We start from the raw sequence: 56,749 nt of genomic DNA on the forward strand, positions 1-56,749 counted from the left end.
TGGCAAAGTTGGTTAATTCTCCAATTGATACCTTGGGTCAGCGATGGAACCTCAATTTACCGAAAGATATTTTTAGTTGGGTAACTGGAGAGTATGCGCTGGCTTTGATTCCAGATTCTGATTGGGTGTTTGTGGCAGAGAAGACAGAAGGAGCCGAAAGCGCGATCGCGCATTTAGACGAATTAGCTAAAGCTCAAAGAATCAGTACAGGTACGATTGATGTCGGCAATCAGTCGGTTGCAGTTTGGACGAGATTCTCGTCGGGCGCGGCAACGAAGAAAATTGAAGCAGATGTGGTTGGGGTACATACTGCGATCGGGAAATACGAAATTTTCGCAACTTCCATCAATGCGATGAATGCGATTTTAACGGCGCAGAACAATACACTCGCTAACAGTCAAGAATTCACAAATGCGATCGCTGGATTACAAAAAACGAACACGGGTTATCTCTATATCGATTGGGATGCAGCACAGCCGATTTTAGAGAAGCAATTGCCAATTTTGAAAATTGCTGAATTAGCAGGTGGATCGATTTTTGAGCACTTGAAATCACTGACGATTAGTAACTATGGCAATCGATCGGGTATTCAACGCGGCGGTGTTTTCGTGCAATTAAGTTGAAGCAGCCTTGGAGATAAAAATAAGGGTGTCGGCTCAAAGAAAAGCTCGACACCCTTATTTTTTCAATCATTCTTGCGTTCTAGTTCATCATTCCGCTGAAAAACTCGATCGTGCTTTTCAACGCTTCAATAAACTGATCAATCTCTTCGTGAGTATTGTAAAAATACAAGCTAGCTCGCGCTGATCCAGGAGCATTCAACAATCGATGCAAAGGCTGTGTGCAATGATGCCCGGATCGAATCGCAATGCCTTCGTGATCGAGCAGAGTCGAAAGGTCGTGAGGATGCAATTCTCCAGCCGTAAAGGATGCTAAAGCCGCTCTGCCTCGACCCCGTGCATCTGGCTTAGTTCCATAAATCCGCAGATTCGGAATCTCAGCCAACCGTTGGAATAGATGCGCTGTTAACTCTTCTTCGTAAGCATGAATCTTATCCATGCCAATGTTCGTTAAGTAATCAACGGCTGCACCTAAAGCGATCGCTTCTGCAATCGCCGGAGTTCCCGCCTCAAACTTATGCGGCAAATCTGCATAAGTCGAATGATCCAAGTACACATCCGCAATCATTTCACCGCCGCCGAAGAACGGAGGCATCGATCGCAGAACGTCTAACTTGCCATACAGAAATCCAATTCCAGTCGGCGCACACATCTTATGACCGGATGCTACGAGCCAATCACAATCGATCGCTTGCACGTCAACTTGCATATGCGGCACAGCCTGACATGCATCAATTAAAACTCTCGCCCCAACTTTGTGAGCTTCTGCACAAATCTCATGAACCGGATTAATGCATCCCAAAGTATTCGAGACATACACCACTGAAACCAGTTTAGTCTTCTCAGACAGCAAGGATTTGAAATGCTCAAAATCAAAGCCTTCTTCTTCATTCAGTTGGACATGCTTAATCACAGCACCTGTTCTCGCAGCAATGAGTTGCCAAGGCACAAGGTTACTATGATGCTCCATCACCGTCAGAATGATTTCATCGCCTGCCTGCAAGTTATTCAAGCCCCAAGCATATGCCACGATGTTGATTGCTTCACTTGCATTGCGCGTGTAAACAATCTCTTGTCGGGATGCTGCATTCACAAACGCTGCTACCTTATCGCGTGCACCTTCATATGCATCAGTCGCTCTAGCACTCAAAGTATGTGCGCCACGATGAACATTCGCATTGTCATGCTCGTAGTAATGACGCAACGCATCGAGAACCGCGATCGGCTTTTGTGAAGTCGCGGCATTGTCGAGATAGACTAACGGCTTATCGTGGACACGCTCATTCAGAATCGGAAAGTCCGATCGCACTTGAGCAGCGAGGGTTTTTTCTTGCAGGAAAGTCATGGCTAGGTGTGTTGGGAACGAATAAATGTAGCGAGTCGATCGCGCAAAGACTCAACGGGAATTTGATCAATTACCTCAATGGCAAAAGCATAAGTTAGTAACTTGCGAGCCGATTCGTGATCAATGCCTCGACTCTGAAGGTAAAAGACTTCATCTTCTTCGAGTTGGCTGACAGTCGCACCATGAGCGCATTTCACGTTATCTGCAATAATTTCTAGCTGTGGCTTCGTATCAACTCGTGCTTTCGGAGAGAGCAATAAATTTCGGCTAAGTTGTCTCGCATCGGTTTGCTGAGCCGCTTGAGGAACGAAGACTTTGCCATTGAAAACAGCATGAGCGCGATCGCTAACAATCGTCTTATTCACCTGATTTCCGACCCCATAAGGTCTGCTCAGAGAAAGCAAGCTGTGCGTATCCCCGACGCGATCGCCATCTAGCACAGTCAAGCCATTCAACGTTGTCTCAGTCTGCTCCCCGGTCTGGTAAATCTCTAGATTATGTCGAGACACCTTGCCGCCGAAGTGAACTGCGGTACAGGAATAGCGAGAATCTCTTGCCTGAGAAACAGCCGTTTTGCCAATGTGAAACGCAGCATTGCTGTCTCGCTGAACTCTAGTATGGCGAATTTCTGCGTTTTCCGCGATCGCGATTTCCGTAACGGTATTGGTGAAGTATGCGCCCTCGGTTAAGGTGACAAAATCTTCAACCACTGTTGCGCGGCTGCCTGTTTCCGCGACGACTAAGCATCTTGGGTATTGAGCCGTTTCGCTTTGAGTTGAAACATAGAGAATATGAATCGGCGCTTCAACGTCCTGATTTTTCGGAATAAACGCGATCGCGCTATCACTCAAATTTGCTGTATTTAATGCAGTGAAAACTTCCTCTCCACCGGGCAATTTTGCCAGATGAGTTTTGATATCTGGAATAAATTCTGCAACGTTTGCGAAGTTACTCACGACAACGCCATCCGGCAAGTCGTCTATCGCAGAAAGATCAGGAGCAAAAGCACCATCGACAAAGACTAAGCGCGAATTCACGGCTTCTTTCAGCAGAAAAGCTTCAATTTGCGGATAGCCTAAGCTTGCAGGTTCAGCAGATTTTAAGCTGAGAGAAAGTAACCCAGATAAATCTGTGAATCGCCATTCTTCATCACGAGTCGAGGGAATTGCTCGATCGTGAACAATCACAGCAGCGCGATCGCGGATGTCCTGCAATTCGGGTGCAAGATTCGATCGCAGTTTGAGCAAATTGGCGAGATATTCAGCCCGATCAACTTTCGGGACTGTCCCTAAATTTCCAACTTCGGGAACGGTTGAGACTTCAATCATCATGCACCTACCGCTTCACTTTCTACAACCCAGTCGTATCCTCTTTCTTCAAGCTCTAGCGCTAATTCTTTTCCGCCGCTTGTGAGAATCCGCCCATCTGCCATCACATGGACAAAATCAGGTGTGATGTAGTTCAGTAACCGCTGATAGTGCGTAATCATTAGCACTGCATTCTCTGAAGTCTTAAGAGCATTGACACCCTGCGAAACGACTTTCAACGCATCGATATCCAATCCAGAGTCAATCTCATCCAAAATGCCTAACTTCGGCTCTAACAAAGCCATCTGTAGGATTTCATTGCGCTTTTTCTCCCCGCCTGAAAATCCTTCGTTAACACTGCGAGTGAGAAAGCCTGCATCCATTTTCAATAGCTCAAGCTTAGAATGCACGATATCGTCAAAGTCAAATGCATCTAGCTCTTCTAAGCCTTCCTGTTTGCGCTTTGCATTGTAAGACACTCGCAAGAAATCCACATTCGTTACGCCTGGAATTTCAAGCGGATACTGAAACGCGAGAAATACGCCAGAATTTGCGCGTTCGTGAGGTTCAAGCTCGAATAAATCTTTTCCTCGAAACAGAACTTCTCCACCCGTTACGGTATAAGCGGGATGTCCTGCCAAAATTTTAGAAAACGTACTTTTCCCCGATCCATTCGGGCCCATAATCGCGTGAGTCTCACCAGCTTTAATTTCGAGATTCATTCCTTTTAAAATCGGAGTCCCATCAATCTCAGCCGTGAGATTTTTAACCGACAGAATCACTTCACCATTTTCAACAATCATTCGCTCCCTCCTAACTGTGCCCTATGCCAATTAATATTCGGCGCGATCAGGAGCTTCAAAACTTGACTAACCTCGATCGCTAAAGTTCAGCAGAGCAAGGGTGTCCCACTCTGCTGAATCGATTTTCTTAACCCACGCTACCTTCTAGTTTGAGGCTGAGCAGCTTATCTGCTTCGACTGCAAACTCCATCGGCAATTGGTTAAAGACATCCTGACAGAAGCCGCTAATCATCATTGAAATTGCGTCTTCTGGAGAAATGCCGCGCTGAGCAAAGTAAAACAACTGGTCTTCGCCAATCTTAGAAGTCGAGGCTTCGTGTTCGACTTTGCCCTGATTATTCTGCACCTGGATGTAAGGGAAGGTATTCGCCTGAGCGCGATCGCCAATCAGCATCGAATCACACTGCGAATAGTTCCGCGCTCCAGTTGCTTTCGGTGAGATTTTCACCAAACCGCGATAGCTATTCTTCGACTGACCCGCTGAAATCCCTTTCGAGATGATCGTGCTACGAGTATTCTTACCGATGTGAATCATCTTCGTGCCCGTGTCGGCTTGCTGATGATTATTCGTCAAAGCAACCGAGTAGAACTCACCAACGGAATTATCCCCGACTAAAACACAGCTTGGATACTTCCAAGTAATCGCAGAACCAGTTTCGACCTGTGTCCAAGAAATCTTAGAATTCTTCCCTTGGCACAATCCACGCTTGGTCACAAAATTATAGATTCCGCCTTTCCCGTCTGCGTCTCCTGCATACCAGTTCTGAACAGTCGAATATTTAATATCCGCATCGTCCAGCGCCACTAATTCGACGACTGCTGCATGAAGCTGATTCGAGTCATACATTGGTGCAGTACAGCCTTCGAGATAGCTGACTTGTGCGCTTTCTTCCGCCACAATCAAGGTGCGCTCAAACTGTCCCGAATCGCCATTATTGATGCGGAAGTAGGTCGAAAGCTCCATCGGACATTTCACGCCTTTCGGAATGAAGACGAATGAGCCATCACTGAACACTGCCGAATTCAAAGCAGCAAAGTAGTTATCGCCAACGGGGACGACGCTACCCAAATATTTTTTCACCAGCTCTGGATGTTCGCGCACTGCTTCTGAAATCGAGCAGAAGATCACACCATCTTTCGCCAGCTTCTCTTTAAATGTCGTTGCGACAGAGACACTATCAAAAATCGCATCGACTGCCACATTACTGAGCCGTTTTTGCTCCGAGAGTGGAATTCCAAGCTTCTCAAACGTCTCCAGCAATTCGGGATCAACCTCATCGAGGCTTTTCTTCTTCTCGCTGACTTTTGGAGCCGAGTAGTAAATGATGTTTTGATAATCGATCGCGGGATATCCCACCGCCGCCCAATCTGGCTCGGTCATTTTCAACCATTGCCGATAGGCGCGCAACCGGAAGTCCAGCATCCATTCCGGCTCTTCTTTCTTCGCAGAAATCAAACGAACTACATCTTCGCTCAATCCACGTGGAATTGTGTCGGATTCGATGTTGGTGACGAATCCGTATTTGTAGGGTTGGTTAACGAGCGTTTGAACAGTTGCACTCATGGTTGAATTTATCGATCGTGTTCTCTGAATCGGATCTTTTTAAGGAGGGACGAAACCGCCCCTGGGTGCGACCTAGATGTTACTCGTAGCTTTACGAATCTCATCAAAGGTAATGTCTTGCTTCTCGCCGGCAAAATCGTTTTCGGGCGTAAGGAACAACATACAGTGACACTCTTTGCGTTCTCGCATCGGGACACAGGGGCAATTCCAGTAAGCCGCCGCGACTTCTGCTTCTTTGTCTTCGTAGTGACGACAGGGGCAGAGCGGCGATCCTAAGTCTTCTTTATGCTTCGCGAGTCCTTCGATCACAACGGCAGTTACGCCCGGATCGATACAGAAATAAGTACCTGTGCGCTTTGCATATTGCTCGGAAAAGTGGCGCATCGCTTCAAGATTTTTGTCTGATGCTTGTGTAGCTTGAGGGTCAGTGTTCATGAGTCAGATCAGCAGTACATCTAGAGGATCTTATTACTAAAACAACACCTGTGTTGCGTTGCGCGATCGAGAAAAGCGAGCCAGAACAGGACGAAGCAGTTTATAATTAAAACAACTTCCGTGTTGCTTAATCCTATTGTAGAGTACTTTAGCAACATTAGAGTTGTCAAAGTCGGTTAGGAATTGATGACTTGAGGCAGGAGATGACGACGATTCAGCAGCCTTCGACGAAACAAGATATCCTGCGTCACCTTTTGAAGCAGGGCGAATCGACCGCGCAAGATTTAGCAGAACAATTAAATTTAAAGCCCCAAGGAATTCGACGGCACTTAAATGAACTCGAAGCAGAAGGCTTAATTGTTCACAAAAAGATTCAGGCTGGAATGGGTCGCCCGAATTATGTGTACGAACTGAGCCGAGAAGGTCGATCGCAGTTTCCCGATCGCTATGACGAATTTGCCGTTTCTCTGCTGGGGACGTTGGCAGAGACGGTCACGAAAGATCAAATGAAATCGATCTTGCAGAAACAATGGGAACGTAAAGCGATCGAATATCGTGATCGACTCGGTTCTGGTTCTCTCGAAGAACGAGTGGCAAAATTAGTCGAACTGCGGGTCTCAGAAGGCTACATGGCAGAATGTCACACTGTTGAAACGGGTGGATTTATTCTGACTGAATATAACTGTGCGATCGCACAAATTGCCGAGTCGTTTCCGAGTGTATGCGGGCATGAGTTAGAGATGTTTGCGATCGCGCTTCCCGACTGTAAAGTTGAGCGAACTCACTGGCTTGTGAATGGTGAGCATCGCTGCGGATATTTGATTCAACTGAAAGGATAAGCAGATCGACTGCAAGATGCTGAGGTTCGTGAAGTTGAATTGCAGGTGTGAATGTGCCTCAAATTCTCAGGAGCAATCTAATCAGAGAGCAATATTTAGAGAAAGGATTAATTACGCTCGTCAAGGGGATGAACCATGAAAATCAAAGCAGTAATCTGGCAAGAAGATGATGTATGGTGTGCTTCTGTTCCAGCGTTACCAGGCTGTCACACTTGGGCAGAAAATCGTGAACAGTTAACTGAAATGCTACAAGATGCGATTCAAGGATGGTTAGAGGTAGCAAGTGAGCGAGAAGTACTTGAACCTGAGAAGCAATTAGTCGAGATTTCTGTATGAAATCTATTTCGGGGAAGATGCTTTGCAAGATTGTGGAGCGTCAAGGTTGGGTGTTGAAGCGAACGACAGGCAGTCACCACATTTATTCTAAGGAAGGAGTAGATGTGATTCTTTCAATTCCAGTTCACGGTAATCGAGATTTGCCCAAGGGGACACTGAGAAGTATTTTGAAAGATGCTGACCTGACCGAAAACGACTTAGAGTAATCCAACTTTTTATGCAACCAGATTCAGAATTTCTCACCCCAGAAGAATGTCTTGAAGTCGATAAAGCGCTTTTGACTTCAAGAGATAAGTTTTCTGCACGAGTTGCGATCTACTCACTGCGATCGCTGAAACAAATCGCTCAAGCTTCAGGTAAAACGATCGCGAACCTTGACTCGACTCAAATCGAAGATTGGATCTACCAGGATGAGAGCTTACAAGGTGGAATCGACAACGAATTTAAGAAATTCTTCTCCAAACTTGTGATTGCGTCGATTAATCCGTTGAATCAAGTTGCAGCAGCGAACGGAAGTCCGATCGAAGAGCTGAACATTCAGCAAGTAGTCGCTTGGTTTGAGGCGAAAGCGAAAGCGGAGATGCAATCAAAGAATTAAGGATTGAGGGAGATATAGCGATCGTTGGCCCATCTGAGATCAACGAATACGATTACCCAATCTCGCTTGATAGTCTGAGAGAATCGATCTCCTGTGCAACCAGAAGATCGACACGCATTTTAGAACTGATACGTTGCCCAGTCTGGATTTCTCACATATTCCGTCATGTTATTAAACTTGCGGAATTCAGCTTGATGAATCCAAAACTCGTTCTCTGGATAATGATCCAGCCATTCCTGATGCAACTCATCAAAGGTCTGACTTAACTGATCGCGATCGAGATTTTCTGGCAGCTTGCCAAAATACCCCAACGTAATATGCGGCGTAAAGTAATACTGCTGCTCAATCCCAATCTCAATGAGGTCTGGATTCTGATAAATTGCCCGACGGCACTTCAAAATCCGCTCATATCCCGCACTATCCGTCGTCGCCAAACAGACCGCGATCGCGCGAGCCATCACCATCAAGCCCACCACTTGAAATCGGATCGATTCCCCCGTGGAACTCAACTGCGACTGTCGAAAACTGCTCGCCACTCGATCGCGCAACCGATCATCAAAACCTGGCGTTTCTTTTGCATGAAGATACGCCTCATTCCAGATCAAATCCGCGATCGTCAAATGAAAACTCTCAGTCGGAATCGGCACAAACATATCTGCGCCCAATTTCTCCACAATTTGCGACTGATACTGTTTCAGGGACGCATAAATGCCGCGATTCTTGCCATCCTCCGACCCTGGAGGCGTAATCACCGTGTACCCTGGAAAAGCAGTGGGTTGCCAGGCCTGTCCCGGCACAAGCTGGAACTTCGGAGACTCTTGGATATGCTGCACCTGTGACTTATACGTTTCTGGTAAAGTCAGCCGCATCACCCGATTGAGGAAAGTTTGATAATTCTCGTCCAATGTGCGATCGCCTCGCGCCGTAAATCGATAAATTAGAAATCCATTCTTAAATCTAACGGTAAAGTGTCATCTCGCTGCGAGAGAAATAAGAACTTGGAATGCCAGGGATTAACTCTAGGACTAAGGGGAGACTAAATTCGGTATGGGGATTTACTTTTATTGGGGGGAAGATAGTTTCGCGATCGCTCAAGCCGTGAAAGCCCTGAAACAACAGACACTTGACCCCATGTGGGAAAGCTTTAACTTTGATAAATTTTCCCCGGAGCAAAGCGATGCGGTCGTTCAAGCCCTTAATCAAGCGATGACTCCCCCCTTCGGCACTGGAAATCGTCTTGTCTGGCTCTCTGAGACGACGCTAGCGCAACGATGCCCGGAAGAGATGCTATCTGAACTCGATCGCACATTGACTGCTCTACCAGATACCACAACGCTGCTGCTGACAAGTTCCTCAAAACCAGACGGACGGCTCAAATCCACGAAACTTCTACAGACTCACGCCACGATTCAAGAATTCTCACTGATTCCGCCCTGGAAAACTGAATTAATTCGGACTCAAGTGCAGCGAGTGGCGCAGGAATTTGACCTCAAACTTACGTCAAAGGCGATCGATTACATCACTGAAGCAGTCGGCAATGATACGCGCCAGCTTTACAGCGAATTAGAGAAACTGAAAGTCTTTGCCGCTGATTCTAAGAAACCTTTAGATGAATCTGCGATCGCGCCTCTGATTACCGCCAGTACGCAAAGTTCTCTGCAACTGCTCGCTGCAATTCGGCAAGGGAAAACGGCTCAGGCATTAGAACTGGTGGCTGACTTGTTACGCCAAAATGAGCCTGCTTTGCGAATTGTCAGCACTCTCGTGGGGCAATTCCGGCTGAGATTGTGGATCAAGCTCATGCTCGAATCAGGAGAACGCGACGATCGAGAAATTGCCAAAGCCGCAGAACTAGGCAACCCGAAACAGCTTTATTTTCTCAAACAAGAACTTCAATCTGCGTCACTTCAACAATTGCAACAGGTTCTCCCAATTTTGCTGGAGTTAGAATTTAGCCTAAAACGAGGTAGCGATGAGACGATCACGCTGCAAACAAAGGTGATTGAACTTTGTCAAATTTTCCAATTCAGAAAGTGATCGAAAATTTCTCACTTCTTTTCTGGTTCGCGGAACTTCTTGCAAGTAAAATAATTCAGATTATTTGTACCTCTCTTGTGTGCTACTTTGCCGGATGTCACACCGCCTTATGATGATGAATCGTGAACCCTCTTCTCTCTCTCAAATGCTGATCAAACGCTCTCTTGCAATCGGTGCCTTTTCGACGATCGCTGTTTTAGCAGGCTGGACACCGAATCTCTCCGCTCCAGTAGCAAAAATGTTTGATCAATCTGCTTTTGCACAGGAAACTGCCTTTACCCGGTACGTTCGGTCTGCGGTTGCGCTAGAACAACGCCGACTTGAACTTGAAAATCAACTGCGACAAGTCACAGGTGGCAGCGTGCCTAAAGGGGTGTGTCAAAATATCAATCAAGTGAATTCTGGTGCCCGTGATCAAGTGCGTGGGCTATGTCAGGAGTTTCGTCAAAGTTTTTATAAAATTCTTGCCAGTCAAAATCCTCAATTGAGTTTGGATGAATTCAACTCTTTCCAAAGTCAAGTCGGCAGTCGTGCAATGTGCGATCGAGTGGCTCAAGAAGCTCGACGCTTGAAAATTGGCGATATTAGCTGTGAAGGCACGAAGTAGTTTCACAAGCATTTTTAAGGCTAAAAAATCGGGGTGGTGAAAACTACCCCGATTAGTCTATGAACAGAGTTTCAGCAGACAGTCACAGTTGAGACACATAGCTTCTAGCTTGCCTAATCCTGTGAAGGTCGATCGATCGACTTAAATCAGCGACGGCAGCCATTTCGGCTCTAGCACTGACTCTTGATCGTCTGCTGCATTTAACTGATTAGGCTTCAGCCTGCTTGATGAATGGCACGAGGTGAATCATGTAATCTCGTTTACCAAGGGGTACACCAGCCATACGAAGAATGTCATACGCTGTGACCAAATGGAAGTAAAAGTTTGGGATGAGAAATTCATTCACATAGGCGCTACCAGATAGCTCGATGTATAGGTTCTTGTCATAAATGCGTGTCATCTCATCTAGCTTTATATCTTCAACGTTAATGCTCAAAAGAAGTTCATTCGTGTTTGCGATAAGTTCGTATGCTTGTGCAAGAGATGTGACATCTGGATCTAAATTATCCGCAGACTTACCATCACACCAGAGAGCAAAGTTGCGTGGCTGATTACAGGTGAAAGCAATCTGAGTCCCGAAGGGAAACATATCAGCCGCGATGCGCGTTTGAAGAAACGACTCGTCATCACAAAAATGAGCTTGGGCTGTCTTCAAGAGATGCTCAAGAGTTGCTAAGCGGCTTTGAAAGAGGGTTTGAATTAAATCTATATTTTGCCGTTGCATGTTGTAATTTTTAAGACTTGTTCTGTAAATCCTAGCTGTAACTCAGATGGATTTCAGCCTAACAAGCTTATCTCATATAAAAAATCGGGGTAGTGAAAACTACCCCGATTAGTTTATGAACAGAGTCTCAGCTTACAGTTGAGGCACGTAGCGCTCTTTGTCAGGAACTGCGGTGTACTCAGCCACGATTTGACGGAATTCGTCACCATCGATCGTTTCTTTGTCTACGAGCAGATCAACCAATCGGTCAATCACCTCGCGATTTTCGCGAATGATCTTGCGAGTGTCTTCTAAGCAATGTTCAACAATGGAACGGACTTGAGCATCAATTCGAGCCGCGATTTCTTCGGAATACTCCGATCGCGTCATCCAACCGCCACCCAAGAAAACCTCGCCTTGCTGACTTTCTAGCGATAGAGGACCTAAATCCGACATGCCATAGCGAGTGACCATCTGACGTGCCATGCTTGTGACTTGTTGAATGTCACCGCCTGCACCTGTCGTCACTTCAGCATCTCCGAAAATCACTTCTTCTGCTGCGCGTCCACCCAATGCGCCTTTAATTCGCGCCAAGATTTGAGCACGTGAGATCAATCCTTGATCTTCACTCGGCATAAACCAAGTTAGACCACGAGCCTGACCACGAGGAATTAAGGTTACTTTCTGAACGGGGTCGTGTTCTTTCACCAAAGTACCGACGATCGCATGTCCAACTTCGTGATACGCAATCAACCGTTTGCTCTTGCTGTCGGTTAGCGGTGTGCCTTCCATCCCTGCAACAACCCGGTCAACTGCATCATCAATCTCAGACATCGTAATCGCATCTTTGCGGCGACGTGCGGTGAGAATCGCAGCTTCGTTCAGCAAGTTGGCTAAGTCAGCCCCAGAGAAGCCAGGAGTCCGACGCGCGATCGCATCTAATGAGACTTCTTCGGAAATCTTCTTGTTGCGAGCGTGAACATTGAGGACTTCTAAGCGACCTTTGATATCAGGGACATCGACAGTCACTTGGCGATCAAAACGACCCGGACGTAACAAGGCGGAATCCAACACATCAGGACGGTTTGTTGCCGCAATGATGATGATGCCAGAGTTGCCCTCAAACCCGTCCATTTCAGTGAGAAGCTGGTTCAAGGTTTGCTCACGTTCGTCGTTACCGCCACCGATACCTGCTCCACGTTGACGGCCCACTGCGTCAATTTCATCAATGAAGATGATACAGGGCGCGTTTTCTTTTGCTTTTTTGAACAGGTCGCGAACTCGGGAAGCCCCGACACCCACGAACATTTCGACGAATTCAGAACCCGAAATCGAGAAGAAAGGTGTACCTGCTTCACCCGCGATCGCTTTTGCTAATAAAGTTTTCCCGGTTCCAGGAGGTCCGACGAGTAAGACTCCTTTGGGGATTTTCGCGCCGACTGCGGTAAAGCGTTCTGGCTTCTTCAAGAAAGTGACAACTTCTTGAAGTTCCTCTTTGGCTTCTTCGATGCCCGCGACATCATCAAACAAGACACCTGTTTTGGCTTCCATTTGGAACCGAGCGCGAGACTTGCCGAAGTTCATCGCTTGTCCAGGACCGCCCGGAACATTACCAGAGCGACGGAACAAGAAGAACAATCCACCTAATAAGAGAATCGGGAAGACCAAGTTACCGAGTAAACCCCAGACTGCCCCATCGTTGCGAACTGGGTGCGAATCTAGGTTAATGTTCGAGGAACGTAAGCGTGTGATGAGTTGGGGAGTGTCGCCTGGAAGATCGACCCGTAACCGTTGTAGCCGATTGTCCAAGTCTGGATCGACGGCTTCGACGATCGCGGTACGACCGCCATCATATAAGTCAACGCTAGTAATTCGATTGGCATCCAAATACTCTAGGAATCGCCCGTAGGTCATGCGTGTACTAGCAGTATTTTTCCCAGTGTTGGGTGCGGCTGGAGCGATTGATCCTTGCCACAGGAAGAACCCAACGACTAGCGCGGGAATCGCCCATAGCAGGATGGTTCTCCAAGAAGATTTCATAAATTGGCAACCTCGTGATATGGCTACAACGGTAATTTTATCGATCGTGCTTCAAGTATGGGATTTTCCATACAGCTTGGGATTTAGCTTGAGAATGAGGCTCAGTTGCGTCCCAAGTACTATGACGGATTCTCTATCAAGTGATTAATGAGAAGAATCTTAACTAAATTTAACAGAAATTGTGAGATTCAGGCAATGAAGGTGGGAGATGGGAGAGTGGGGAGATGGGGAGTGGGGGCAAGAAGCAATTTTCTCTTTATTCCCCCATTCCCCTATTCCCCCATTCCCCTATCCAGCATTCGCGATCGATAACGCTTGCTCAAAGCGAGATCGATCGAGTCCTTTCTGATTGAGTAGCAGCCAGGATTGAACGAGGTCAGGGCCTTGTAATGCTCCAGTTAGAGCGGCTCTGAGAGATTTCATTACGATGCCTTTTTTCAAGTTCTGCTCTTTGACTACTTGTTTGATGACATCTTGAGTTGCTGCTTCGGTGAGGTCAGCGGGCATGGCATCCAAAATGGCTTGGATAGCAGTTTTAGCACCGTCTTGTTGCATTTGCGCCTTGGCATCGTCGGTGTAGTCCAACGATTGGAATAAGTAGCGGGTCATGTCGGCTGCTTCGTTTAATCGAGCAAGACTGGGTGCAACGAGCGCGGTAATCTGTTCGAGCCAAGCGCGATCGCGCTCTGCATCAAATTCATATCCTGCTGATTTCCAAACCGGAATTAATAAATTTGTTGCCTCAGAAACTGGCATGGCATGAATGTATTGCCCATTAATCCAGTTGAGTTTGTCCCAATCGAATTTTGCACCGGCTTTGTTGACGCGATCGAAGCTAAATTGCTCGGCCGCTTCAGCCAGGGTGAAAATTTCAGTCATCGGTTCAGGGGGCGACCAGCCGAGCAGGGTCATATAATTCGCGATCGCTTCTGCGGTGTATCCCATCTCTTTAAAGTCAGAAATTGAGGTCACGCCGTCCCGCTTGGAAAGTTTCGCGCCTGCTTGGTTGAGAATCAGCGGGGTATGTCCAAATTCAGGCAGAGTTGCGCCTAAAGCTTCATACAGCAGAATTTGCTTTGGAGTATTTCCGATATGATCTTCGCCTCGAATCACATGGCTGATGTTCATATCAATATCGTCAACCACCACTACAAAGTTATAGAGGGGTTGTCCGACTTCTTGACCTTCTGCTGCACGGGCAATCACCATGTCACCGCCTAGATCGCGACCTTTCCAAGTCACCGTGCCGCGCACGAGATCTGTCCAGGAAATTTCTCGATCGTCTTCGATTTTGAATCGAATTACAGGTTTACGCCCTTCTGCTAGAAACGCTGCTTCCTGTTCGGGGGTGAGGTTGCGATGGCGATTGTCATAGCGCGGTGCTTCATTTCTCGCTTTTTGAGCTTCTCGCATTGCGTCGAGTTCTTCCGGCGTATCATAAGCGCGATACGCTAATCCTCGATCGAGCAACTGCTGAATCTTCTCGCGATAGAGATCCATCCGAGCCGTTTGATAAACGGGTTCTTCGTCCCACGTCAAACCGAGCCAGGTTAAACCCTCGAAAATATTTTGCGTGAATTCAGGTTTCGATCGCTCTAAATCAGTGTCTTCAATCCGTAGGATAAACTTGCCGCCATGATGGCGGGCAAATAGCCAATTAAATACCGCAGTTCTAGCCGTTCCGATGTGGAGATTGCCAGTAGGACTGGGTGCAATACGAACGCGAACGGTCATGAGTAAATCGCCCAGAGTTTTTTGTGCATTCTCCATTCTAACGGAGTGCAGCAACTCCAACGTCTAGGCGATTCAACGATTACTGCAAGAAGGCTTGAACGGTTCCATCCGGTTTGTACAACACTCGGAAAGTGGCTGAACCTCTTCCCTTGAGCGGAGAAACTAGATTCTCTCCAATTTTCGGAATTCCAGCGACATTCGCAAACTTTCTTGCAGTATCGTCTAATGGCTGTCTGTCTGTAATATTTCCGTTCTCATCCACAAAAATCACAAATTCAAAATTGCTCTTAAGATCGGCTGGCGGTTGCCAAGCCTTTTGTAGTCTCTGCTCTGCTTCCTTCGTTTGAGGAATCTGCACAGCGGCAGGAGGAGCAGCAGCACGAGACAGAGAGGAAGGTTGTGGCGCGCTCTCAGCAGATGGAGATGCTTCACGTGCAGCGCTTGCGATCGCGGCATCACCCGCATTTTCAGGAGGGGTTGGTGCTTCGTTAGGATCTCTCGATCGAGCAGCTTGGTTGCCAGTAGTATTTCCTTGGGCGGGCGATGGCTTAGTTTGGTCAGGAATCGAAGCCACTGGAACATCTTGTAGCGGAGGCGTTTGAATTTGGATTTGCTGTTGAGGAGGAGCTTCAACAGCGGGTTCTTGAGCAATTCTCAGTTGGGGCGGCTGACCAGGCTGTGCTGGGAGACTACCAGGATTTAGATTAGGAGCGGTTTGGGTTCCAGGAGAACCAGAAGGCAAGGGCACTGGGGAAGTGGGGAGCGCTCCAATCGTATTGGGTGCAGGAGTGCTTGGAAGGGGTTGTACTGGAAGGCGCTGATCGTTGCTGCTCGGAGATTGGGCGGTTTGGGGTGCAGGAGATGAGTCAAATAGAGGTCTAAAGGCTGCCATTACGCCAATGGCGACAATGAAACCTGCTGCGATCGTGCCCCATGCAGGAGCGACCTGTACCCAACTCGGTTTTTCAAGATTGGGAAGTGCAGTGACATCAGCAGAATATTCATCGAGTGCAGAGGCAAGATCTGCGAGTTGAACCGCACTCAATTGCAACGTTGATCCGGTTGATTCGTTGGCAAGCGTGCCTAAATGTAATTCGTGCGAGATCAATCCTCTCGGTTGCAGGTGAATTCCAGCCGAATTTTGCTCAGTTTCAGGCATGACAGCGGTGTTAGGTTCTGTCGCTGTCGCAGAGTCACGATTTCCAAATCGGCTGGACTGGCTGAGAAAATTTTGGACGTAGTGGCTGACCGCATTACAAAGGGCTTCGAGCTGATTGCGATCGCCTCTAATGGTTGTCCACTGTTCTTCACTGACTCGTGGATCGTCAAAGCTGAGTTTGAAGCGCAGATGTTTGAGAACAGATTGACCCATCCAACGCGAAAGCGGCGAATCTTTCGCAGCGATTTCTAAAGTGCAGGTGGGCGGTGTGTAACGTCGAATCACAGAGTTGGGTGAGGACATGAGTTCAAAGTTGAGCGCGTCAGGTCAGGTCGGGACAGGTTAATTTGGAACCGTGGGCAATGAGCGATCGAGCAGGGTTAACCACAGGCGGCGTACACCTTGCGGATTGCCATAAAACAGCAGGTCAATCAGCAATTTTAACGCCAGATTGGTGAGTGAATCAGTCGAAGCTTTTTCGCCTTCTTCCATTCGCTCTTGATAGGTATTGTGAAATGCATCTAGATAGTTGCCTAGAAGGGCAGCTTGATGGGGTTCGCGATTCTGTTCGGTCAATTGTTCGAGAAGTGCAACAGCGCGCCGAATCAGCTCACTGTGCTGTTTTGCCAGATGACAGATGATTAGAGTTAAAGCGCGAGCTTCATCGACATCGAGCTTTTTGCGTCCGCCTTGTCCTTTACGTAAAGGACTCGATTGCCTCAACCGCCAAAGTGAGACACGATCGCTGATCATCGATTCGAGCTTCAAATCGGTTGCAGCTTGCAGCATGGCTTCCGAGGAGAGATTCGCGATCGCTTCGAGTGCCAGCAAAATGAGATCAAGTTGGGCTTTGATGTTGTCCAACTGATCGGGGCTTGGCTGGGCTGAGAGGTTGAGGTCTTCCCAATTTGAGGGAGAGGAGGCGGTTGGCTGCACGATCGATGTCATATATTCAGCGTATGGGAGAACTTTGACAGTGTGGAGGCGGTTTCAAGTCTTGAAACATGCGACTCGATCAAAATTCGTTTTGTTTCCCCGCCTAAATTCAATCACAGATTAGGCTACGGAGGGTAGCGCAGGGGGAACTTCTATCGGGAGGTAGAGATTGTGGGGAGTGGGGGGTCTTTAATCAAACAACGCTTCCCAATAAATTTCCCACTTCTGCTTGTTCATGCCAAAGGAGCCATTGTTTACGATCGACTCCTCCTGCATACCCTGTTAAAGCTCCATTGGCTGCGATGACTCGGTGGCAGGGAACGACGATCGCGATCGGATTTCGACCGTTCGCTGCACCGACCGCGCGAGATGCAGTAGGATTGCCAGTTTGTTTGGCTAATGTGCCATAAGAGATAGTCTGACCAAAGGGAATCTCTGTGAGCAATTGCCAAACTTGTTTTTGAAATGGGGTTCCTTGAGGCTCAAGTGGCAGATCAAACTGCTGGCGCTGATGTGCAAAGTATTCTGTCAGTTGTTCTTGAACTTGCACAAACAGATCGAGCGTTGATTCTTGCCAGTCTTCAGTTCGATTAGGGAAATATTTTTGTCCGTGCAGATGCAACCCAGTCAGCGATTGACCATTTGAAGTCAGCAGCACTTGACCTAAAGGACTCGTGAACCATTGGTAGTAAATCATTGCAATCGACTCCACAATCTCAGAAGTCGGAGTTTAGAACGCTCCGACTTCTCGGACATTACATCGATCGTAATACGTGGCTCAATCGTTCCACCATCTCATCGATATGATGTTTTTCCAGAATCAAGGGCGGGGACAGCGCAATAATGTCTCCGGTTGTTCTAATCAGCAAGCCTTGCTCAAAACAATTGACCAGCGCATTGTAAGCTCGAACTCCAAGTTGTCCCGGAATGGATTCTAGTTCAATCCCTGCAACTAATCCTAAATTCCGCACATCAATCACATACGGCACATCTTTGAGCGAATGCATGGCTTCTTCCCAATATGAAGCAAGACTGGCAGCCCGATCGAATAACTGCTCCTCTTCATAAATATCCAGCGTCGCCATTGCTGCTGCACAGGCTAAGGGATGTCCTGAATAGGTATATCCATGAAATAGCTCGATCGCACTTTCCTGCCCATGCATAAACGCATCATAAATATACGATCGTGCAAACACAGCCCCCATCGGAACCGCAGCATTTGTAATGCCTTTTGCGACACAAACCAAATCTGGCATGACTCCAAAGTAATCAACCGCAAACGCTTTGCCCAAGCGCCCAAAGCCTGTGATCACCTCATCAAAGATCAAGAGAATGCCGTACTTGTCGCAGATCGATCGCAGTTTCTCTAAATACCCGACAGGCGGAATCAGCACACCAGTCGATCCAGCAACAGGCTCAACAATCACAGCCGCGATCGTGGATGGATCATGCAAGGTCACAATCCGCTCTAGCTCATCAGCTAAATGTGCCCCCCAAGTCGGCTGTCCTTTACTAAAGGCATTCTGTTCTAAATTATGCGTATGCGGAAGATGATCAACGCCTGGAAGTAAACTGCCAAAGAACTTACGATTTGGAGCAATTCCTCCCACGGAAACGCCCCCAAATCCGACCCCGTGATAGCCTCGCTCTCGTCCAATTAACCGAGTTCGGCTCGCTTCACCCCGCACCCGATGATACGCCAGCGCAATCTTCAGCGCAGTATCGACTGCCTCTGAGCCAGAATTTGCAAAAAACACATGATCCAAATCGCCGGGAAGCATTTTGGCTAAGCGATCGGCTAAGGCAAATGGACCAGGATGTCCCATCTGAAACGTGGGCGAAAAATCTAAAGTTGCGGCTTGCTGATGAATGGCATCGACAATGCGATCGCGGCAATGTCCTGCATTCACACACCATAGCCCCGCAGTCCCGTCTAAAACCTGCCGCCCATCGACTGTGATGTAGTGCATATCTTTGGCAGATGCCATCAGACGAGGCTTAGCTTTGAACTGTCGATTTGCAGTAAAAGGCATCCAGAAAGCATCAAGGCTCTCTGGTAGAGAGATATCTAACATGGCTAAATTCTTTTAGGGAATGAACGATCGACATTCAGCGATAAGACAGGTTCTTGCTGAATGTCGATCGCGGAAGCTGAACGACAACGATCCGTTAACTGGCTGATTTTTTGCGAGTGGTCGTCTTCGTCGTTTTTGTGGACGTAGTTTTTGCTTTTGCTGCGGGTTTAGTTGCAGCTTTAGCAGGTTGCTTCGCAGGCGTTTTAGGAGCCGATTTGGTTGCTTTTGGGGCAGCTTTTTCGCGCTTGGGCTTCTCTTCAGAAGCTCCTGCTTCGCTGTCTAAAGCATCCGATCCGTTTTGCAAAGTTTCGGCTGTCATGGACAATGTTCTACGACGACGACCTTTGGTGCTACTTCCATCTTCTTTACGAGCAGAAGAGAGATAGTACTTCAACGTAGAAGGGCTAATCTCAACACCTTTCGAGGAAAGCATCTGCGAAACCTCGGTATAGGTATACCCACGATCGAGTGCCAAAATGATTTGATCTTTCAGCAGGCTAATGGCTTCTCTCAGTGACCAAATTTCTTTGGGCTTTTCAGGCAGATCCTTGAGCGCACTGGAAGCTCCGCTGATCGAATCTTTAGATACAAGTGTTGAGGTCGGCGATCTTCTTTTCGTTGCAACCATTGTGTTCTTCCTAATTCGTAAATGGGACACAAGTTTAGAGTTCAGATAAAATTTTTCAAGCATTCGATCGTGATCGAAGTGCTGATCGATCTGATGCTCTTCCGGGTCGGTTTGAAGTAGTAACAATCCTGTTATCACTATCGTCGTCAATTATAGAGACATTTTTGAATTTGGTAGCAAATCTTAAAAAACCTTGATCAATCTGCAGTCATGCATCGTTTATATGTACGGATATATTATCGATTTCGGTTACGCCAACCACTCGATGATTGCACAAAGTAATGGCGCAAGCAGCAGTCCTGGCAGAAATGCAGCAATGCTTAATTCTGCGACCTCTAAAAGGTTTAAGCCAAGTCCCATCACGATTAATCCGCCGACTCCAGAGGTGAGTAAAACGGATGGATTTGTCGCTGGCTCAGATAGGGATTGCGCTAAAAAACTAGCGGCGATCGAGAGTCCGCCTTGATAAACCACGATCGGCAAGATCGAGAACGCGACTCCAATGCCATAGCTGCTGCTCAATGCGATCGAGGCTAAGCCATCCATTGCAGATTTGATCGAAAGGAGGGTGTTGTCTCCTGACAAGCCATTGTTCAAACTCCCAATCATCGCCATCGGGCCAACGCAAAACAGTAAACTTGCCGCCACAAATCCTTCTGTAAAACTTCCGCCTCCTTGAAAGCGATGTTTCAACGCATCCCCGATCGCACGAAGTCGAGCATCAATGCGCCACCATTCACCGAGTAACCCGCCGATGACGATCGCAATTAACCCAATAATCACGCCATCGAAAATGCCAAGCTTGACCTTGAGCAAACTTCCTGCCATCGTTACACCGAGAAACAAAGTCAGCAATCCGAGCGCTTGAGTAATGATGCGCTGCATTCGGGTGGGCAGATTGCCTTTTAGCACAATGCCGAGTCCACTTCCAATGAGCACGGTTGCAACATTGATCCAAGTGCCGCTTGTTTTTACGAATACGCCAAGTGTTGCAGGATGAATGAGCCAGATCAGGGTTGTTAGCATTCGTCGTAGCGTTATCCTAACCGTAAAGATGATATTGCTCTCGCTCCCAGGAAAGAGCTATCGAATGATAACGTTTACCCATACGGGAGAGACATCTTTATTAAAGCTTTAGATATTCTTTCAGCAATCGCATCGGAAACGGTTGAAGAAGGAAGCAAGGTTGCAAGGTTGTATAGAGGTGAAGAACATGATCGCCGTGAAGTCAGTCCCAAAATTTAGCCCCGATCAATCCGTGCGGTTTATTGGTGGTGAAGGAAAGGTGAAAGAGTATCGAGCAGAAGCAGGAAACTGGTCGTATTTGGTTGAGATGGAATTGGGCGAGGAGCCTGAGATGGGTAGAATCGGCTACGAGACAATGATTCTGCTCTCCGAAACAGATTTGAATGCGCTTGAGGAGATTTGGAGTTAGTGCGTCAGAAAAGTTTACTGTGTGGTCATGGGCGGTTTCAGCGATGAAGCCGCTTTTATTTTGGACACTAGAGGGTGGATTGCGAATCGAGTAGAAAGTGTTGAAGCCGATCGACAAATTCTTCTGGCTTTTCAAAATGGACGTTATGACCGCAATCTGAAACGATCACCAGTTCTGCGGTTGGACAGAGCGCCGCCATTTCTTGATTGATTTCGATGAATTTACGATCGCATTCTCCCACAATCAACAAAATCGGCTGCCGATGCGATTCTAATGTCTTCCATAAACTCGGCTGCATTCCCGTTCCCATTTCTCTGAGCGATCGCGCAAGTTCAAGCGGATTATTCTTTGCTCTCTCTTGTACGATTTGCTCGAAGTTCGGATGCGCAGCAAATGATCGAAACAGCGGCATGTTGTACCAATCTCTTAAGAACTGCTGGAAATCTGCTTCTAATCGATTGGCTAATTCGTGATCGTGCTGGATTCTCTGCGATCGCTCTCTGGCTGTTTTCAGCCCTGGTGAACCTGATTCGATCACAACCTTCGGAAATCGATCAGGATAAGTCAACGCCAAATAGAGCGCTAAGCGTCCGCCCATTGAGTATCCGACCAAATTGGCTTGATCAATTTGTGCCTGTGTTAAAAGCTCAACGATCGCTTCAGCAGTGTTCGGCAGACTATACTCCCACGTTTCTTGAGTTTTGCCATGACCGGGGAGATCGATCGCCATGCAGTTAAACTGCTCCAGCCGCGAACTTACGGAATGAAACTCTGTATGGTTCCCAAGAAACCCATGTAAAAACAAGACAGCAGGTTGGCTTGACGCAGACGTGAAATTCAGCAGCATTTCTGTAAACTTCTGGGGAACAATATTAAAACCTAGCTCGAAGCAGGATCGCTTACCAGCAGTTGATCCCCTCATGTTGACACATCCATGAATACAGACCAGGTTTTTCAGCTTGTCGATCGCGTTTTGCCCTTTGAAGCGTGCCTCTTTCACCAGATTTTGCCCCTCTCGATCGAGGAGGGCAAACTTCATTTGGGGATGGTGATGTTAGATGATGTGGCTGCCCTAGAATACGCTCGACGCATGATCGGCTACCAAAATTACTCGCTTGTCCCTCAAAGCATTTCGTCAGAGGCGCATCATAAAACGCTCACGGCTTACTTAAACTACAATCAAACTCATCCCAAGACTGAACGATTCACCAAGGCTCCGGAACCCGAAAAGCCAAGTTCTCACGCTCAAGAACCGCTCCCCACTCCAGTGCTAGAACTCGAAAAGCCAAATCTTCACGAGAAAGAAACGCTAGTGCTTGAAGAAGATCCGGCTGAATTTGAAACCGAGCCGGAACCGAGCCAAGTTCCTATTTCTAATCTTTCCTCGAATCCATTGCCTGATTTAGCCGTCAGTACTCGATATTCAGAAGAACCGATCGCGCTGCTTAGCCAGCTTCCGCCCGCACGGCTGTTACAAGAATTACTTGGACGAGTGTTGTGTGAAGGTATTGGACGGCTGTACTTTGAGCGACAAGCAAGACATGGGCGCATTCTTTGGAGCCAAAATGGAATTTTACAGGCTTCGATCGAGGGTGTTCCTCTTCCCAAATTCCAAGCTTTATTAGACGAATTGAAAGAATTAACCCACCTTCCCCCGAAATTGGTGACTCAAGTTCGAGAAGTGGAAATTGAACGGCTCTATCAGCGCGATCGCGTTTTGCTACGACTGCGGCTGATGCCAACTGAAATGGGAGAGCAAGCAACCCTACAAGTATTACGTGGAGCCGCTTTGAAATTCCATCAACGCCAACAGGTCACGAACTTTAACCGCGACGCTCACACGATCGCTCAAAAACTCTACGAGAAAATGGATGAGTTGCTCAATGCTCAAGCGGCAAGTTCATTCATAACCGATCAATCTCAGTCCGATGTTGTGCCTGCACTCGATCAAGCGTTGCAAATCGTAGAGCAGCACCTCAGTCAACTCCGTACTCAAAATGGTCATAGATGAGCAGTACAGTTGAGCGATCGCACTTCCATCGCATCAGAAACATAGCAAGATCCGCCGAATCGATTCAAGATGGGTCGGATTTTTTCGATCGCGCCTTTCACCTGTTCCGGCGTACAAAATGCAATGATATAGGCCATATCAATTAGAGTGGCATCAGTTTCATTTGTGCCAGAAACCCCACTACTTTCAACATTTCGGATCACAGTGTAGCGATGAATTTCTGACTGTTTCAGGCTTTTGAGGATTTTAGGAAGCTCGATCGAATCTGAAAGAATCTCAATCCGTTTGACAGCGTGCATAGGTTTACCAAAGTAATGTAATTCCGTATTCGTACAGGGGAATGCCGAGCAAAATATTAAATGGAAATGTGATTGCAAGCGCAGCAGAAATGTAAAAGCTAGGATTCGCTTCAGGAACCGTGAGTCGCATCGCTGCGGGAACTGCAATATAAGATGCACTGGCACAAAGAACGGCAAATAAAAGTGCATCACCCGCAGAAAGCGCGATCGCTTTTGCTAAGAAAAGCCCGATCGTGGCATTCAACAAAGGAATCAACACGCCAAACGAAACCAGAAAGAAGCCCGACTTCTGTAAATCCTGGATTCGCTTTGCGGCGACCAATCCCATATCCAACAGGAAAAACGTCAGCACTCCGTAAAACATATCTTGAGTAAAAGGCTTCAACGTGTGCCAGCCCTGTTCGCCCGTGATAAATCCGATCGCAACACTGCCAATTAACAGAAAAACTGAGCCATTCAAGAATGCTTCTTGTAGGACTTCCGACCATTGAATCGATTCCGAATCCCCGCTGCGATCGGTAAACACATTCACTAAGATTAATCCAATAATGATTGCTGGCGACTCCATTAATGCTAACGCTGCAACCATATAGCCATCATATGGAATCTGCAATTGATCCAAAAATGAGCCAGCCGTAATAAAAGTAACGGCGCTAATCGAACCGTAAGTGGCTGCGATCGCGGCTGCATTGTAAGGATCTAAACGAGTTCTTAAAATAAAAAACGTATAGATCGGAACCAGAATTGACATGGAGATCGCGGCTGCCAATGTGATCACAATTGGCTGTGTAATTCCGCTTCTCGCTAGCTCGACACCGCCTTTAAACCCGATTGACAACAGCAAATAAAGCGAAAATAACTTTGGAATCGGTGCTGGAATGTCGAGGTCAGATTTCACCAACACTGCCAGCATTCCTAGAAAAAAGAACAAAACAGGCGGGTTGAGAAAATTGGAAATGATCAGGCTAAAATCCATTCAATTTTTCGATTGGGGTTGCCCGTATAGAATACCGCGTCCACTTGTTCCGACATAGACTCTGCCAAAATTTCAGCGATCGTCATCAAAGATTTTATGAAAAGCGCTAGCCGTCTCTAGATTGATCCCTCAGAATAGACTTATGCTTTCAGTCCTCTTGATTCTCGCGATCGCGCTTCTTCCGACGATTCTGACGTTTCTGCTCCGGCATCGACTGGAACTTCAAGCTCAAGAACGTCTCCAAGCCGCAATGGCAGCAGCCGAACGACAGCAGCTTCAATCTCTGCTACGACTTCCGCCTGATTATCATTATGTTGAAGGTGTGGGCGCGCTGATTGGCGATTTTACCTGCATTTATAATGCGCGATCGCCGTATATTCGCTGCGCGGTCAATCCCACAGGTCCTTGTGAAACATGCCGATTGTATGAATCGAAACTCTAGCCCGCTTCCCACGCCTCACAGTGGTTATCACTGGGATGGCAGTTCCCGCCGCTTTTTTGAGGGCTGGTACTACCGTGTAACGCTGCCTGAAATTGGGCAAACGTTTGCCTTTATGTATTCGATCGAAGATCCGCAAGGGGGGCAACCAACTAGCGGCGGCATGGCGCAAATTTTAGGCATTGATGACGAACATCTATGGCGCACTTTCTCGAATCCGCATGATTTCTGGGCAGCAAAAGATTGTCTGGCGCTTGGACATGCGAGACAGCCCACCGGATTGCTAGCTCCAGATCAGTTCGATCGCACGATTTCCGAAGGCTATCAGGCGACGAATACCTGGCATCAAGGTCGGCTGAAATCACCAGATGGCAAGTTTGCGGAATGGCAGTATTCAATTTCGCCGATTTACGGTTGGGGCGATCGTCAATCGACCGCTAGCTGGCTCTCTTCACTTCAGATTTTTGAACCGGGCTGGCAGATTCTCATGGCGCATGGGTATGCCACCGGATGGATCAATTGGAATGGGAAAGACTATAAATTTGTCAATGCTCCAGCATATGGAGAGAAGAATTGGGGTGGCGCATTTCCAAGTAAATGGTTTTGGCTAAACTGCAATGCTTTTGATAACGAACCAGATTTAGCACTCACAGCGGGTGGTGGGCGGCGCGGCGTGCTGTGGTGGATGGAGTCGGTTGCAATGGTCGGCATTCACTACCGAGGTCAATTTTACGAATTTGCGCCCTGGAATGCCGAGGTCAATTGGGTGATTCGTCCTTGGGGCTATTGGCGGATGGATGCGCGCACTCGGGATTATCGTGTGACGGTTATTGCGACAACTGATCTACCTGGAACTCCACTCCGCGCACCGACGATCGATGGAATGCAGTTTGTTTGTCGCGATACGATGCGAGGACAAGTGACGATCTCGCTATGGGATAAAAGCGATCGCTTAATTCTAGAAGCAACCAGTTCTCTCGCCGGACTTGAAACGGGCGGCTCACCGTGGGATGAGACTTGGGCTTCGGGATGCGGTCAAGTTTTCTAAAAGATTTCATGTGCATCTCAAAATTATCTTGCTATAATCTCGACTTATCCGGGGCTGTAGCTCAGCTGGATAGAGCGAGCGCCTCCTGAAACATCGGGCACCGTAGAGGAAACTCTGCGCGTGAATGTGGTCAAAGTCGGTGAACCCTAAAGGGTAAGCAAACCGTGGTCAAACTCCCAGTGATGGTTAGGGCAGAGAGCCACTAGATTGTTGAGGTCATTGATGATAGCAATAGGTGTGAGGTCTGAAAATTCCTGAATAGGTTTAATGTGGCAAACTTCGTAGTGTTTGTCATATTTACAGACAACACAGCATTTTGGTCTATTAGACTGGCGGTAAATATGTCTAGCGACTTGACGAACCCTAGCGGAATGCTGGTACTTCGCTCTTGCTTTCAGTTCGCTGAGAGTTAAGCGCGTCCAATCTACATATGAAGGGTTACAGTCATCGCAGGTAGTTCTTCTACCGAAAATCTGAATCCTACAATGTTTGCAGCTTTTTGCCTTTGCGGTTTTCTTCTTCGGAAATTTCCGATTGTTGAAGGAAGCAGCACACGAAAGACTACAAAATGCTGGATTGGTAGTTATGCGATCGCAATGTTTGCAATTCATGGGAATACCGAGCCAAGCCTAATCGAAAGTTAGGAAGGTGTAGAGACTAGACGATCACCACCTAAGAGCATTTTTGCTTAAGGTGAAGGTATAGTCCAGAGAGTGGGGAAACTCACACAAATCTGAAGCGCTAGGTCGAGGGTTCGAATCCCGCCAGTCCCGTTACATTTTAGTTCCATTGCATTCAAGGGCTTGCAGTTGGAGAAGCATCAGGTGTTGGAGCGTCAGATGTAGATGGAGTTGGGCTGCTTTGTTCAGGTGCAGTATTGTTTGGATCTGGGCTGGATTGAGTGTTTTCTGATTCTGGCGGAGCAGGATCTCCAGAATTAGGACTTGCTTTCGGAACCCGTTGAGGCTGAAACGGAGAGCCAGAACGGAAGAGAGAACGATCGCTAGAACCAACCCCGATCGCGCTCATCACCGCTGACTGGGTAACTCTCTCTCCAGCTGCGTTTTGAGCAGTCAAGGTCACAGTTTTACTTTCTCCTGCACGTAGCGTATAGGAGGTAGAACCATTCGGCTCAACATTTCCCAAACCAGGCAAAAGCTGGACATCGGTGCTACCTTGAACTGCCCAAGACACAACAATCTGTGCTGATTCTCCTTCTCGCACTGAAAAACTATGTGTAGGTTGACTGGTGGCAGGTACGCCATTGATCGAAAATGCCAGCGAAATTTGTGCAGGCTGTGCAGAGGGAAAGCTCGGTTCAAACTGAGGCTCATTACTTCCTGGCTTAATTGCGATCGCATTGGTTGTATATTCTGCGATCGGCACTTGAGCATCGGCTGCTGATTTTGAGAACAGCTTCAGCTTATATCTCAAAGTTCCCGCCTGATTTGAGACAAAGGGGATATTCTGACAAGTAATCGTCGTTGGAGTAGGAACTTGCTGGAGAGACGCAAACCACGGCAAATTGGGCAATGGCAACTGCCACAATGCAGAAGAATTATTTTTCGCAGCAGCAGTGCGACATCCCTGCTTCGAGTCAGCTTTGACTTTCAACTCTTGCGGAATCGAAGTTGAGAAATCATAGCGAACCGTCTGAACTTCTGCCCCTTCATTTAACTGGGAAATGACAACTCTACCAAGCCTTTCAGGATTGTTCAACTTCCAATTTAATCGCACGGTATCACTTTGCCCGGTCGCATTGAAACTCAAGATTTCTGGTGCTGCGATCGTGGGACGATTAAATCGATACAACACACCTAAGGCAAACAGAGCAGTTCCTGCTCCCATCAATGTCAAGAGAGCGAGCACCCATTTTGGTTGCGGGAGCCAAACTAGCTTGGATTGAGTCAAATAGCGAGAACCTGCATCGGCTAACCCATCCACTGGAATTAAAGTCACTCCAACAAGCGATCGCACTGGCTTTCCTCGGAGTGGACGCTGCCATGAATGATGAGGAAAAGCTTTTAATGTGATCGTCTTCTCCTGACTTGGTGCAAGTTTCAAAACGTTGTCTACTAAATCCGTTTCAACTCGAAATAGGTTGCGTGAATCTTTTACTTCAAGTCTCAAAGTTCGAGTCACATTGCCTCGATTCCGAACCATAAAATCGAAGATGGCAGATTGGTTCGGAATGGTTCGACTTTCAGGAGTCAACCGAATATCGAGATGCGTATCCGGTAACAACTGAATATAAATCACATCCAACATGACCAGATCCGGCGCACCCATTGAGATGAGTTGTAAGGTCGGAAAGTAATTTCCAATGGCTGCATCAGCGGGTGGATGCAATGTGAAGTGAATCTCTCCATTGGCTTGAGGATTCAGCGCCAGCTTCTCAGTCAGTTGAATAATTCCAGGGGCATCCTCAGTCGCTTGGCTTAGATACTCGATCGTGAACCAATTTGTCGGAAGTTCCGAACATTTTAAGAAAATTAGATCTGCACTCGCAGATTGATTCGTGACTTGAATCTTAAAAACGACAGATTTTCCCGGTTGAAGTTGATAGGGTGCTTCAGAAGTTGTTTCAGGCGCGATCGTGAAACTCAAAGCTTGCTTTAGCAGACGATGGCGCTGAGAAGGTTGTCTTTTCATCACGTGATTTCCTCCATGCTCAACGTCGAATCAGAAGCAATGCGGTTTAACTCTATTCCTACCAAAATCAAGTGAATCTGTCTCAAGAACATGGCATAACACCCGGAAATACGATCGCTAATTCTGTTTACAATAAATAGCCATACCATCAGGAACCATGCTAGGGATTGACATTCCGCACCTGAATTCCGATGACCCGTCTCCAAGCAGTTTCGTCATATAGATCCCACTTGTTATGAGCAACGATAACCTCAACCATTCTCGATCCGCTCCCGTCCAATCTCAAACCGAGCAGATCGAGAATGGTTCCACCTCGCTTGAGGGAAAGATGCTGAGTGGTAGAGAAGGACAATATGCTATTCAGCATCAACTTCAAACTCGTCCTGGCGTGCGAACTTATGCAGGTAAAGATTTACAGACACAAACTCCAGTCATTATCAAAGAGTACTACTCCTTCTGGTGGACGATTTCCGACATTCAGCAAATCGAATTACAACTTGAACAGCTAGAAGCGATCGACTTTCACAGTGGGGGCGTTCAAGACTTTCGACTATTGGTTCCTCAAGAAAGTATTGCGTCTTCAAAAGATCATCGTTGCTATTTAGTTCTGAAATCGCCCCAATATCGACCGCGATCGCTGCGAAGTTATCTAGAAACACAAGACTATCTCCCGCCGAAAGTCGTTCGCCATTTCCTCTCTCAAGTTTTACAAAGCCTCTGGTTTCTACATAGTCTGGCTCTTTATCTAGAAGACAGTGATGAGGTACAGAAAGGCATCGCTCACGGCAATTTAAACTTAGATAGCATTCTGATTGCGATTGATCCCGCGATTCAGAATACTCAAATTGCGCAATTTCAAGTGTATCTACAGGATTTACAACTGTGGGAAGCGGCAATTTGGCATACGACTCAACCTCAAAGCCAACCCGCCTTCAAAATCAAAAAACAAAAGGATTTGCAAGATCTGGGTAAAATTGCGGCTCAACTGTTGCTCGGAGAACTTGATCTCCCAGAAGCTTGGAATCCGCTAAACGATCCGCGTTGGCAAGACATCCCCCACGACCCCTTAAAGCAATTCATTCAACAACTGATTGGCTCAGAATCTTCCACTTTCTCTGGTGCAAAAGCAGCACGCAGTTGGCTGCTTTCAATTCCTGTTGACGTTGAAGCTTCTCCCACTCCATTCGAGGCAGATCCATTAACAGAAAGAAATTCGGTTCCCGAACTCGAAGAAGATATAGAAGAATCCGATGCCCCCCCGACTTATTTTAAGGTGGCATTCGCGATCGTCTTCTCTGCCCTCATTCTCAACATTGGTGTTCTCTGGATGAGAGGCGAACCTTTCAAAGCTCCAACGTTCAATCAGGTTGGAACCACCCGCTAATTCTCGATGGCTATTTCTTCTCTCGCCGCCCCTGAAATTGTTCAAAGAGCGGCATAAGACTGCCTAGCTGTTCTGCATCAGCGAGTGGACTGCACATTGTCAGAGTGCGTTCACACTTCACCAACTAACTCCCCTACAACTTCCGGTTTCAAATCCTGAACGTTATCCAAAACGATGTGCGCTCCTGCCTGCCTCAATGTCTCGCGATAATCATTCTTTCGTGTCTCCGTCTCCTGCACATGTGGCGGCAAAACGCCCACGGCAAACCACGATCGCGCATGATCTCTTTCCCTCGCCTGCGAGATCGTGTACATATCCGCCACCGTATCCCCGACATAAATCACCGGGCACTCACCACAATCCAATCGTTCTAGGGTCAAAAACAACCCCGTCGGATCTGGCTTGCCGGGTGCATCCTCCATCGCAATCAACACAGGCTCTACCAACTCCAATCGCTGCTCAAGCACATACCGAGCCGATCCCTGGGTTGCCCCACTAAAAAACCCCCAAGCGATCCCTGCCTTCGTCAGCGACTCCAAATAAGCGGCTTCTAGCAACAAAGGCTCCCCGCAAATGTATCCATTCCAGTTCACCGGATCTGTACCTCGATACCGAGACTGAAAAAATTGCACGATCGTCGAATACGCTAATGTCACTTGCTCGCGCGCCTGTCCTTGCGCCTCAAAATGCCGAAAAATTAACTCTTGTGACGCTTCCCAATCATTATTCCAGACCCCCTCGCCCTTCAGCGCATCAATCTCCTGTGACGATGGACGAAATGCCCCATCGGTAAAATGCTCCACCGTATCTGCCAATGCTCGCCGATACGACCCGCTGACATCTCGCACAACCCCATCAATATCGAATACCACAGCCACCACAGTTTTCATCCCCCAGAATTCTTCTCAAGAGATTTCTTATCATCTATCAAAACAGTACGGTAGAATAGCTGATCGTAGTAATTTACGCTTGGGACTGCGCTGGAGGTCGGATTTGACAAAGTTTATTCTAAAAGTTCTGTGGCTCGACGAAAACGTTGCGCTGGCAGTCGATCAAGTGGTTGGAAAAGGCACAAGCCCGCTCACCTCTTATTTCTTCTGGCCCCGGAACGACGCATGGGAACAACTCAAGACTGAATTAGAGAAAAAGCACTGGATCTCAGAAGTCGATCGCGTTGAATTGCTGAATAAAGCAACTGAAGTGATCAACTACTGGCAAGAAGAAGGCAAAAACCGCCCCATGGCGGAAGCCCAATCGAAATTCCCAGAAGTCACCTTCACGGGTAGCGCCTGAGCTGAGCTATCTCTAAACCTAGCTTTGTAAGAAAATAACTCCTAACTTCAATTTCGCAAGTTAGGAGTTATTTTTAGAAATCGCCGCAAATGCAACAATTCTGTCTATGATTCAGAAGAAGCTTGTGACAAAAGAATTGTGAGTTTTACAATGATTTGCTACCGTTTATTACAGAACCTTTACATATAGAGTTTCACAGCGCTGATTTCTCACGGTTATACACAATTTTAATTTAAGGCAGGTAGCTTCATGTCAATGACGATCGCCCCAGACCAGGTAGAGCGGATTGTATGGAACCAGCATCACGACCCCTTCGAGGTGCTTGGTCCTCATGCGATTGAGCAAGATGGTAAAACCGTCTGGGTCGTGAGAGCCTATCAGCCGAATGCAGATTCTGTTTCAGTCATCCTGCCTGAATCTCGCACCGAATACCCGATGCAATCGCTGCATCATCCGCATTTTTTTGAATGTACGATCGATGTGCCCGAACTCGCCAACTACCAACTTCGCCTCAAATCCGGCGATCGCGATCGCGTCATCTACGATCCCTACGCCTTCCGCTCTCCTTTCTTGACTGAATTCGACCTTCACCTCTTCACCGAAGGCAATCACCACCGCATCTACGAAAAACTCGGCGCACACCTGACGACCCAAAATGGGATCGCTGGAGTCTACTTTGCCGTCTGGGCACCTAACGCCCGCAACGTCTCTGTTCTCGGCGACTTCAACAACTGGGACGGACGACAACATCAAATGCGGCGTGGCTCGACCGGAGTATGGGAACTCTTCATTCCCGAACTGACTGTTGGCGCTCACTACAAGTACGAGATCAAAAACCAAAACGGTCACATCTACGAAAAATCCGATCCTCACGGTTTCCAACAAGAAGTCCGTCCCAAAACTGCCTCGATCGTGACTGATCTCGATGACTACACCTGGCACGACGAAGACTGGCTCGAAAAACGTCGCCATACTGACCCTTTAACCAACCCAGTCTCCGTCTACGAAGTGCATCTCGGCTCTTGGCTCCATGCCTCCTCTGCCGAACCTGCTCTTTTACCGAATGGCGAATCCTCTCCCCCTGTCATCGTCACCGACCTCAAGCCTGGGGCACGGTTCCTGACCTATCGCGAACTCGCAGACAAACTTATTCCTTACGTCAAGGAACTTGGCTTTACCCACATCGAACTCCTACCCATAGCCGAACATCCCTTCGACGGCTCGTGGGGTTACCAGGTCGTCGGACACTATGCCTGCACTTCCCGCTTCGGAACCCCCCAAGATTTCATGTATTTTGTTGATCAATGCCATCTCAACGGCATCGGTGTCATCGTTGATTGGGTTCCCGGTCACTTTCCCAAAGACGGACATGGACTTGCCTTCTTTGATGGAACTCACCTCTACGAGCATGCCGACCCCCGCAAAGGTGAACATAAAGAATGGGGCACTCTCGTCTTCAATTACGGTCGTAACGAAGTTCGCAACTATCTGGTTGCCAATGCACTCTTCTGGTTCGACAAATATCATATTGACGGAGTGCGAGTTGATGCTGTTGCCTCAATGCTCTACCTCGACTACTGCCGCAAAGACGGAGAATGGGTTGCAAACCAATACGGTGGACGCGAGAATATCGAAGCCGCGGATTTCCTGCGTCAGATGAATCATCTTCTCTTCAGCTACTTCCCGGGTGCATTATCGATCGCTGAAGAATCTACGTCTTGGCCGATGGTTTCCTGGCCAACCTACGTCGGCGGTCTAGGATTCAATCTCAAATGGAATATGGGCTGGATGCATGACATGTTGGACTACTTCCACATGGATCCCTGGTTCCGCCAATTTCATCAAAACAATCTAACGTTCAGTATTTGGTATCACCACAGCGAAAACTTCATGCTGGCGCTTTCCCATGATGAAGTCGTTCATGGCAAAAGTAATATGATCGGCAAAATGCCTGGAGACGAATGGCAAAAATTTGCCAATCTTCGCTGCCTCTATGGTTATATGTTTGCCCACCCTGGTAAAAAGACGCTATTCATGAGCATGGAATTTGCTCAATGGAACGAGTGGAATGTTTGGGGTGATCTAGACTGGCATCTCCTTCAATACGAACCCCATCGCAAACTCAAGCAATTTTTTACTGTTCTCAACTCTCTCTACCGATCTGAACCCTCTCTCTATGCCCAAGACTTTTCTGAAGCAGGCTTCGAGTGGATCGACTGTAGTGACAACCGTCACAGTGTAATATCTTTCATTCGCCGAGATAAAGATTCAGGCGATTTCATCGTCGCGGTTTGCAACTTTACTCCTCAACCTCACAGTCACTATCGAGTCGGTGTGCCTGAAGCGGGATTCTACACTGAACTCTTAAATACTGACGCTCGTGATTTTGGCGGAAGCAATATGGGGAATCTAGGCGGTAAATGGTCAGACGAATGGGCTTATCATAATCACCCTTATTCAATCGATCTCTGTCTTCCACCCCTATCTACCCTGATTCTTAAACTCGATCGCCAAAAATCACGAACCCTAAGCTCCTGATAAACAGCTCATTCACAAGGGTTTCCTTGCCGATTGGGACGATTCTCTCCTAACCGAGTCGTCCCAAGTAAGTTAGAAACAAATACGCAGCGTTTGCGTGATCCACCAGATATAGGCAACAGTGTTACACGTCCACCGAGTCGCCCATTCGCTGCTGACAACTCACCACGATGATTGAAGACCATCTTGTAGACATTGCCATCTTTGATCAATGTGGTGTCTGCATCCGCAAGCGAGAGCTTGACACCATGATTAAGAGTCTGCCAAGTTTGTGCCATAGGACTGGAATTCGCCGGATGTATCGCCCATTCAACCGGATAGTCTTGCCGCTTAAAACTTATTTGGTAATCAATATGCTTCTGTTTGGCTGTACTCTGTGCTTGCCGAAAAATGCTTTCTACCTGACTTTGTGCTGAGGTTAACTGTTGATTGCTCAGCCATGCCAGAAAAGCTGGTACTCCAATTACAGCCAGAATGCCAGAAATTGCTAGGGCGACACCTGCTTCAATCAGTGTAAACCCACGCCTAGAAATCTGATTTCTACTCTTCATGAAAGCAACTTAATTCTTAATATCTTGAAGTCCATCTAAATCCAGGCGAGTTACCTAAATAACTGCCTGCAAATTCTTCTAATATTTATTCACGATGTTCTATTAGGTGGACACTCGCTGTCTGATGCTTCTTCCGCTGCGCCTAGTAAGGTTGTGACCTTAACACAGCGCCTTGGATTTGCGCTGCGAGTTGTTCCAATCGTGACTGTATAGAGCGGTTGATCTGCCGCTGGCACTGGTAGGTTAGTCGTAATCACACCGCCATAGATATTAAATATTAATGGAGGTGGAGAAGCAAAATTGCCCTGCGCTACTGAAAGTCTGAGTGTAGAAGCATCTCCTAGATTTTCCCATGCGGTAATTTTTGTACGATCGACCACCGGAGCGCTCGTGTCGGAAATAGGGATAATCGCATATCTCAGTGATTGCCCAATTCGATTCTCAAACACGACCGCTTGAGCTACTTTTGTACGACTCGCTTTAGATTGAGCGTTACGAATTGCTTGAGAAACCTGCGCTCGAGCAGCACTGACGCGCTGTTGGTTCACAAAGGCTGACCAGCTTGGTACAGCGATCGCGAACAATATGCCAGTGATGATGATGACAACTAAAACTTCAATCAATGTAAATCCATCTGTACTCGATCGTGAATTCAACAAGCTTCGCCTTTTCATAACATTAAGCACCATTGTAGTGAGGGAACTATTCTGTTTTACTCGTTACACCACGAGTCAGCACACGGGTTTCCAAAGAGACGGGCATAACAGGACGGGTTAGATTCACCCCTGCAATACCGGGTCTACCAACAGCATCACCTTGAATCCGGATGACCACTTCCTGGTTGAGTGTGCCTCTATCGTCCGTTCCTTTCACATAAACGTAAAACCCACGTGGCGGTTCATTACTTGCTGAAGCTCCTCGCTTCGGAGTTAACTGATATCCCTGTATCTCAAAGGGCTGTGCCTTATTACCTGCAGCGTCATATAGTCCAATTTGATCAACAAAATCTGTAAGAACAAGACTCGTGCCATCAGGTCTCTGAGTCTCTTTGTCTTGTAGAGATACAGGCGTGGATGTTGTCATTGTGGATTTATCGAGTGGCCAAGCAACGAAATCCGTTTCTTTGCGAATCGGATCTATCCATCCCCTAGTGGTCTGAGGAGGAATTTGAGTACCACCTTGGGTGGTGAATTGCGGTAACTCATAGCGCCTAATCCTAGCTCGACCGAGGACACCTGTTGTCTGCTCCGAATTTAAAGAGTAAACGACAAGACTGTACATTCTCCCTGAGAGGCAAGGAACTCCCTGGATTGCTGCTGGAAGAGTCTGTGGATTGGCAAAACTATCAGCATTACTTTGACAACGATCTTTCAATACTTGCGGCAATGGGTCAACTCGCCAAAATGCTAATACCGGAGTATTACGAGAGTTCTCAGAAATACTTGTGGGTAAATACTTCCTCAACCCAGGACATGCCAAAGCTGCAGAGCCATCAAGCAGGCAGTTACCATCATAAACATAAACTGCCTCTCGTACGTCTCGTGCAATGTAGTCAATGGCCGCCTGCAAATCCCTTTGTGTATCGCTTCGAGCAGCTTCTCGCAGATTAGCCTGAATGAGTTGAACAACAAGAATCAGCAGCCCAGCCGAAATTATTCCCCCAATCACCATTGCAACGAGAAGTTCTAGCAATGTGAACCCACTAGCTTTAGTTTGAGGATAGACCAAGTGCAACCAAGTACGCCGTTGAAAAAAAGCTCTAGACATAATGTAACGATACAGTTGTGATAATTTCTAGCAAGCGCCTGTGGTTAGACCAGCTTCTGGCTGGCACAGTTTGTGATAAAGCTCCAGATTCCTGCCGTCAGTACTTCGGACAATCGTTGAATACAAGACTGCTAAGGGGCGATTAAGTTGATTGCCCAATCCATTTGTTGCTCGTAGTGAAGCTGGCTCAGTTTTACCTTTTCCGCTAATCAATACTGGTTCTGCCACAGCTGCATATACGCGAACTCCCATGACAAATGCAGAAAGATTCTGATCAGCGTTACCTTGGAACCGATTTCCGTCTTGATCTAAACCTTGGCTACGGAAAGTTTGCATTAGGTAATCTGCTTGACAATCGCCATTGGTGTCGATTCGGATGAAAGCATTGACTGGACGGGATGAGGTGCCGTTTAAAGTGGCTACATCATTACCAGTAGTTCCAGTTCCACAATCGCGAATCGACACTACCTTGTCGCCTGAAGCTTTAGCATTAGGTGCAGCAGGAAAATTGCCTGAAGTTTGATTTCTCACATCTGTCTCTGTTGCGCCCGTTGAATAAGGAGGAAGTAGATTAAATTGAGAAGCTCTCACTTCATTTCGCTCTACTAAGGTGCGAACTCGATCGATTTCCCCTTGAGCAAGTTTGAGGGATTGCTCTGCGCGCTGAGTCTGAACACGTGTTGCAACGGCCCAAAAGATTGGAGGGGAGATGCTCACAACAGTAATTGAAATAATTACGATTGCAAGCAGTCCTTCAATCAGAGTCAAACCTTGCTCTGTCCTAGACAGTTGTGGGTTGTTTTGATACGCTCCTAGCCTTTGCTTGAATTGTGCAGAGGTAAATGACCACGGTTTTATAAATTGATGGTTCGGCATTCAGTCTCTCCTCTATTTAGGACAGTTCGTTGAAAGGCTAAAAGCCGTTTTTGCCGCTTCGCACAGAGAGGTGATGTAAGGATCGTTTGCAGGCGGCTCGACGTAGAACTCACTGCGATTCTTACTTGAACTTACGAATCGAGATGCTGCTGGACCTGCAGCACTCAACTGAAGCCCTACATCATAACCCCAATAACGTGGTGGAGCGTTGTAGTAATTGATGTTTTCATCTCCTCTGTTGGTTGTATCTCCCGGTTCCAAGTTCTCAAGTTCATAGGGGGCAGTAGCATAGTTCGTATATTGGAGTTGAATGAAAGATCCTGCAAAATGCATTGCCTGTCCTCCCCAATTCTCTAAAAATCGGGGGAAGTTGTGTAGTCCTCCATATCCTTGCTGTGGGCGAGAAGGGCTAATGCCGCTCACAATAATCGAATTGACTCGAGAAGGGGTTGCAGTAACAGTTCTTCTATTTCCACCACTATTACCATAGGCAGAGTATGGATTAGAAAATGCAATATTGTACGGCACAGGTGGAAGCAGTTCGTCCCGTCTGAGACCTGCTGGATTTGTTGAACGCTGAGGTGGAGTTTCTTCTGGGCGTGATGCGTCTAGTGAACTACTAGTCTTATCTCTAGGACGAGCTACGAGAGGCTGACCCGTACGAGAGATCTTAATTGGAGCGGCGAAATCAACCCAGCTACCCTCTGCATAGTTGTTAGAACTGCTTCGACGAGGGGCTGTTGCATTATATCGAGAGTTCTCCCGCACCCAGTCCCATCCGGTATTACGGTTACCGTCTACCTTATTACCATTATTGTCTGCAGGATTACCCAATCTGGTTGAAGGACGATTTTGATTGTGAAAAGAGGTGAAATTTGCAGTTCGACACCCAGGATCAAATAGCCCTCTACTCGGCTGATGATAGTATGAGCGACTTGCGCTTGGGTTACCAAAATCAGAGATGCTACTAAAATCTGGAACCGGATAGGCATTACTTGCGAAGCCGGATGTATTGATGGCGCTTCCATTGAACTGCACAAACATATCAGAAATGGTGCCGTCGCAGAAGTTGTTTGACAGGATTGAAATACTATCTGCTAGGACTTCTGATGGTCGCCAACGATCGCTGCTGGGTACTGCGAACTTGGTATCACGTCTAGTAGCGTTGTTTCGATCGCCAGTGTAAAAATCGGTGCCGTTATATGCTCTACTATCTGGCAGCAGTTGCGTAAATTCTTCTAGCCGAGTGCCAATTGTGTCATCTGTGCCATCCTGATGTAAGTTGAAATCGCCCTGAATGTACGCAGGTTGATCTGTAAAGAAAGATAATCCGCGATTGTTGTCTACTGCATCTACAATGACTCCCTCAAAACTTCGATTTCGCATCAGTTGCGCGCCATTTCGTAAGCGGAACCCGTGGATACGACGATCGGGATCAGGATATTCATCAATTGCTTTGGTTGATATACCATTGCTTCCAACCTGTGGATCAACAGGTGCAGCAGGATTACGTACATCCATTTTACAACTCGTTCCTGAGCAGCGTGGTCGAGAGATGGCATCTTCTCGAACTGCATCCTCACGAAAGCCATAAACGATGCCACTTAGCGGCAGCCAAGTATTGTTCTTTGAACCAAATCTTGTACTCCGAAGCATCCCCAAATCAATGTCTAAGGATCTTGTGAGCATGAGCTGACGACCATCGAAGAAGGCACGATCGAGGAAAGGAATCGCGATTCTATCTAACTCGTTCACATTCCCTTCTTTAGGAATCAGGATGAGATTTGTTGAGTAATTCGCTCTAGTATTGCTAACGGCACTGTCAAAGGGTCGAACACTGCCGGGTGCAAGATAGGGGATTTGCCACTCATCTAGTCTTCTAGGGGTTAGAGCGACATCTGCAACAGAGTAATCCTCAATCGGAAAGACTGGCTGGTTTTCAATAGGTCTCCGACTGAGAAGACTGCCAGGTGATGTTGCTGAGAAAGGGACACTTGGATACCCTGCTCTTCCTGGAGCTTTTGTGTCGCTGATCCGTTTGAACTGAGACTTCATGCTTTCAAGGTAATCATCAAGGTAATCATCCCGTCTAGCCGAGTTTGGAGGCTCGCTCAGAGGAGCCTCTCCATTTCCAATGTAAGGTTCTTGAAGAGGTTGTCCGTGGTACGTATCTTTTTCTCCATAGCGATCATGATTTACTTCTGGAAACAGGTAGTAAAGCGATGGAAACTTGGGTAGAACGGTATTTCCACGATCGCTAATTGTTCCACAAAGTCGTGAAAGAGCCAGCCTATATTGAGAAAAACGAGTTCGTGTACGATCGTCAGATGAACGAAAATAAGTAGGGAAATCTTCAGGTGGAGCAGAACTCAGCTTGCCCTCGGCTAGAACAGTTGAGGCTTTCTGCTGAATTGAGGAAGGAATGCGATCAATGCTGAGAGGTAGGTCATCACCATTCAGCGTAAATTGATCGGGGTCGCAAGCCGTAGGCAAGCTTTGGAATGGATTACTGGGAGCATCTGGGTCTGCCACAGAATCTGGAGTGATGATGGCATATTCTCCAAATATCGTTGATTCTCGGAATCCAAAGGTACGATCGCGGCGGATTTGATGATTCAGCATAATCATTTCTGCCATACGCATCTCGTCCATGAATTGTTGACTATCAGGCGCAAGATTTTTGCCGCTTGAAGACAGTAGATATGCGCGTAACGCCCCAATAAAGGCTTCGGGTGGAACCTCTTGATAATCTTTGAGGCGATATTGTGCACGAAAGGGAGGATTGGAAGGCTGTGGCGTTGCTGGCGCTGCTGGCGTTGCTGAATAGTTATAAGTTCTCAGGCGCTCTTGAGGAAGAACTTCTGGATTACTGGTCAAGGGTCTGCCATCACCGCTTACGATAGTGCCATCCATGAGCAGCCGTAGATCATCTGCTAGCACTGCCATCAACCTTCTAGTAGATCCAGAAAGCGCTCTATCATTTGCCGGATTGCTAGGATCAAATTTCTGGATTTCGTTAATGTTGTAAGCCAACATCCCGATCGTGCAAGCTGCTGTCTGTAGATAAGTCTTATCAGCGATGCTGAGTTTGTCATATCCTTTGGTAGCAACATCAGCCAGTGCCCGTTTCAAGCTTGAGTAATCTCCCCACATCGACAGTTTTGGATAGGGGTGAATGATTGTGTCGTTTGGCGTTGGCGGAAATGCTCCAGTTTTTGGATTGCCGTTGGCATCTTTTTCATTTGGGTTGTAATCGCCTGCAAAATTTGCGAGGTTATCTAGTGCCTTACGGAGGGGACTATCTGTATTCTCGATCGCAGCTTTGAAGTTGCTAGCGTTTCCGGCTGGTGTATTAAATTCCCAACCATTTGTGCCGACACCTGTAAAGAAGTTGGTTAAGAGAGAGCCATCCGTTGCATTGTCTGTACCCTTGAAGTTAAAGGATTTAAAGGTCAGCGACTGGCGAAGAGTGAGTAGTGTTCCAGGATGGACAGTTGTCGCAAGACATGCGACAGGATAATCCTTCTCATCAGATTCAGAATGATAGATAGCAGTACTTTGGACAGCAGATAAATTATCTCGCAAAGTACGACGATGCAAAGCGATATGGGAAGTCTGTCCAACTGCCGTAGTTGATGCAGAAGTTACAGGGTAGGGTTTAACCGTTGGTGGATAAAGTGGATCACCTTCATGCTCGTATACATTCTGGTCGATAAATCTACCAGGATCACCACTCGGACTGCCAACATAGCCATCATTGTTCTTGTCTTCTGGAGCGTACCACGTGAATAGGTTACCAAGTTCTAGACGCTGTCCAACGAGAATCCGCATCCCTACAGCACGTGCTCGCCGTTCCCAGTAGCCATCTAGACCTAAGTTAGAAGCTTCTTTGTCAATCGCATCTGCTTCACTCTTAAGCAGGGCTGCATTTGAATCATCAGGCGGGATAGGCTTACCGTAATCTCCAGGTGGAATCGTGATATCTTTTCCATATCTAGGTTTCGGTCCCCAGCGATCATCAGCACGATATAGGTCATCTACATAAGGAGCAGGTTGGGTGCTCGCGTAGATGCGCTGATCTAGCTTCTGTGGAGGACTATGCTTAGAGATACCGAAATCAGGAAGACTCTGTTTGGCAGTATTCAAGTTAGCGCCTCGATTGGTTCGATCCGTCGCTGACATGCTTCTGTATCCGTCTTCTAAAAGCACAACTTCGGGATCGAGAGTGATATTAAATGGATTGGTAGCCTTACTGGAGCTTGTACCCACTTCTAGCGTTGCCCAATTTCGATTATCTTGGGGTTGATTGCTATGAAGGTGAATCGTCGCGCTGCCGTTTTGATTTCCATCTTTTACCATTCCAGATGTCACTAGACCCAATAGATTTCGGTTCGTTTCCCCTGGTTGTGTTGGTCTTGTGTCAGTGACCGTAATCTCTGAAGAGTCAGGATAGTATAGGCAGGATGCAGGTGAGCTAATTAGATAGGCAGAAAAGTTGGTTCCCCCAACGATAAGACTCCCTTCGGTGTGCATTGCACCATTCCAATTAAATGTAGCGCCAGGGTGAATCTCTAAATCGTGACGAAACCAGGCTCCCCACTTGTTGCCACGATTCATTTGGCGATCTTGAGTAAATTCTAAAGTCGCTTTTGTGTCTTTTGAATTTCCTGGAATGACCAGCGCATCAACTTGAAAATTTTTACGGAGAATAGCAGTGGACACCTTATCATCAAACCATCCGTCTGGCCCTGTCGCTTTGCCGCCTCTCTCGCTGATGTTACATCCTAGTGCTCCGTCAACACTGAGGGGGGCTTGTCGCACATACATTGCCTTCGCTTTGTCCTCATCTTTCATTTTTAACAAGCGAGTGGCAATTTTTTCAGTTTTTGTATTGCTTCCTGTCCCTGTGGTCTGTGTTGGAGGGGTGTTTAAAATGATTGAGTAAATTGTGGTGGAATCTTTAGACGGATCAATCTTGCCATCTCCATCCGTATCCGTTTGAAAAGCCCACATATTTTGAGCTTTGCCATCTTTGAAGATCCGACGTTCATCCGGAAAAGTGTATGGATCGATCGTGGCTTTACCATCTTTATCTCTTAGCCGAATGCTGCCAAAAGCTCCGCCCTGACGATCCTGTCCGTTGTTGAGCAGCATTGCTTCCAAAGTGTCTTGTGCAGGCACACCACTGGGGAGTCGAGAATCTTTTGTAGAGTCAAAGAGGTACTCAAGTTTGGAGCGAGCGCGATCAATTGCTGGAGTTGCAGCGTTATAGATAACGCGTTGTTGTGCTTCTCCAATCACCTGGATATTGCGATTATAGGCACGGAACGTCAGTGCTCCGACAGTGAGCGCTACGACCAAAATCAACAGAACTGTTGTTGGCAAGATAAAGCCTGCTGTTGAGAGGTTGCCTCGCCGTTGATATCGCAGAACATAGCGGAGAAGGCGATGAACAAAGGTCTTTGTAATCTTGCGGTAGAGACTTCCAAGACGGTGAAAGAAACCCTGGAGATTAAGTTTGTGATTTGACATAGCTGCTGAGTTGGCAGAAAAAAGTGACGATCGTGCGGTACTCGATCGGAAGGGGAATTCACGATCGCAGATGAGCATTCACAGGGGCAACTAATGCTAAATCGACGAAACCTACTAGTTAGATATCGTCCAATATTTGCCCGTGGAATAGTCAAGTCAGAGCTTTGTAACTTTGTCAAAACTCTATACTTTGGTGGAGCTTTCTCTACTGTCTTCATAATTGAAAGCAGAGTCAACCGAGAAGACACGCGCTCAAATCGAACGAAGTTGAGACAGTTCCGATAAGCTACGGAAAAACTCAGATAAGCCCTAGGTAGATTACGGAGATTGTCCCGAATTCTGGGTTGAAGAAGAAAGCGAGAGAAGTGGATGCAGGTATGTTACCCATTTCATCGGGGATGACCACCAGGGATTGGAGAATTAATGGATTAAAAATAAAACTGGAGTTGAGCTATTCGTTGCTCAACTCCAGTTTGCGAAGTGTAGACATTACCGCAAGAACACCTAAAATCAGCGATCGGAGGGTCAATTTTTGTCTTGCAAGAATTGACGATTGCGAATTAGTCTATCGGGTTTTGGCAGATGAATTACAGGCGGCTGAGATCGATTCCAGCTTCTTTGGCAAAAGCGTCTAGGCTCTTGTGCTCTAGAGTTTTGATTGCCTTAGTTGAAAGACGTAGTTTGACCCAGCGTTTCCCACTTTCCCACCAAATTCTTTTGACTTGCAGGTTTGCTTCTTGTAATTTTTTCGTGCGACGGTGGGAGTGGGATACTGCCATTGCGTTGTTGGCTTTCTTGCCAGTCAGTTGACATCGACGTGCCATAGTTTGGTCTCCGATTGATTCTAGATTAGGATTTCTCACAGCCTTCTATTATATGCAATTGAGGGCTTTTGGCAAAAGTGAGATTAGTTTAGAGTCGTGAGGGCACGATCGACCGCCGCGATCGCGCGATCGATTTCTTCAGAAGTGACGATAAGCGGCGGGACGAATCGCAAGACTTTTGGACCCGCAGGGACGAGAAGAGCGCCTTCTTGGATGGCAATTTTGACGATGTCGGCTGCAGTGAAAGTGCTGTCGGAACTGAGTTCTAGACCGTCAATGAGGCCCCAACCGCGAACGTCGGAGATTAAATGAGGAAATTTTTGGGCGAGTTGGATGAGTCCTGAACGCAGTTGTTCGCCACGAGCTTGAACGTTTGCCAGAAGGTTCTCGCGTTCGAGTGTGTGGCAGACGGCAAGAGCAACAGCACAGGCAAAGGGATTACCGCCAAAAGTGCTAGCGTGATCCCCTGCGCTGAAGACGTTGCAATGAGATTTGCAGAGCATTGCACCAATGGGAACTCCGCCACCCAGACCTTTCGCAGATGTGAAAATGTCAGGTTCGATACCGAGATTCTCGTAACCCCAAAGTTTACCGCTGCGACCCATGCCGACTTGGACTTCGTCCATGATTAGGAGAATGCCTTTTTCGTCGCAGAGTTGGCGAACGGTTTGGAAATAGGCGCGATCGCCAGGACGAACTCCTCCTTCACCTTGTAAACCTTCGAGCATGATTGCTGCGACTTGAGGTTCGTTGCGATCGAGATCCGCGATCGCGCTCTTCAACGCTTCAACGTCATTGTAGGGAACGTAATGAAAGCCAGGGACTAGTGGATCAAAGTTTTGTTGATATTTGGGCTGTCCAGTGGCGGTGATGGTGGCAAGGGTGCGCCCGTGGAAACTCGCATTCGCGGTGATGATGATGGGATGAGTAATGTTACGAACTGTGTGAGCGTATTTGCGGGCAAGTTTGATGGCAGCTTCGTTGGCTTCAGCGCCGGAATTACAGAAGAAAGCGCGATCAGCACATGAATGCTCAACGAGCCATTTGGCGAGGTCACCTTGAGGGGTGTTGTAATAGAGATTGGAAATGTGGACAAGAGTTTGAGCTTGTTCGGTGACGGCTGCAATCATAGCGGGATGAGCGTGACCGAGAGTGCAGGTAGCAATTCCAGCGACGAAATCCAGATATTCTCGTCCTTGGTCGTCCCAAACTCGGCAGCCTGACCCACGCACAAGGGTTAGGGGAAAGCGGGCGTAAGTAGACATGACGTATTCGTCGAATTCTGCGCTGGAGAAGGGGGAGGATTTTACAAGGGTTTCTGGACTCACTGGCTTTTATCCTTGAATTTGGGGTGAAAAGAACATATTAATAGAAGTCTTTCGGGAGTGGGGAAAGGAATGAACTTTACGATAGAAGTTTGCTGACTTTATTTCATGAAACGGACATCTATATTTCGTGAAGGTTACGGTAAGCAAAGTTTGGAGAATGTTCTGAAACTGCTGAGCGATTTCTCTAAATGACGCGATCGCTTCCCCCATCCAGTGGCACTTGTGCTCCTGTCGTTTTGGCAAAGGTTTTACCCGCCATTGCTGCAACCATGATGGCGACCTCGTGCGAGGTGATTTCAGTTTTTAGGAGATTGCGAGTTTTATAAGCGTCTACCGTGAGTCCATAACGGGCAGCTCGACTTGACAGGACTTCTTCGCTCCAAATGCTTGTATCGTATACGCAGTCAGGATGCACCATATTGACTCGAATTCCAAAGGGAGCGAGTTCTAAAGCCGCGATTCGAGCGAGTTGAGTTAGTCCAGCTTTGGCAACGGAATAGGCGGCGGCTCCGGGTCCAGGGGCAAGGACATTGCGAGTTGCGATGATCACGATCGCAGGATCAATACCCTGTTTGAGAATCGGAATGCAGGCTTGTAAAAGTTGCTGATGGCTGGTGAGATTGACCGCTAAGCTTTGTTCCCAGATATCGGCAGAGAGATCCTCAATCAGTTGACTGCTTGGGAAGATGCCTGCGTTGGAGACCAAGATATCGAGTCCACCAAAGCGACGAGCTGCTTCTGTAACCGCATGATTCAAGATATGCGGTTCAGTCACATCGCCTTGAATACCGACAAAATCTGGTTTGTTCATTTGTTCAACGATCGCAGGGTTCAGATCGAGTCCGATTACGACTGCGCCTAGCGATCGTAGATATTCTGCACAAGCCCGACCAATGCCGCTGGCTGCTCCAGTTACAAGCGCAATTTTTCCCTGAAATTCAGGTTCAGCTTTTGCTTTTCCCAGTTTGGCTTGTTCTAATTCCCAGTACTCCATGTCGAATAGATCGTTTTCGGGTAAGGCTGTCCACCCTCCCAAAGTTTCGCCTGCCTGAATGGCTCGAATGGTGTGGTCTACAATGTCAGTCGTGATTTGAGCAGCTTTGATACTGCGGTCAAATGTGAGCGTTCCATAACCACTCCAGACTGCCCAACGTGGTGCGGGATCGAGACATGTCAAAGACCCATTGGTATGACGATCGAAGTAATTCCGATATTGTTTGGCATAGGTGTGAATGTCGGTTTCCGGGTCTGTTCCCAGGATCACTGGAATAGGTTTGGTGCGGATCACGTGATCGGGAGTGATCGGGCCTCTCGTGGCGATCTCGTTTACATTCGTCAGTCTGGAGAATCCGACGGCTTCTGCAGTTTGATTGAACTGTGCGAGCATCGGTTTGCCCTGGACTTGAGAAATGGTTTTGCGGATCGTGGCTAGCGTGATCCAATTTGGATCTGTAGCGGGGGCTGTAGCGGGTGTGCTCACGCCTTGATCTGTGAGGTATGTTTCAGCTTGGGTGACGAGATGAATCATCTGATCGTAGGCATCACGGGCTTTGTCGGCAAAGGTAAAGATGCCGTGGTGCATGAGGATCATGCCGTCATAATTGTCCCAGTTGAGATTGTGAGTGATTTCCCAAATTTTGCGGGCTAGGATAAAACCTGGCATGACGTAGGGGATGACCAAGATACGATCGCCGTACAATTCTCGAATTCGGGCTTCTCCGTTTGGGCTGTTTGTGATCGTGACGACTGCATCGGCATGGGTGTGATCGACATAAGCGAACGGGATAATGGCATGTAAGATCGCTTCGACTGAAGGAGTTGGAGCGTGGGGATTGAGCATTGCTGCTCGCTGCTGAGTCACCATTTCGGAATCGCTCAGGTGCTCTCGCTCGGCTAATCGCTTTAATACTTCTAATCGAACAGGAGCAAATCCTGCTGCTTCAATGGTGGCGAGATCCCAACCGCTGCCTTTAACGTAGAGAACTTCTTCTAGATCACCAAAGAAATTGGGAACCGTGGCTTTAACAGAAGTGTTGCCTCCTCCGTGCAGCACCAAGTCCGGTTCTCGTCCCAGGAGTTGCGAGGTGTAGACCCGCATCGCTAATGGATCGCTGGCAAATGTCTGAGCAATGGTATCGTCCCATTGATTTTTCATAGCTCTATCGCTCCTGAGTCTTTACAGCAGGTTTTACCTGCAGAAGTTCAGGTTCTCAGCCTAAATTGAAAATGTCAATCTTCTGAAGATGGGCGATGAGGGACTCGAATCCCTGATATCCCCTTGGTCAGGAGGAATCATTCGACACTGTTGGGTTGTTAACAACATTAGAACTACTTGAGTACTCATATGCCTAAGTCGTTTCTCTACTGAGATGAAACTTGGCGCTACGATCGCAGTTAATTTTGATGAATTGCAACCGATTGAGGCTCACCTTTAAGAGAGACTGATCGATATGACCTATCCTCTATTGAATGAATGACCTATGAATATAGAAAACGATTCTAGCGATCTTGTTGCTGATATTCTGGAACGCTTTCAAACTCTGATCAATGAAAACCTCAGCGAAGATGAGATTGAAGCTCGCCTCAAAACGGATTTTACAGAGGAAGAGCAAAAGATTATCAGTGAGACTTTTTTGAGCCTGCTCGAAGCAGGGGAGACCGAGCGCCACTTTCCATTAGATGGCTGAAGGGATAGAAGTAATATCGCGAAATTCGATTCCTACTTTGAGTCTTGCTGCTTTTGCATGAGGATCTCACTCAGAATTGCCTGAATTGACAGCACACAGAATGAGTTGGCAGAAAAAATCGTTGCTGACCTATGTGCACAGATGCAAGTCATATCACAAGGCAACGCCTTGCTCTCCCCGGTTTGGGATTCTATTCCCTTTACTATGGTTTTTGTCTCAATATCATGTAGGTAGGCACTGTAGCCACTTAATCAATCCAAAAATCTTCCCAATTTCTTAAATGAGCCTATAGGAACGGATAATATTTTGGCACTATTTTATTTTAACAGGAAATAATGGCCAGTTGTAAGCGAGTTTTAGTGGGAATCGTTTTTTATTAACATACGCCCCAACTTCTCCAAAACCAATCGCTCCCCTTATCTTGGTTATCTTTGGAGACGGTGAATCTTACAACCTTCAAACATGATGGGCGATGAGGGGCTCGAACCCCCGACATCCTCCTTGTAAGGGAGGCGCTCTACCAATTGAGCTAATCGCCCGCGCTTTGCGTGCTTAATTAATATAACAGATAATTCAAAATCTATTACGATTTTATCCAGATTTCTTTTTTGATTTGCGATGCCTTCTGGTCGGACACATGACAGCATTACTTTATGGAGCTTACCGATCGTGGCAGGAATCACGTTCGGATTAACTCAAAGCGGCAATCTGACGCTGCTCGTTTCCGGGGGATTTCTCTTTGCAGGGTTGATGTTTGGCCCAGATTTGGATATTTACTCGCAGCAGTATAAACGTTGGGGAATTCTGAGATGGATTTGGTTGCCTTATCGGCGGGGATTGCGTCATCGATCGCTGATTTCACATGGGGCAATTGTTGGGACAATTGGGCGAATTCTGTATCTCAGCGTTTGGATTGTCTTATTTGTGAGCGTCGGAATTGTTTTGAGCGCGATCGTACAACAGTTCTTTGGGGCGATTCCCAATTGGCAAAATACAGTTCAGGTTTCGATGAGCACTGTGATGCAGCAGAGTGTGAGTTTTATTCAACGCGCCCCGATCGAATGTCTTGCGTTAGGGATTGGATTAGAACTGGGGGCAATGAGTCACAGTTTGAGTGATTGGATTGGGTCTCGGATCAAACGCTGGAACAAGCGACGAAAGCGCTAAAGTGATTGAGTAAAAAATCTGGGAAGCCCTATGAATTCTTCAATGTCTGAAACGCTAGAAGCCTTGCAAAAGCTGATCGAAGTCGTTGCCCAATTACGAAATCCAGAAGGCGGATGTCCCTGGGATTTGGCACAAACGCCTCAATCCTTGATTCCGTATGTGATTGAAGAGGCTTATGAAGTGGTCGATGCGTTGCGGAGTGGAGATGAAGCTGCGATCGCAGATGAACTGGGTGATCTCTTACTGCAAGTCGTTCTCCAGGCGCAAGTCGCACAAGATCAACAGCAGTTTGATTTAGCGATCGTGGCAAGAAACATTACCGAAAAACTGATTCGTCGTCATCCGCATGTGTTTGACAATTTAGCAGTCGAGAGCGTGGATGAGGTGCATCAAAATTGGGAGAAAATTAAAGCAACAGAAGCTCTCAGCGAGACAAAGTTAAGCGATCAGTTGAGAAAATATGCGCGATCTCTGCCACCTTTAGTCGCTGGCATGAAGATTTCTAAGAAGGCGGCGAAGGCTGGATTTGAATGGGAATCGATGGATGGCGTTTGGGAAAAGTTTCAAGAAGAATTAGCAGAATTTCAACACGCGCTCCAGTATGAGAGTAAAGAAAATCAGCAGGCAGAACTGGGCGATCTGTTGTTTACCGTGATTAATTTGGCGCGATGGGCGAATCTCGATCCAGATGCCGCCCTTCAGGGGACAAACGATCGATTTATTCAGCGCTTGGTGCAGATGGAAGGGGTCGTCGATCGACCTTTATCAGAGTATTCGCTGGATGAATTAGAACAGTTCTGGCAGCAGGCAAAAGCGAAATTGGCAAAAAAAGAAAGCTAAGCTTTGGCAGTCTTAGATCTTGCTTGGGAAGGAAATATAATAGATGCCTGGAAATTCTATAAACCTAAACAATATCGAACTGTAGCTTCAATTTGCTGCATTTTTTCGGTAGAGAGTTGTCCAGATGATTCAGGCGGGAATCGGGTTGGATCAATCGATCTCATTTGAAAGCAAAGAAAAACTGTTTCTAGAGGAAGTCCGCTTTCTGCTGAGGAAACACGAACATTTGTTGGATAATCACGGCGAACATTTTCTCCTTTTGTTCCAACTACGACTGTCGCAACAAGATTTGCCTGATTAATCGCATTGATCGATAAAACGAGAACAGGACGCTTACCCGATTGCTCTCTTCCTTTTACGGGATTGAGATCGACAAAATAAATTTGCCCTCGCTGGATACTCATGAATCTGCAAGACCATCCATTTCGGTCACTGCAAATTCTGTATTGATTGCAGCAAGCTCGGTCTGAATGTCTGGGTCATCTGCCATTGCAGTAATTTCTTGATCCCAAACTGAGCGCTGTAATACTTTCTGAGCGCGTTGCATCAGAAAATCAACGAAGTCCTCGACTTCAACCAGTTTCTCTTGGGGAAGTTGGCGAATTTTTTCTAGTAATTGCTGCTCAGATTCTGCAAGCTTATCCATCTTTGCTTCATCGCCTTGAAGATATGACAATTGTATCCCGGAAACAAGAACTGGAATTACGGGTATTGCTCCTGGTTCTCGAATGGGTGGTGAGAATGCGCTGCTGATTCGTGGTTTCTAAAGAAGTGCAATCAAAACTGATGCACCACCTATTATTTTGTTAACCAATCCTGATGTTTGAACTAATGAAATTAATAGTGCAAAATCTTTAAGTTGGTTAATACCCACTAAGTCTGCCGCGGCGTTTGGTTTCGCGTTCTGACCAGCGAAAGAGAGTAATACCAATCACAAAATAAATGAGTCCATTGATCAAAGCGATCGCGAAAGTTCCCCAATTCAATCCTGCTTGCCGCGCCATCATATCCCGCATCAAACCTGCACCTGTGGTCATCGGAATCAAATAGCCTAAAATCTTTTGCGCTCCTGACCAAGTTTCAGTAGGAATTGTCAACACGAAGAGCAGTGAGAAATTGAGAATGCCTGCAATCTGTTGAACTGTTTTGAAAATCAGTGCCAAACTTCCGATCGCAAATGCTAATCCATATGCACCGAGAATCACAGTAATTAATGGCAGAATCAACGCTGCTGAGAATGATAGCCATCGTCCCGTGAGTGCCATGATGATGAAAAGGACGATCGTAATAACACCGCATTGAAGTAACAGATCTGAAACTGCTCTGAGCAACAGGATCTTCGTGATATTGAACGGCGAGATGAATAGCTGCTCTAAGGTTCCGACTTGGGCTTCGCGCTGTAAAGTGGCATTGATGCCATTCATGATAAAAATGACCAGTGACCACAAGGTATAGCCGACAATCACAGCATCTAAGCGATCTCCGAATCGAAATCCTGATCCTGCAATGTATCCAACACTGAGGAAAAGCCCGTAGAAGGTAATACTGAGTGCGATGACTCCGCCTAGAACTTCATGAGCATAGCGCTTGTACTGAATCCAACTCCATTTGAGTTGTGCAACAAATAATTCCAGCATTTATTTCTTTACCAATTTCAAGAACACATCTGCGAGGTTGGCTTGATCTTTTTCGATTCGCACGATCGCGCTTGGTTTTAAAATCTCTAAGCCTTGATACAGCAAGTCGATTTGCCGGATATAAATCGTTTTTCCTTCAATCACGGCATCGATCGCGGCTAATTTACTTCTGCAATCAGGGTCTAATTCCTGCTCTAATTCAATTCGATACGAGTCGCCAGAAAACTTTTGAATCAAAGTTTCTGTGCGTTCTTGAGCGACAATTTCACCCTGCTTAATAATCGCAACTCGATTAGATAATTCTTCTGCGATGTCTAGCTGGTGTGTAGTAAGGAGAATGGCTCGACCCTCTCCAGCGATTTCTCTGACCAATCGTTTTACAGTTTGAGTCGCTTCAATATCGAGTCCTAGTGTTGGTTCGTCGAGAAGAAGTAATTGTGGCTCATGAATTAGCGCAACTGCGATCGCTAATTTTTGCTGCATACCGCGTGAGAGATTTTGTACGATCGTCGATCGCTTATGCATCAGTTCAAATCGCTCGAGTAAAACTTTCGCCCGTTGCCGTGCCACATAGCCGCTTAATCCGCGTAGCACTCCAAAATATTCCAGATTTTCTTCAGGAGTTAAGCGCCAATAGACATTGCGATTGCCTTCGAGTACGGCTCCGACTGACTTTAGCGCGATCGACTGCTGGTGGGGATTCCGTCCTGCAATTTTGACTTGTCCTCGATCGGGCAAAACTAACCCAGCAATCATCTTGATTGTTGTAGTTTTGCCCGCACCATTTGCTCCCAAAAATGCCAGCACTTCATGGCTTTCGATTCCAAAAGATACATTTCGTACCGCTTCGACTGTCTTGCCTCCGCTGCGGTAGGTTTTCTGTAACTGGTCAACTTCTAAAACTTGCATCAATGTTCAATCGAAATGGCTCTGTGACTATGATGACAGATTCAATCTTCTGTCTTTGGTTTGTTTTTCTATAAGGCAATCCCAATTATATTAATATTTGTGAAATGGTATTGTCTAAATTCCACAAAAATGGTCTAGATTCTTGGCTGATACCGTGTTGTTCATTTCACAAAGGAGCAGTTTTTGTGACTGTGGAGCTACTACTCTCTTCTCAGGCTGATGATCAGTTGATTTCAGCTTTTTTCCGACAATCTCAGGGGCAATGGCGATCGGAGCGACGATATTACACGTTGCCCGGTGGCGAAGTTAAAGAGGTTAACAGTTTGCTGACTATCCGTTTTTTAGAACAGGGCGATGCGGAGCTGATAGAACTTGCCCGACTGCATGGACTTGCCGATGAAACCGCGATGACTTGCGGTGCGGCAGTGAGTTGGGAAAGCGAAAATAGCGCTTCGGGACGTGTAGAGTCCAAAGGCTCGACCCTGTTTGGGGTGATTGGCTCGGTGTTGTATCGCGATCGCGGTTTTGCCACCTCTAAGCCGATTACGGCTGGATTTTACTTCACCAATCCAGATACGCTTTGTCTGAGAACAGAGTACAAAGGCTCTGTGTTTGAAGAAGAACTCAAACTGGTGGGTGACAAATACCGCACCCGACAGACCATCATTTCACGCGCAGGTGAACAACTGATGATTGGTCAGTATCTGGAAAAACGTCTCGCTTAAGTCATGAAGCGTCTGTGCGAATTAGGGCTGAAGGAGTACAGGCGCTTTTTGATCTCCTCCGACAATAATCACTTTCGAGTTTTGCGAAGCGGCTAATTGCTGCATAGCTTCGATTTGCTTAAAGCGCAACGCTTGTTCACTTAATCCCTGCGACAAAATTCGTTGTGCATCCGCATTTCCCTGTGCTTCAATGCGTTTACGATCGGCTTCCTGCCGCTCCCGCTCCAAGACGAATTTCATTCGTTGTGCGTCTTGTTCTGCTTTCAGTTTTTCTTGTACTGATTTCTCTACGCTGTCTGGCAGTTTCACATTGCGGATCAGTGCATCTTCGATAATGATGCCGCGATCGCTCAACGCTTTGTTGAGATTCTCCCGAAGTTGTTGCGCTAAGGCTTGGCGATCGCTGGTGTAAATCGTTTTCGATTCAAAATTTGCGGTTGCACTCCGCATCAGCGATCGTACTTGGGGAACCAGCACGATTTCTTCATAGTTCATGCCGACCGTTTGATAAAGCTGTTTTGCTTTTGCTGGATCAATTCGATACAAAACACTAATATCGACATTCAGCATTAAGCCTTCTTTTGTAGGCGTTTGTAATGTCTCTTTGAATTCGCGGGTTTGAGTCGAAAAAGTAACCATACGAGCCGTTGGACTCTTGAGGTGAACTCCTGGTGTAAGCGGTTGTTCTGAGACTTGACCATAGAAATCGACGATGCCAATTTCTCCAGTCGAAATCACCGTGATAGAACGTAGTAATGTGATCAATCCACCCATGCCAAGGAGCGCGGCAATAACAATCAACGGAATCTTCGATCGCAGATTCAAACTCATAGATTGCATATTTTTTTACCTTTTGATTGAGATGGAGTTAAAGTACCCAAATCGCTAGCCTTGCAATGAGATACAACTGTGATCGCGGACTTTCCCAGCTTCAAAGGTTAAGAACCGGATAAGGTTTTCTGTGCGAGTTGTGTAAGTTGTTTAACCTGTTCAAATTCAGGTGCATTCGTTACAGTTTCAGACTGTAACCAGAGAAGAAATTCAATATTTCCAGCAGGTCCTAAAAGTGGCGACCAAGTTAAGCCTTGATAGTGCCAGCCCAAGGATGTTGCAGCGTCTAAAACTTGCACGATTGCACTGGCTTGATCTTTGAAATCTCGCACGACACCTTTTTTACCAATGCGATCTTTTCCTACTTCAAACTGGGGTTTCACCAGCAACACTAATTCTCTTGGAACTTGTAATAATTCCCACAATGCGGGCAGAATTTTTGTTAGCGAGATAAACGAAACGTCAACCACAGCTAAATCAGGAATGGGTTGATCTGCTTGATATAATTCCTCAGCTTTTAGATGTCGAATGTTTGTTCTTTCTCGTAAAATCACGCGCGGATCTTGACGCAAACTCCATGCCACTTGTCCGTATCCAACATCAATTCCATACACCAATTTTGCGCCGGATTGTAATAGGCAATCTGTGAAGCCCCCGGTTGAAATTCCGCCGTCCAAACAGACTCGATCGCTGACGTTAATCTGAAATTCTTCGAGCGCTTTGATCAGTTTTTCTCCTCCGCGTGAGACGAAACGCGATCGCGCTTTTACCTCAATTTCAGCATTGACTTCAACTTCCGTTCCCGGTTTATCAATCAATTGCTGATTCACGCGCACTTCCCCAGCTTGAATTAAGCGCTGAGCCTGTTGGCGCGACGTACACAACGCACGATCGACAAGTAACGTATCCAGTCGTTGTTTAGACATTTCAAATCTTGAGCAAGCAATGTCTGCTCATTATTACGCAATCCGGGGGACGTCACACGTCCGACAAACCTAGTTTAATGTCAGGAAAGTAATGTTGAAGAAAATCGCTTGAGCCAATTTCCGTATGAGACTAGCCACTCGACGTTCTGAACTCCATACGTCAAAACTCTTGCAAGACTTTCTGCGACAACATGATGGCGAAACCATTCGGTTAGGCGATCTGATTCGAGGATTGGGTAAGCGATCGTTTGGACCGACACTCTTGATCTGTGCTTTACCGGAAGCCTTACCGTTACCGATCGCGGGAGTCTCTGCCTTTATCGGGATGCCTTTGGTTTTGGTTTCGCTTCAGTTAATGCTGGGCTATACAACCCCGTGGTTTCCGAAATGGATTGCGAATCGATCGATAAAACGAAAAGACTTTGAGAAAGGTGTAAACATTGTTTTACGTTATCTGGCTCGATTCGAGAAAATCATTCGTCCAAGATGGAAATTGATCACAACTCCGATCGCAGAACGGTTATTATCAATTTTCTTCTTTCTACTGGCTTGCGTGATTGTTCTGCCGATTCCCTTTGGAAATTTCTTGCCTGCGATCGCGCTCGTCATTATCAGTCTAGGACTGATTGAGGGCGATGGTTTAGTGATTGTCGTTGGAATTATTACTGCTTGTCTTGTGCTGGCAGTTATGGCAGGTGCGATCGTCGCTTTCTTTTCCTGGAGCATGACCGTGATCAAGCTCTGAATTCAATACTCAAAGAACTCCGAAGTCTAAACCCCGGAGTTCTCAGCACTGTAGCTAGGATCTAGGTTTTCTGTGTATTGCAGACGTAATTCATCACTGTATGAGCACTACTTCCCGCCCTTGGCTGAAACATCATGCCAGCTTCGCCATAATCAAACTTCTGAATCAGTTTGCGATTCTTCGTATAGGCATTCACCTTGCGTAACCGTTGCGCCTTCGCTCCACAATCTAACGACCAGCGAACTACTGCGCCGTGCACCGGCTGATCGACCTTCGTATCCAAAAACGCATTATTCGGCTCAGGAAATTCTCGATACTCCCAATACCAAACGATATTGCCATTGCGCTGAATCGTGCTGGTATCGACGAAAAACCGATCTTTTGCCTCGTTTTCTGTCACTTTTGTCCATTCCGCAGCACTTGCTGCCGGAGCGATCGCTGCACAAATTAAGCCAGCGATCGCCAAATTCAAAACAGCTTTCATTATCTTTGACTCGGTTGTTCAGTAATCGGGCTATTGGGGTTGCTCCCGCGTGTGGGTAGCGTAAGATTGCGAATCGCTTGTAAGGCAGATTGATCTCTCGGACGCTCATCTAATGCGCGCTGAAAATAGAGCCGTGCCGTCTTCTGATCTTTGCGCTGCGCTGCCTCAATCCCGGCTGCCATATAGCGATCGTAAAACGTCTTGGCAGTGGGTTTTCCAGGCTCCGTCACCTGATATGCTTTCACAACTTTCTGGACATAGGGAGCCGTTTCACGCGCATTGAACTTCGTTGGGTCGCCCGTCATCCACCAAGCTGCTAGGCGTTGAACCGCAGTCGTCTCATTCGTGTCTCTTGCGTATTGTTTAACCGCATCGCGCATGACACAAGTGACAATCGAACGTGCTGCTGCTGCATTGGCTTGAAACTCAGTCGGAGATAACTCTTTTCCTCCACATTGTTTTGACCAACGTGTGACATTTTCAGGTTTCACCTGCCAATCACTGTACAGACCTGTTACAGGTTTTTCTGGCTTAGAAGCTTGGCGCATGGCTTCAACAAGCCGAACAATCTGAGCATCCGTCATCTGAGCCGAGACAGGTGCAGCGATCAGACTTAGTGCAACGATAAAGCTTGATCGCGCTACAAGTTGCTTACAAAATTGCATAACCGCCTTTAAAGTTTTGCATTAAATGGAAATTAGGATCTGAGGACTATTTTGGTTGGATTAAAGTGCCACCCTGCGACAAACCGTATTTTACTTGAAGATCAGAAAATGAATCAGAATTTCAGCTTCAAAAAACTATGGAGGAATGGTGGAAAAAGATCAAGCGTGCGCTTAACAATTGCTTAAGTTTATGCATTACAAAAAAAAGGAGAGAATCAATTTCCCTCCTTTTTCATAGTTTGTCCGAATCGCCGTTTTTACTTGTTCACGTGACCCACGACTTGATCTTTCAACTTGTTGAACTCCTCGCCCAACTCACTCCGATTCGAGGCTTTGAGCAAATAGCGATAAATGAACCAAACGCTATATCCTAAGCCGATTAATTCAAACGTCGGCTCCAACAAAGGCACTTCA

57 protein-coding genes and 1 tRNA gene (2 of these 58 cut by a window edge) are annotated in these 56,749 nt (G+C 47.0%); 19 read left to right on the plus strand and 39 right to left on the minus strand.

Going from position 1 to position 56,749, the window contains the following annotated elements; translation table 11 throughout:
- Window positions 1-623: the end of a DUF3352 domain-containing protein gene (locus J0L70_RS10410; protein ID WP_287454417.1), read on the plus strand. 982 nt of this gene lie to the left of the window's left edge; only the last 623 of its 1,605 coding nucleotides appear in the window; its start codon lies beyond the left edge, outside the window; it ends in the stop codon at window positions 621-623.
- A 79-nt stretch (window positions 624-702) separates the two neighbouring features.
- On the opposite strand, the gene J0L70_RS10415 is transcribed toward J0L70_RS10410, so the two are convergent.
- From J0L70_RS10415 to J0L70_RS10435, 5 genes are all read right to left on the minus strand, one after another.
- Complete coding sequence (locus J0L70_RS10415; RefSeq protein WP_268183404.1) at window positions 703-1,965, minus strand: SufS family cysteine desulfurase; 1,263 nt, start codon at window positions 1,963-1,965, stop codon at window positions 703-705.
- A 2-nt stretch (window positions 1,966-1,967) separates the two neighbouring features.
- A complete protein-coding gene (sufD, locus tag J0L70_RS10420; RefSeq protein WP_287454418.1) occupies window positions 1,968-3,296 on the minus strand; it encodes a Fe-S cluster assembly protein SufD in 1,329 nt (442 codons plus the stop codon).
- Entirely contained in the window at window positions 3,293-4,075 is a 783-nt protein-coding gene (gene sufC, locus J0L70_RS10425) for a Fe-S cluster assembly ATPase SufC (protein WP_287454419.1), read from the minus strand. Before sufC ends, sufD begins: the two co-directional genes overlap by 4 nt.
- Before the next feature lie 127 nt (window positions 4,076-4,202).
- Window positions 4,203-5,639, minus strand: a complete 1,437-nt coding sequence (gene sufB / locus J0L70_RS10430; RefSeq protein WP_017286400.1) for a Fe-S cluster assembly protein SufB — start codon at window positions 5,637-5,639, stop codon at window positions 4,203-4,205.
- 72 nt (window positions 5,640-5,711) lie between these two features.
- The gene (locus tag J0L70_RS10435; RefSeq protein ID WP_017286401.1) at window positions 5,712-6,074 is read right to left on the minus strand and encodes a ferredoxin thioredoxin reductase catalytic beta subunit; all 363 of its coding nucleotides are present in this window, start codon (window positions 6,072-6,074) and stop codon (window positions 5,712-5,714) included.
- Window positions 6,075-6,277: 203 nt separating this feature from the next.
- Between J0L70_RS10435 and sufR the strand changes: the two genes are divergently transcribed.
- From sufR to J0L70_RS10455, 4 genes are all read left to right on the plus strand, one after another.
- Complete coding sequence (gene sufR / locus J0L70_RS10440) at window positions 6,278-6,913, plus strand: iron-sulfur cluster biosynthesis transcriptional regulator SufR (RefSeq protein ID WP_017286402.1); 636 nt, start codon at window positions 6,278-6,280, stop codon at window positions 6,911-6,913.
- A gap of 135 nt (window positions 6,914-7,048) precedes the next feature.
- A complete protein-coding gene (locus J0L70_RS10445) occupies window positions 7,049-7,249 on the plus strand; it encodes a type II toxin-antitoxin system HicB family antitoxin (protein WP_017286403.1) in 201 nt (66 codons plus the stop codon).
- On the plus strand, window positions 7,246-7,455 hold the full coding sequence (locus J0L70_RS10450; RefSeq protein ID WP_017286404.1) for a type II toxin-antitoxin system HicA family toxin: 210 nt from the start codon (window positions 7,246-7,248) through the stop codon (window positions 7,453-7,455). The genes J0L70_RS10445 and J0L70_RS10450 overlap by 4 nt, the downstream gene beginning before the upstream one ends.
- 11 nt (window positions 7,456-7,466) lie before the next feature.
- Entirely contained in the window at window positions 7,467-7,847 is a 381-nt protein-coding gene (locus tag J0L70_RS10455; RefSeq protein ID WP_017286405.1) for an NDH complex assembly factor CRR9, read from the plus strand.
- 119 nt (window positions 7,848-7,966) lie between these two features.
- On the opposite strand, the gene J0L70_RS10460 is transcribed toward J0L70_RS10455, so the two are convergent.
- Window positions 7,967-8,752 (minus strand): AKAP7-like phosphoesterase domain-containing protein, encoded by a 786-nt coding sequence (locus tag J0L70_RS10460; protein WP_287454421.1) that lies wholly within the window; start codon window positions 8,750-8,752, stop codon window positions 7,967-7,969.
- A gap of 142 nt (window positions 8,753-8,894) precedes the next feature.
- Between J0L70_RS10460 and holA the strand changes: the two genes are divergently transcribed.
- Window positions 8,895-9,884, plus strand: coding sequence for a DNA polymerase III subunit delta (holA, locus tag J0L70_RS10465; RefSeq protein ID WP_017286407.1), 990 nt, complete (start codon window positions 8,895-8,897; stop codon window positions 9,882-9,884).
- A 94-nt stretch (window positions 9,885-9,978) separates the two neighbouring features.
- On the plus strand, window positions 9,979-10,491 hold the full coding sequence (locus J0L70_RS10470; protein WP_144056143.1) for a DUF4168 domain-containing protein: 513 nt from the start codon (window positions 9,979-9,981) through the stop codon (window positions 10,489-10,491).
- Window positions 10,492-10,699: 208 nt separating this feature from the next.
- Here the strand turns inward: J0L70_RS10470 and J0L70_RS10475 are convergent, their stop codons facing one another.
- The 9 genes from J0L70_RS10475 to J0L70_RS10515 all read right to left on the minus strand — a co-directional run bounded on the left by J0L70_RS10475 (window position 10,700) and on the right by J0L70_RS10515 (window position 20,792).
- Window positions 10,700-11,215, minus strand: coding sequence for a DUF1993 domain-containing protein (locus tag J0L70_RS10475; protein ID WP_287454423.1), 516 nt, complete (start codon window positions 11,213-11,215; stop codon window positions 10,700-10,702).
- Between the two features lie 132 nt (window positions 11,216-11,347).
- Window positions 11,348-13,234, minus strand: coding sequence for an ATP-dependent zinc metalloprotease FtsH2 (gene ftsH2, locus J0L70_RS10480; RefSeq protein WP_017286410.1), 1,887 nt, complete (start codon window positions 13,232-13,234; stop codon window positions 11,348-11,350).
- Window positions 13,235-13,522: 288 nt separating this feature from the next.
- Window positions 13,523-14,968 (minus strand): glutamate--tRNA ligase, encoded by a 1,446-nt coding sequence (gene gltX, locus J0L70_RS10485; RefSeq protein WP_287454425.1) that lies wholly within the window; start codon window positions 14,966-14,968, stop codon window positions 13,523-13,525.
- Window positions 14,969-15,047: 79 nt separating this feature from the next.
- Window positions 15,048-16,430 (minus strand): DUF4335 domain-containing protein, encoded by a 1,383-nt coding sequence (locus J0L70_RS10490; protein ID WP_287454427.1) that lies wholly within the window; start codon window positions 16,428-16,430, stop codon window positions 15,048-15,050.
- 39 nt (window positions 16,431-16,469) lie between these two features.
- Complete coding sequence (locus J0L70_RS10495) at window positions 16,470-17,075, minus strand: DUF3038 domain-containing protein (RefSeq protein ID WP_017286413.1); 606 nt, start codon at window positions 17,073-17,075, stop codon at window positions 16,470-16,472.
- 181 nt (window positions 17,076-17,256) lie between these two features.
- Entirely contained in the window at window positions 17,257-17,760 is a 504-nt protein-coding gene (locus J0L70_RS10500; protein WP_287454429.1) for a methylated-DNA--[protein]-cysteine S-methyltransferase, read from the minus strand.
- A 58-nt stretch (window positions 17,761-17,818) separates the two neighbouring features.
- Window positions 17,819-19,138 carry an omega-aminotransferase AptA gene (aptA, locus tag J0L70_RS10505; RefSeq protein ID WP_287454430.1) on the minus strand — a complete coding sequence of 440 codons (1,320 nt, stop codon included), beginning with the start codon at window positions 19,136-19,138 and terminating at the stop codon, window positions 17,819-17,821.
- Between the two features lie 94 nt (window positions 19,139-19,232).
- The gene (locus tag J0L70_RS10510; protein ID WP_144056144.1) at window positions 19,233-19,766 is read right to left on the minus strand and encodes a sigma-70 RNA polymerase sigma factor region 4 domain-containing protein; all 534 of its coding nucleotides are present in this window, start codon (window positions 19,764-19,766) and stop codon (window positions 19,233-19,235) included.
- Window positions 19,767-20,015: 249 nt separating this feature from the next.
- A complete protein-coding gene (locus J0L70_RS10515) occupies window positions 20,016-20,792 on the minus strand; it encodes a DUF554 domain-containing protein (protein WP_017286417.1) in 777 nt (258 codons plus the stop codon).
- Window positions 20,793-20,979: 187 nt separating this feature from the next.
- Between J0L70_RS10515 and J0L70_RS10520 the strand changes: the two genes are divergently transcribed.
- The gene (locus J0L70_RS10520; protein ID WP_017286418.1) at window positions 20,980-21,201 is read left to right on the plus strand and encodes a hypothetical protein; all 222 of its coding nucleotides are present in this window, start codon (window positions 20,980-20,982) and stop codon (window positions 21,199-21,201) included.
- A 67-nt stretch (window positions 21,202-21,268) separates the two neighbouring features.
- Here the strand turns inward: J0L70_RS10520 and menH are convergent, their stop codons facing one another.
- Window positions 21,269-22,123 (minus strand): 2-succinyl-6-hydroxy-2,4-cyclohexadiene-1-carboxylate synthase, encoded by an 855-nt coding sequence (gene menH / locus J0L70_RS10525; protein ID WP_287454433.1) that lies wholly within the window; start codon window positions 22,121-22,123, stop codon window positions 21,269-21,271.
- A gap of 12 nt (window positions 22,124-22,135) precedes the next feature.
- Between menH and J0L70_RS10530 the strand changes: the two genes are divergently transcribed.
- Entirely contained in the window at window positions 22,136-23,212 is a 1,077-nt protein-coding gene (locus J0L70_RS10530; protein ID WP_287454435.1) for a GspE/PulE/PilB domain-containing protein, read from the plus strand.
- On the opposite strand, the gene J0L70_RS10535 is transcribed toward J0L70_RS10530, so the two are convergent.
- Window positions 23,203-23,511 (minus strand): P-II family nitrogen regulator, encoded by a 309-nt coding sequence (locus J0L70_RS10535; protein ID WP_017286421.1) that lies wholly within the window; start codon window positions 23,509-23,511, stop codon window positions 23,203-23,205. The two genes, J0L70_RS10530 and J0L70_RS10535, sit on opposite strands and share 10 nt — an antisense overlap.
- 4 nt (window positions 23,512-23,515) lie before the next feature.
- On the minus strand, window positions 23,516-24,487 hold the full coding sequence (locus J0L70_RS10540) for a sodium-dependent bicarbonate transport family permease (RefSeq protein ID WP_287454437.1): 972 nt from the start codon (window positions 24,485-24,487) through the stop codon (window positions 23,516-23,518).
- A 142-nt stretch (window positions 24,488-24,629) separates the two neighbouring features.
- Here J0L70_RS10540 and J0L70_RS10545 point away from each other — a divergent pair, with 142 nt between their 5' ends.
- Both J0L70_RS10545 and J0L70_RS10550 read left to right on the plus strand, forming a co-directional pair.
- Complete coding sequence (locus tag J0L70_RS10545; protein ID WP_017286423.1) at window positions 24,630-24,929, plus strand: DUF6464 family protein; 300 nt, start codon at window positions 24,630-24,632, stop codon at window positions 24,927-24,929.
- Window positions 24,913-25,974 (plus strand): tocopherol cyclase family protein, encoded by a 1,062-nt coding sequence (locus tag J0L70_RS10550; RefSeq protein ID WP_287454439.1) that lies wholly within the window; start codon window positions 24,913-24,915, stop codon window positions 25,972-25,974. Before J0L70_RS10545 ends, J0L70_RS10550 begins: the two co-directional genes overlap by 17 nt.
- A 146-nt stretch (window positions 25,975-26,120) precedes the next feature.
- On the opposite strand, the gene J0L70_RS31975 is transcribed toward J0L70_RS10550, so the two are convergent.
- Both J0L70_RS31975 and J0L70_RS10555 read right to left on the minus strand, forming a co-directional pair.
- Window positions 26,121-26,585: an HNH endonuclease signature motif containing protein gene (locus tag J0L70_RS31975; RefSeq protein ID WP_353736630.1), complete on the minus strand. Its 465-nt coding sequence runs from the start codon at window positions 26,583-26,585 to the stop codon at window positions 26,121-26,123.
- Window positions 26,586-26,769: 184 nt separating this feature from the next.
- Window positions 26,770-28,626 (minus strand): hypothetical protein, encoded by a 1,857-nt coding sequence (locus tag J0L70_RS10555; RefSeq protein WP_287454441.1) that lies wholly within the window; start codon window positions 28,624-28,626, stop codon window positions 26,770-26,772.
- 235 nt (window positions 28,627-28,861) lie between these two features.
- Here J0L70_RS10555 and J0L70_RS10560 point away from each other — a divergent pair, with 235 nt between their 5' ends.
- On the plus strand, window positions 28,862-30,010 hold the full coding sequence (locus J0L70_RS10560) for a protein kinase family protein (RefSeq protein WP_287454443.1): 1,149 nt from the start codon (window positions 28,862-28,864) through the stop codon (window positions 30,008-30,010).
- Between the two features lie 110 nt (window positions 30,011-30,120).
- On the opposite strand, the gene J0L70_RS10565 is transcribed toward J0L70_RS10560, so the two are convergent.
- Window positions 30,121-30,900 (minus strand): TIGR01548 family HAD-type hydrolase, encoded by a 780-nt coding sequence (locus tag J0L70_RS10565; RefSeq protein ID WP_268183435.1) that lies wholly within the window; start codon window positions 30,898-30,900, stop codon window positions 30,121-30,123.
- A gap of 55 nt (window positions 30,901-30,955) precedes the next feature.
- Here J0L70_RS10565 and J0L70_RS10570 point away from each other — a divergent pair, with 55 nt between their 5' ends.
- Entirely contained in the window at window positions 30,956-31,303 is a 348-nt protein-coding gene (locus J0L70_RS10570; RefSeq protein WP_071596143.1) for a 30S ribosomal protein PSRP-3, read from the plus strand.
- A gap of 249 nt (window positions 31,304-31,552) precedes the next feature.
- Entirely contained in the window at window positions 31,553-33,841 is a 2,289-nt protein-coding gene (gene glgB / locus J0L70_RS10575) for a 1,4-alpha-glucan branching enzyme (protein WP_287454444.1), read from the plus strand.
- Window positions 33,842-33,849: 8 nt separating this feature from the next.
- Here the strand turns inward: glgB and J0L70_RS10580 are convergent, their stop codons facing one another.
- The 8 genes from J0L70_RS10580 to J0L70_RS10615 form a co-directional block, all read right to left on the minus strand.
- Window positions 33,850-34,392 (minus strand): pilus assembly FimT family protein, encoded by a 543-nt coding sequence (locus tag J0L70_RS10580; RefSeq protein ID WP_287454445.1) that lies wholly within the window; start codon window positions 34,390-34,392, stop codon window positions 33,850-33,852.
- Window positions 34,393-34,481: 89 nt separating this feature from the next.
- Window positions 34,482-35,066: a prepilin-type N-terminal cleavage/methylation domain-containing protein gene (locus J0L70_RS10585; RefSeq protein WP_287454447.1), complete on the minus strand. Its 585-nt coding sequence runs from the start codon at window positions 35,064-35,066 to the stop codon at window positions 34,482-34,484.
- Window positions 35,067-35,094: 28 nt separating this feature from the next.
- Complete coding sequence (locus J0L70_RS10590; protein ID WP_287454449.1) at window positions 35,095-36,159, minus strand: PulJ/GspJ family protein; 1,065 nt, start codon at window positions 36,157-36,159, stop codon at window positions 35,095-35,097.
- Between the two features lie 27 nt (window positions 36,160-36,186).
- The gene (locus J0L70_RS10595) at window positions 36,187-37,035 is read right to left on the minus strand and encodes a type IV pilus modification PilV family protein (protein WP_287454451.1); all 849 of its coding nucleotides are present in this window, start codon (window positions 37,033-37,035) and stop codon (window positions 36,187-36,189) included.
- Window positions 37,036-37,047: 12 nt separating this feature from the next.
- On the minus strand, window positions 37,048-42,567 hold the full coding sequence (gene hpsA, locus J0L70_RS10600; RefSeq protein ID WP_287454453.1) for a hormogonium polysaccharide biosynthesis protein HpsA: 5,520 nt from the start codon (window positions 42,565-42,567) through the stop codon (window positions 37,048-37,050).
- A 587-nt stretch (window positions 42,568-43,154) separates the two neighbouring features.
- Window positions 43,155-43,391, minus strand: a complete 237-nt coding sequence (rpmB, locus tag J0L70_RS10605) for a 50S ribosomal protein L28 (protein WP_017286436.1) — start codon at window positions 43,389-43,391, stop codon at window positions 43,155-43,157.
- A gap of 83 nt (window positions 43,392-43,474) precedes the next feature.
- Window positions 43,475-44,656, minus strand: a complete 1,182-nt coding sequence (locus J0L70_RS10610; RefSeq protein WP_287454454.1) for an aspartate aminotransferase family protein — start codon at window positions 44,654-44,656, stop codon at window positions 43,475-43,477.
- A 247-nt stretch (window positions 44,657-44,903) separates the two neighbouring features.
- Window positions 44,904-46,874, minus strand: coding sequence for a bifunctional aldolase/short-chain dehydrogenase (locus J0L70_RS10615; protein WP_287454456.1), 1,971 nt, complete (start codon window positions 46,872-46,874; stop codon window positions 44,904-44,906).
- A gap of 325 nt (window positions 46,875-47,199) precedes the next feature.
- On the opposite strand from J0L70_RS10615, the gene J0L70_RS10620 reads away from it, so the two are divergent.
- Window positions 47,200-47,406, plus strand: coding sequence for a hypothetical protein (locus J0L70_RS10620; protein WP_017286439.1), 207 nt, complete (start codon window positions 47,200-47,202; stop codon window positions 47,404-47,406).
- Window positions 47,407-47,872: 466 nt separating this feature from the next.
- On the opposite strand, the gene J0L70_RS10625 is transcribed toward J0L70_RS10620, so the two are convergent.
- Window positions 47,873-47,945: transfer RNA gene (locus J0L70_RS10625), tRNA-Val, on the minus strand.
- A gap of 79 nt (window positions 47,946-48,024) precedes the next feature.
- Here J0L70_RS10625 and J0L70_RS10630 point away from each other — a divergent pair.
- Window positions 48,025-48,573, plus strand: a complete 549-nt coding sequence (locus J0L70_RS10630; RefSeq protein WP_190647203.1) for a metal-binding protein — start codon at window positions 48,025-48,027, stop codon at window positions 48,571-48,573.
- 30 nt (window positions 48,574-48,603) lie between these two features.
- On the plus strand, window positions 48,604-49,413 hold the full coding sequence (gene mazG / locus J0L70_RS10635; RefSeq protein ID WP_242044202.1) for a nucleoside triphosphate pyrophosphohydrolase: 810 nt from the start codon (window positions 48,604-48,606) through the stop codon (window positions 49,411-49,413).
- 56 nt (window positions 49,414-49,469) lie between these two features.
- On the opposite strand, the gene J0L70_RS10640 is transcribed toward mazG, so the two are convergent.
- The 4 genes from J0L70_RS10640 to J0L70_RS10655 form a co-directional block, all read right to left on the minus strand.
- A complete protein-coding gene (locus J0L70_RS10640) occupies window positions 49,470-49,817 on the minus strand; it encodes a type II toxin-antitoxin system PemK/MazF family toxin (protein ID WP_017286442.1) in 348 nt (115 codons plus the stop codon).
- Window positions 49,814-50,059: a DUF2281 domain-containing protein gene (locus tag J0L70_RS10645; RefSeq protein ID WP_017286443.1), complete on the minus strand. Its 246-nt coding sequence runs from the start codon at window positions 50,057-50,059 to the stop codon at window positions 49,814-49,816. Before J0L70_RS10645 ends, J0L70_RS10640 begins: the two co-directional genes overlap by 4 nt.
- A gap of 217 nt (window positions 50,060-50,276) precedes the next feature.
- Window positions 50,277-51,050: an ABC transporter permease gene (locus J0L70_RS10650; RefSeq protein ID WP_287454462.1), complete on the minus strand. Its 774-nt coding sequence runs from the start codon at window positions 51,048-51,050 to the stop codon at window positions 50,277-50,279.
- A complete protein-coding gene (locus J0L70_RS10655) occupies window positions 51,051-51,959 on the minus strand; it encodes an ABC transporter ATP-binding protein (RefSeq protein ID WP_190647207.1) in 909 nt (302 codons plus the stop codon).
- A 185-nt stretch (window positions 51,960-52,144) separates the two neighbouring features.
- Here J0L70_RS10655 and J0L70_RS10660 point away from each other — a divergent pair, with 185 nt between their 5' ends.
- Window positions 52,145-52,684, plus strand: a complete 540-nt coding sequence (locus tag J0L70_RS10660) for a phycobiliprotein lyase (protein WP_017286446.1) — start codon at window positions 52,145-52,147, stop codon at window positions 52,682-52,684.
- 21 nt (window positions 52,685-52,705) lie between these two features.
- Here the strand turns inward: J0L70_RS10660 and J0L70_RS10665 are convergent, their stop codons facing one another.
- Both J0L70_RS10665 and J0L70_RS10670 read right to left on the minus strand, forming a co-directional pair.
- Window positions 52,706-53,524 carry a prohibitin family protein gene (locus tag J0L70_RS10665; RefSeq protein WP_287454465.1) on the minus strand — a complete coding sequence of 273 codons (819 nt, stop codon included), beginning with the start codon at window positions 53,522-53,524 and terminating at the stop codon, window positions 52,706-52,708.
- A gap of 98 nt (window positions 53,525-53,622) precedes the next feature.
- Window positions 53,623-54,441, minus strand: a complete 819-nt coding sequence (locus tag J0L70_RS10670; RefSeq protein WP_287454466.1) for a TlyA family RNA methyltransferase — start codon at window positions 54,439-54,441, stop codon at window positions 53,623-53,625.
- 124 nt (window positions 54,442-54,565) lie between these two features.
- On the opposite strand from J0L70_RS10670, the gene J0L70_RS10675 reads away from it, so the two are divergent.
- Window positions 54,566-55,186, plus strand: a complete 621-nt coding sequence (locus tag J0L70_RS10675; protein WP_017286449.1) for an exopolysaccharide biosynthesis protein — start codon at window positions 54,566-54,568, stop codon at window positions 55,184-55,186.
- A gap of 61 nt (window positions 55,187-55,247) precedes the next feature.
- Here J0L70_RS10675 and J0L70_RS10680 read toward each other — a convergent pair whose 3' ends face one another.
- The 3 genes from J0L70_RS10680 to J0L70_RS10690 all read right to left on the minus strand — a co-directional run.
- Window positions 55,248-55,670, minus strand: coding sequence for a surface-adhesin E family protein (locus J0L70_RS10680; protein WP_287454468.1), 423 nt, complete (start codon window positions 55,668-55,670; stop codon window positions 55,248-55,250).
- Complete coding sequence (locus tag J0L70_RS10685) at window positions 55,670-56,335, minus strand: hypothetical protein (protein ID WP_190647216.1); 666 nt, start codon at window positions 56,333-56,335, stop codon at window positions 55,670-55,672. Before J0L70_RS10685 ends, J0L70_RS10680 begins: the two co-directional genes overlap by 1 nt.
- A 257-nt stretch (window positions 56,336-56,592) precedes the next feature.
- A protein-coding gene (locus J0L70_RS10690) for a CAAD domain-containing protein (RefSeq protein ID WP_017286452.1) crosses the window boundary here: on the minus strand, window positions 56,593-56,749 show its 3' portion. 278 nt of this gene lie beyond the right edge of the window; only the last 157 of its 435 coding nucleotides appear in the window; its start codon lies beyond the right edge, outside the window; its stop codon occupies window positions 56,593-56,595.

Source organism: Leptolyngbya sp. UWPOB_LEPTO1 (assembly GCF_017302695.1).
Classification (GTDB): domain Bacteria; phylum Cyanobacteriota; class Cyanobacteriia; order Leptolyngbyales; family Leptolyngbyaceae; genus Leptolyngbya; species Leptolyngbya boryana.

Coding starts and splice junctions, on each gene's coding strand:
- J0L70_RS10495 (WP_017286413.1), bottom strand. CDS start 17,075: ATGACATCGATCGTGCAGCCAACCGCCTCCTCTCCCTCAAATTGGGAA.
- sufC (WP_287454419.1), bottom strand. CDS start 4,075: ATGATTGTTGAAAATGGTGAAGTGATTCTGTCGGTTAAAAATCTCACG.
- J0L70_RS10610 (WP_287454454.1), bottom strand. CDS start 44,656: ATGTCTACTTACGCCCGCTTTCCCCTAACCCTTGTGCGTGGGTCAGGC.
- hpsA (WP_287454453.1), bottom strand. CDS start 42,567: ATGTCAAATCACAAACTTAATCTCCAGGGTTTCTTTCACCGTCTTGGA.
- J0L70_RS10640 (WP_017286442.1), bottom strand. CDS start 49,817: ATGAGTATCCAGCGAGGGCAAATTTATTTTGTCGATCTCAATCCCGTA.
- gltX (WP_287454425.1), bottom strand. CDS start 14,968: ATGACCGTTCGCGTTCGTATTGCACCCAGTCCTACTGGCAATCTCCAC.
- J0L70_RS10675 (WP_017286449.1), top strand. CDS start 54,566: ATGAGACTAGCCACTCGACGTTCTGAACTCCATACGTCAAAACTCTTG.
- ftsH2 (WP_017286410.1), bottom strand. CDS start 13,234: ATGAAATCTTCTTGGAGAACCATCCTGCTATGGGCGATTCCCGCGCTA.
- J0L70_RS10620 (WP_017286439.1), top strand. CDS start 47,200: ATGAATATAGAAAACGATTCTAGCGATCTTGTTGCTGATATTCTGGAA.
- J0L70_RS10490 (WP_287454427.1), bottom strand. CDS start 16,430: ATGTCCTCACCCAACTCTGTGATTCGACGTTACACACCGCCCACCTGC.
- J0L70_RS10565 (WP_268183435.1), bottom strand. CDS start 30,900: ATGAAAACTGTGGTGGCTGTGGTATTCGATATTGATGGGGTTGTGCGA.
- J0L70_RS10585 (WP_287454447.1), bottom strand. CDS start 35,066: ATGAAAAGGCGAAGCTTGTTGAATTCACGATCGAGTACAGATGGATTT.
- J0L70_RS10530 (WP_287454435.1), top strand. CDS start 22,136: ATGAATACAGACCAGGTTTTTCAGCTTGTCGATCGCGTTTTGCCCTTT.
- J0L70_RS10415 (WP_268183404.1), bottom strand. CDS start 1,965: ATGACTTTCCTGCAAGAAAAAACCCTCGCTGCTCAAGTGCGATCGGAC.
- sufR (WP_017286402.1), top strand. CDS start 6,278: ATGACGACGATTCAGCAGCCTTCGACGAAACAAGATATCCTGCGTCAC.
- J0L70_RS10475 (WP_287454423.1), bottom strand. CDS start 11,215: ATGCAACGGCAAAATATAGATTTAATTCAAACCCTCTTTCAAAGCCGC.
- J0L70_RS10595 (WP_287454451.1), bottom strand. CDS start 37,035: ATGCCGAACCATCAATTTATAAAACCGTGGTCATTTACCTCTGCACAA.
- rpmB (WP_017286436.1), bottom strand. CDS start 43,391: ATGGCACGTCGATGTCAACTGACTGGCAAGAAAGCCAACAACGCAATG.
- J0L70_RS10670 (WP_287454466.1), bottom strand. CDS start 54,441: ATGTCTAAACAACGACTGGATACGTTACTTGTCGATCGTGCGTTGTGT.
- J0L70_RS10665 (WP_287454465.1), bottom strand. CDS start 53,524: ATGCAATCTATGAGTTTGAATCTGCGATCGAAGATTCCGTTGATTGTT.
- holA (WP_017286407.1), top strand. CDS start 8,895: ATGGGGATTTACTTTTATTGGGGGGAAGATAGTTTCGCGATCGCTCAA.
- J0L70_RS10560 (WP_287454443.1), top strand. CDS start 28,862: ATGAGCAACGATAACCTCAACCATTCTCGATCCGCTCCCGTCCAATCT.
- J0L70_RS10470 (WP_144056143.1), top strand. CDS start 9,979: ATGTCACACCGCCTTATGATGATGAATCGTGAACCCTCTTCTCTCTCT.
- J0L70_RS10540 (WP_287454437.1), bottom strand. CDS start 24,487: ATGGATTTTAGCCTGATCATTTCCAATTTTCTCAACCCGCCTGTTTTG.
- J0L70_RS10500 (WP_287454429.1), bottom strand. CDS start 17,760: ATGATTTACTACCAATGGTTCACGAGTCCTTTAGGTCAAGTGCTGCTG.
- J0L70_RS10630 (WP_190647203.1), top strand. CDS start 48,025: ATGCCTTCTGGTCGGACACATGACAGCATTACTTTATGGAGCTTACCG.
- J0L70_RS10680 (WP_287454468.1), bottom strand. CDS start 55,670: ATGAAAGCTGTTTTGAATTTGGCGATCGCTGGCTTAATTTGTGCAGCG.
- mazG (WP_242044202.1), top strand. CDS start 48,604: ATGAATTCTTCAATGTCTGAAACGCTAGAAGCCTTGCAAAAGCTGATC.
- J0L70_RS10515 (WP_017286417.1), bottom strand. CDS start 20,792: ATGCTAACAACCCTGATCTGGCTCATTCATCCTGCAACACTTGGCGTA.
- menH (WP_287454433.1), bottom strand. CDS start 22,123: ATGAGGGGATCAACTGCTGGTAAGCGATCCTGCTTCGAGCTAGGTTTT.
- J0L70_RS10645 (WP_017286443.1), bottom strand. CDS start 50,059: ATGGATAAGCTTGCAGAATCTGAGCAGCAATTACTAGAAAAAATTCGC.
- J0L70_RS10455 (WP_017286405.1), top strand. CDS start 7,467: ATGCAACCAGATTCAGAATTTCTCACCCCAGAAGAATGTCTTGAAGTC.
- sufB (WP_017286400.1), bottom strand. CDS start 5,639: ATGAGTGCAACTGTTCAAACGCTCGTTAACCAACCCTACAAATACGGA.
- glgB (WP_287454444.1), top strand. CDS start 31,553: ATGTCAATGACGATCGCCCCAGACCAGGTAGAGCGGATTGTATGGAAC.
- J0L70_RS10590 (WP_287454449.1), bottom strand. CDS start 36,159: ATGTCTAGAGCTTTTTTTCAACGGCGTACTTGGTTGCACTTGGTCTAT.
- J0L70_RS10650 (WP_287454462.1), bottom strand. CDS start 51,050: ATGCTGGAATTATTTGTTGCACAACTCAAATGGAGTTGGATTCAGTAC.
- J0L70_RS10535 (WP_017286421.1), bottom strand. CDS start 23,511: ATGCACGCTGTCAAACGGATTGAGATTCTTTCAGATTCGATCGAGCTT.
- J0L70_RS10655 (WP_190647207.1), bottom strand. CDS start 51,959: ATGCAAGTTTTAGAAGTTGACCAGTTACAGAAAACCTACCGCAGCGGA.
- J0L70_RS10510 (WP_144056144.1), bottom strand. CDS start 19,766: ATGGTTGCAACGAAAAGAAGATCGCCGACCTCAACACTTGTATCTAAA.
- J0L70_RS10550 (WP_287454439.1), top strand. CDS start 24,913: ATGAATCGAAACTCTAGCCCGCTTCCCACGCCTCACAGTGGTTATCAC.
- sufD (WP_287454418.1), bottom strand. CDS start 3,296: ATGATGATTGAAGTCTCAACCGTTCCCGAAGTTGGAAATTTAGGGACA.
- J0L70_RS10435 (WP_017286401.1), bottom strand. CDS start 6,074: ATGAACACTGACCCTCAAGCTACACAAGCATCAGACAAAAATCTTGAA.
- J0L70_RS31975 (WP_353736630.1), bottom strand. CDS start 26,585: ATGAATTGCAAACATTGCGATCGCATAACTACCAATCCAGCATTTTGT.
- J0L70_RS10545 (WP_017286423.1), top strand. CDS start 24,630: ATGCTTTCAGTCCTCTTGATTCTCGCGATCGCGCTTCTTCCGACGATT.
- J0L70_RS10580 (WP_287454445.1), bottom strand. CDS start 34,392: ATGAAGAGTAGAAATCAGATTTCTAGGCGTGGGTTTACACTGATTGAA.
- J0L70_RS10555 (WP_287454441.1), bottom strand. CDS start 28,626: ATGAAAAGACAACCTTCTCAGCGCCATCGTCTGCTAAAGCAAGCTTTG.
- J0L70_RS10615 (WP_287454456.1), bottom strand. CDS start 46,874: ATGAAAAATCAATGGGACGATACCATTGCTCAGACATTTGCCAGCGAT.
- J0L70_RS10450 (WP_017286404.1), top strand. CDS start 7,246: ATGAAATCTATTTCGGGGAAGATGCTTTGCAAGATTGTGGAGCGTCAA.
- J0L70_RS10685 (WP_190647216.1), bottom strand. CDS start 56,335: ATGCAATTTTGTAAGCAACTTGTAGCGCGATCAAGCTTTATCGTTGCA.
- J0L70_RS10520 (WP_017286418.1), top strand. CDS start 20,980: ATGATCGCCGTGAAGTCAGTCCCAAAATTTAGCCCCGATCAATCCGTG.
- J0L70_RS10445 (WP_017286403.1), top strand. CDS start 7,049: ATGAAAATCAAAGCAGTAATCTGGCAAGAAGATGATGTATGGTGTGCT.
- aptA (WP_287454430.1), bottom strand. CDS start 19,138: ATGTTAGATATCTCTCTACCAGAGAGCCTTGATGCTTTCTGGATGCCT.